Source organism: Pedobacter suwonensis (assembly GCF_900111825.1).
GTDB classification, from domain to species: domain Bacteria; phylum Bacteroidota; class Bacteroidia; order Sphingobacteriales; family Sphingobacteriaceae; genus Pedobacter; species Pedobacter suwonensis.
Genome location: NZ_FOJM01000002.1, coordinates 173,014 through 230,684 on the forward strand (window position 1 = coordinate 173,014; position 57,671 = coordinate 230,684).

The window sequence follows — 57,671 nt, forward strand, 5'->3', positions numbered from 1 at the left end:
TTAAGATCTGCTTCAGAAAGTGTAACCATCGCCATCATATAAGCATTCCAATCTGCAGTTGGTGTGATGGTATTGTTAGAATTGGCAATTAAACCTTTGCTGTACGCTACCGCCTGTGTTGAGTTGGTTGAAGCGTAATCAGCGGAGTTCATAAATTCCACAGAAGGCAATATCATCCCTCTCTCATTAATGCTCTGGAAAAACACCTGATTTAATCTGGCTAAAAAAGCCAATTTCTCAGCCGCAGTTAATTGTGCAACTGTACTATTTCCGTAATTGATATAGATGTTATCGTAACTATAAAATGCAGGAATCTTTTTGATGTTTTTATTGGTAACATACGTTGGTGTAAAAACGAATGTGGTGTAGATAGAATCTACCTTATTGCACAGCAACAATTTCGCAGGCAAATACTTTTTTAAGAAAGCTGCCGGATAAAGCGTAAACAGGCTTTTATTAATGAGATCAACCTGAGCTTCAACAGCACTGGTTTCAGCAGGTGAAACATCAATTCCAGACCAACTTCCTGCAGCATCATTCAAAACTGGTCGTTTCCAACCTGTTGGAGTCCAGTACGCATCACGTTCTGTAAATTGATACAACATATAGCTACCGTAAGTTTTGTAATAATTTACAATAGTTTGGTCAAAGGCATTATTTCCCTGTGGCAGCTTGTAAGTTAAATTGATATTGGAAGGGGTAAGTGTTTCTTCCTTTTTAGCGCATGAACTAATGATAGCCATAGCTGCTAATAGTATGAAGAGTTTAGAATAAATTTTCATGATTTTAAAGGTTTAATAAGAATAATTTATCTAGGATTTTGAATAAGTCCGGTGTTGGCCAACATCACATCATAAGGGATAGGCAAAGCAAATAGCGGACTATTTGGTGGCAACGTAAACGTGCTGGTTACATTATCTGGTCCGGTATAAATGTGGGTAACGCCCATACCCCATCTTTTTAAATCAATAAAACGGTGGCAGTCTTCCAAAGCCAGCTCTCTCCTGCGTTCCTCTTTACAAAACGTATAAAGTGCTTGTGCATCGGTAATATTTACAGGCGTATAAACTGTATTTCTAGTATCGTACCTACTTTGTCTTAAGGTGTTCAAATCAGCCAGAGCAGCTGTTCTATCAGTGGTGTTTCCGCTAACAAGAAATCTACGGGCATAGGCTTCGGCACGGTTAAGATATAATTCAGCCACCCTAAATCCTTTAGTGCCATAAGTTGCGTTTACCGTATTTTTTGCAGTACGATATGGAAACTTAGTGCCACTAGCTGTGGTGAACGACTGGAAATAATACTGATAACGCAAATCGCCGTAATTAGAAGTTCCGGTACCTTTATCGTACTGGTTACTTAAATCAGCCGATACGGTAAACGGAGGCAATGACCTATTATCGAAGTTAACGGTATTGATATCAGAATAAGAGCCCGAATAAATCCAAAGCACTTCGGGACTAGCTGCATTATAAATGCCATTTGGAGAAATTGCGTTATTGCTTCCTACAAAGCCAGCTAAAGAAGTAAGGATAAATTTGTTTTGCAAAGTTGCGGTAGCATACTGGATGGTTTTGTCCATATCTTCGTTCCTACCTTTATATAGATAAAAACGAGATAGCAAGGCATTACATAAATCGGCACTTACTCTAAAAACGTTAGTCGGTGTAAAGTTAGCTCTCAGTAGCGGCTCGGCCCGTAGTAAATCTTTTTCAACCTGATCGTAAACTTCTTTGAGTGAATTACGAGGCAAACCACCATCTTTAACCTGACTACTAAGTACCAATGGTACACCTAATGCGGTTTCAGGATTTACACCTGCACCATTGTACATTTGACCATAAAGTGTAACCAATCTTAAATAGTAGTAAGCCCTTAAAAATAGGCACTGGCCTAAAATGGCATTTTTATCCTTTGCCGTACCCGATACATTATCCAGATAATCAATAATTACATTACATCCTTTAATTTTAGTGTAAAGTCTGGTGTATACATTAGCAGATGTACTGATGGTGTTATTTTGATCAAACATAGTTGGATTAAAAGTGAACATAGGCGTACCTGCCTGTAAGCTCGCCAGATAAGTAGGTATAGGTGCGCCGTTTACCTGTATTAAGGGATTATTTTGGATGTCATCCGTTAGTACATCAAAAGTCTCTATAGATACGCCATTGGGATAAGCATCGCCGTTCATCAGTGAAGTTAAATCACCCGTTGATCCTGGGCGCATCTCCTCCTGACTATATTCCTCTAAAAACTTTTTGCAGGAAATGGAGAGTGTCATGATCAGCACCAGGCTGCATAAAAATATTTTTTTCATCACTTAAAAGCTTAGGTTTAGGTTTAGAGTATAGGTTCTGGTACGCGGCTGCCCGCCGTAGGCCACTTCGGGATCAACTCCGTTAAAATCATGACTATTGATTACAAAAGGATTAGATACGCCCCCACCTAATGACACATTTTTACACTTTATTTTTTTAACTACCGATTCTGGTAAAGTATAACTTACGTTGATGTTATTACAGCGAAAACTGGTCGCACTAACTACCCTATCAGTACTATAGTTGTAGAACATGTAGAGGTTTTTATAAGTCTGATCGTTATTTGGTAAGGCAACACTGGGCAGGCTACCATTAGGCAAAGCTGGAATTGACGCACCAGTATTAGATGGCGTCCACCTATCTAATATTAGTCTCGATAGATTTTCATATTCAGTAGGCAATCCGCTATTGTTAGACGCGTAATTGTACAAAGGCGCTAAAAATCTCTTTCCGCCCACTTGTAGATAAAAGGAACTGCTGAAGCTTAACATTTTATACCTAAAATTCATTCCTAAACCAGAGGTAAAATCAGGATCAAGCTTACCCATGTATTGCATAAATGAAGTAGGACTTTTAGGATCAGCACCTGGTGCAACACTTAAATCAAAAGTTGGCTCGCCATTAGCCGGATTAATACCCGTGTATTTAAAGGCATAAAATGCTGAAACCGGCTGTCCTTCTACGTTGAGCTGACCAGAAGCAGCTGTACGCCAGCTTACCACTTGTGCACCGGTTTTGGTAACGAGGTTGCGATTTTTAGATGTATTTAAACTTACCGACCAGGTAAAGTTTCTAGTGCGTACCGGTACAAAATTAGCGCTCACTTCATAGCCCTCATTTTTCATTGAACCGCCATTTACGTACATGTTAGGTACGCCGTATTCCAAAGGCACCGGTAACGTAGTGATCAAATCTCTACCTCTCTTCGTATAATATTCTATTGATCCGTTTACTTTATTTTGAAATAGATTCCAATCTAATCCTAAGTTTAAACTGGTTGTTTGTTCCCATCTTAAATCGCCGTAAGGTAAGTTGCCTATGGTAAGTAGTGACTCTCCAGTTAACGCATCAGTTGAATTAGCTGCTTGGCCTGTAGGAAGTTTGATAATTAAATCAGGACTTATATTGGCTGCGATGTTACGTTGGTAACCGAAAGAACTGCGTAAAGCTAAACCACTTAACCAGTTACTACTTTCAAACCATTTTTCGTTAGCAATATTCCAACGGAAACCACCAGCCCAAACGGGATTAAATTTCTCATTGGTGAATTGACCGAAGCGGTTAGATCTATCGTTTCTTACACTAAAGTTAAATACATATCTGCTGGCATAAGAATATGAAGAAGTTAGGTAAAGGCCCATGGTATTTACCCTCCTATCAGTGATACGAGGAATAGAAACTAACAAAGAATTTACTGTTTTTGCAGAAGTTACTGTTAACGGCAGCGTCGCGAATGATTTTCCTCTATCACGTAGATAACCATAAGCGGTAGCTTGATAGCCTTCGTAATTCGTACTGTTGGTTTCTATACCAAACATTGCTCCCACCGTATGTTTTCGACCGAAAGTTTTGTTAAATGACAAGTTGTTACGCCAGCCAAAAGTTCTATTGGTACTGGTTACCTCGTTAAACTCTCCACCTACAGGCAATTTGGAATTAATGTAGGCCGGATCTGAAGGTGAAATACCATATTCTGCAAACCTTAATGTCCTGGATACGTATTCTGTTTTTTCAGTGGCATATGTTGAACCATTGGTGGCAGATGAATTGTAGCTAAAAAGCGTTTGGAAACGAAAATTATTGGAAATTTGATAGTTCACATCCATACTTCCGTTGGTAGTTAAAACATTGTTAACGTTTCCGGTTTCATTTATCTCATTGATGATATTGAACATATAACCGGATGAGTTACGGTAAAAACTCAATTCGCCATCAGGGTTATAAGCTGCGATTGCTCTGTTCACTTTAGTAGCATAATCGTAAGGACTTACCTGGTAAAAGCCATTGGTGGTATTTTTTGACGCTGCCAAACGAATATTTAGCGACAGATTTTTGAAGACCTGAGAACTCATGGCCAAGCTACCAGTAATGCCCTTAGTGTCGTTACCTATAGCTGTACCATTATTTGTGTTATAGCCAAATGAAGAATAATATCTGGTATTAGAATTACCGCCAGAAATACCTAAGTTATGATTGGTACTAACCGGGGCCCGGAACAAAATGTCAAACCAGTTGGTATTCGCCGTTTCCATGGCTGCCACCCTTGTATTAAACTCATCTTCAGTAATGGTTTTTAGGTAAAGATATTCATTTAAAGCACCTGCGTAACCAATGTTATTATTCACAAACGGTGAGGTTAAACCTCTTTCGAAAATTTCCCTTGAAACGGCAACACGCTCTTTAGAGTTCATCAGGTTAAGCTTCTGATAGGTTACTTTATCAGTAATACTGAAATTGGTAGAGTAGTTAATAGATGGAGGACCAACCTGTCCTTTTTTTGTAGTGATTACAATAACACCATTCGCGGCCCTAACACCATAAATTGCTGTGGCTGAGGCATCCTTTAATACGGTAATGTCTTGAATATCGTTTGGATTCAACCATCGGATAGAGTTACCAACAAAGGTTCTCAAATAGTCGAAATTATCAGAATTGATATTTCCTGCGGTATTTAACTCTTGTGCTTTAAAGGGAAGCGGATCTTCCTGAATGATACCATCTACTACCCAAATAGGTTCCTGCGAACCTACCAAAGTAGACGTACCCCTTACTCTCACGTTTTGTTTAGTACCCACCATACCACTGGTATTGGTTACTACTACCCCTGCCAGTTTACCTTGCAAAGCTTGTTCTAACGTATTGATCCCATTTAGGTTTAAATCCTTAGCTTGAATCGTAGCTACAGAACCAACTACATCAGCTTTTTTAAGTATTTGGTAACCGGTAACCACCATTTCTTCCATTTCTTTAGCAGCCATGGAAAGCGTTACATCTATTACAGATTGATTGCTAACAGAAACCTGTTTGCTTTCCATACCTACAAATGAGAAGATTAAAGTAGCGGGTTCCTGCGCAGATACATCAATTTTATACCTTCCCTCTTTATCTGTAGCTGTTTTTACATTTAATTCTTTTGAAAATACAGTTACACCCGGAAGAGAGCGATTTTCGGTATCTGCTACCCTACCCGTAACCATACGGTATTTACCCGCTGGCCTGGATGCGGGAGGTCCCATTTCTTGAGTAACGGTTTTCGATTTGATAATAATCGTTTTATTCTTAATGGAATAACTTAGCGGCTTGTCTTTAAAACACGCTGCCAATGCACTTTCCAGAGAAGCATTTTTTACATTTATGGTTACCGGTGTCGTTTCGCTGATATGACTGGAGGTATATACGAAGTCGTATCCCGTCTGTTTTCTGATCTCTTTAAAAACATCGACAATTTTGGCATTACTTTTTGACAGGGTAACAGTTTGTGCTTTACTGCTACCTAACTGAAAGGCAAAAATGGCAAACAAAAGTATGGCTACCTTTGCTGTAAAGCCCATATTTAGCCCAGTTCGACAGGCGCATGGCCCATCGTACAATGAAATGGATTTTTTCATACATTTGAATGGAATACCACATGCGGGCGCAATGGTATCCTGGTTTGTTTGGTTGTTTGGTTTAGTTGAATATATTCTTCATTTATACCGCTCCAAATTTACTGCCGGGGGTGCTTCATCTCACCTCCGGTTCTTTCTGGAAACGTAGCTATGTAAATTTATGGCATCACGATTATCCTCCTTCCTTCAATTTTGAAATGTACACCGCCGGTTTCTTCAAGCGACGAAAGTACATCCTGTAAGGGTTTATTTCTGGAGATGGCTCCTCCAAAGCTTTCTTTTGTTACCGGCCCGTTATAAACAACTTCTACATCATACCACCTGGCAATATCCTGCATAATCCGTTCTATCCCCACATTTGTAAACTGAAAATTGCCGTTTTTCCAGGCGATAACATCATCCACATCAACTTTATTTATATTAATAAGTCCATTAACAGCTGTTGCCTGCTCGCCGGGAACTATTTTTTTAGCGGAGTTACCATCCACCACTTTTACACTGCCCTCTAGCAGGGTGGCTTTAAGTGATTGTTCATTATTGTAAGCCCTTATATTAAAGTGAGTACCCAATACCTCAACAGATTTGTTATTAACCGTAATAATAAAAGGCCTTCTTTTTTGAATGCCATTAACAGCTGTATTTACTTTTGCCACTTCAAAATAGGCCTCGCCCTGTAATTTTAAACGCCGTTCGAAGTTTGATGAAAAATTTGCAGGCAGCGAAATGCTGCTGGAAGCGTTAAGCCAAACTTTTGTACCATCAGGTAGTTCCACCTGGTAGGTGCCTCCGTTTGGTGTTTTAATCTCCATCTCTTTGGTTACAGCACTCGTTTTATCTAAAGCTATTCCACTTCCATCTATATATTCGAGATCAGCGGAATTGATTTTTAAGCCGGGTTTACTATTGCTTAACTGCAAAATCTTTCCGTTCGATAGTTTCAGAATAGCCGTATTGGTTCCGGGTAAAATTTCACTTTTAGTTTTTTCAGGAGAAATCAGCATGTTAAACCAACCGGATTGATAGGCAATAAAACCAATAGCGAACACCAGTATAGCTGCCGCACTTGTAAACCAGATCGGAAAAAGTTTAGATTTTAAGGGTTTTACTTTTTCTTCTTTGATCCCGATATCTATTTTAGCATAAAGACTTTTTTCCAACTCATCAAATCCGGTATAGCTGGTTTCCCGAAGATCGAGTTCTTCATCATTAAAAGAAGCATACCATTGCTCGTAGAAGGCTTTTTCTTCTGGCGTAGCAGTTCCTTGTTGCCACTTAAAGGCAATTTCTGGTATGGAGTAGGTTTTGTCGCGTTGATCCAATTGTTTGCTGATTTAACATATAGTCACATCAACAAGGCCTAACCCTATATTAATTTTAAAATAAATTTTATTTGGAAAGAAGATATAAAATCAATGGCAGTCCTGCCCCTAATTTACCCTTCAAAATTTTGAGTGCCCTGGTAATATGGGCCTCGACTGTTTTTTCAGATATATTTAATTCCTCAGCGATTGCTGCATTTGATTTGTAGTCTTCCCTGCTCATTTTAAAAATCAGGCGGCATTTGAGCGGAAGCTCATTAATATGCTTGCCTAATTCCTGTCTGAGTTCCCGTTCAGAAAACCATAATTCAGTAGTATCTATCCCCTGTTCTGCAATTTCCTCAAGTGATTTTTTCTTGGCCTCATGAAAATATCCTCTACTTTGTTTATTAATCACCTGGTATTTGGTTGCTGCACTTAAATAAGTACGCAGGCTATATTTGATCTGCAGGTTTGAACGCCTTTTCCAGAGACTTAAAAACACTTCCTGTACCACCTCTTCAGCCTCGGCCTGGTTAGCCAGACGGTGGTAGGCTACGGCAAATACCTTATCCCAGAACCTGCGGTATATTTCCGTAAATGCACCTTGATCGCCATTTTTGATATGGGAAATTAGCTGGGCATCCGAAAAAGACTCGTAGCTATTCATAGCTTTAGGGAAAGTTTAAGCAAATTAACTTATAAAACATCAAAAACCAACAAACAAAGCTATTATTTCAATGAAAGCTCATTGATTACTAAGAAAAAATGGTGTTCACTTTTAAGATATGTTCATACATGCCAAACAAAACTCACTTTATCTTTACTCTAACGGATAGATTGCACCTCTCTGCTTAAATCAATACCCTACTTAGTAGCAAAATAACCGGATTTCATATTTCTTAATTTCCGAAGATGATATTTGCCTGCAAAAAAACATAAAATCTATACTGCATTTATATAAGAATAATATCAGTTAAATTCCCGTTCCCATCATAAATATCCGGATATTAGGACTAATTTCTATTAAATTTGAATCACACCGCCTGATACAATTACAACGGCTGGGATGATCGCCAAAAAAGTTAAGCATTCAAATCAATAATTCCGTAAAGTTGCATATACTCCATAAGCTTGATTGCTAATATCATAAAGTGGGCGCAAGGTAAAGGTATTATTGGCATTGCGGAGTTTGAAACAATCTTTTCCCTCTTGGTTCATGTTTTTAAGGATTTCCTGCTTAGATCCCTTTAAAACAAATTCTGCGTCAGTTTCTGCAGCCAACAGGGTTGGTCCATAGAAAATGGCAAATACATTTTCGTCATCAGGCATGGCTTCAAGGTGAAAACGATAGTGAAAAACCAGTTTGATCTGGTCGCCAGCTTTCCAAGTGCGGTTCAAAGACAAATAAGTACCGGCAGCCGGAGCAGGAGACTCACGCTTTCCATTGATGTAAACCGCTGTCCCTTCTGACCAGCTCGGGATCAGGAGATTTAATTTCAATGCTTCTGTCTTAGCAGATTTTATAGTGAATGTAACCGTAGAATCGGTTGGAAAGTTACCTTCCTGTTGAAGTGCAAATTTCTGTTCTTTCCAGTTCAATGTAGAAGGTACATACAAATTGATCCATACAGAAGTTGCATCATGGTAATAAATCCCTTTATTTAGCGAGGCAAAAGCTTCGATAGATGTTCCGTTACAGCACCTGAAATCGTCTTCTTTTAAGAATTTCTTTTCTCTTGGCGAACCGAGCGGCAAGTGATAAACTACTGCACCAGTATTTCCATTTTGCAAGGCCATTACCGAATTATAAAAAGTATTCATATAAGTTTCAGCATAAACAGGCTGTTGATCCTGGCAAAACAGATAGCTGGTTAGTTTTTGGCTGTTATGAGAAACACATGATTCGGCAATTTCTTTGGTCATCGTATTGCTTAAATGATCCGGAACGCCCCAGTGTTCTGCTGTAAGCGATGTTGGACTGGTTACATTTGGCCGCGGACCGCTGCTAGAACCATTGGCATAAGCATGATGATGCATCAACATATTCCAGAAATTCTTTGATGCATTCAGATAAGCGCTTTCACCGGTAATAATGGCACGTTGTACAAAACCGTTCACCAGCACAAGGTGGGTATTGGAATGCAGCCCGGAAAGGATATCCTGATTTTCTGCCAGTGGGCGAAAGAACCAATCCCTATCAAATAGTTTCGCCAGTGCGAGGTGTTCAGGCTTATGGGAAACCTGATACAGGTTGTACATCACCTCATTCATCGGACCAACCTCATTGCCTGGATTAGCACCAACTGTATATAATATTTTTTCAATGCTTTGCGAATCAAGCCGTGCCATTCTGTTTTGCACATAACTGGCCATTAAATTAACCATAGTATAGGCCTTTTGGTTACCGGTATGCGTATAAACATCCAAAAGCCCCTGCATGATTTTATGGTAGGTATAATAAGGCGCCCATACATTTCCGAATGTTTTTTCGAGGGTATCAAAATCACGCTCCGGAAAAGCACTCAGGTAACCTTTACCTAAAGCCTGCTGGCATTTATATAACTCATCAATCATATAAATAAGCCTTTGGCGCAATAATGGACTTTTATGCTGTTCTACCAAAAGTGAAACTGCCGAAAGATAATGACCGGTAAAATGACCACGAAGACCGATATCCGGGGCCTCCCATCCGCCCAAAGGTTTGGCCAGAGAAGGCAGGCCCGCATTGATCTTAAAATTATGCAATAGGCGATCGGGATCGAGTGTTAAAAGGTAATTGGTGTTCAGTTCTTCACGGTCTTTTACCCACGAAGGATCTAGTAAAACATCATTAGCCTGAAAGGCAGATACGCCTCGGGAATATTGAACCGTCTGGGCATGGATATTTTGAGGTATGAATAAATAGATCACTGCAAAGATGATTATTCCAGAACTCATTTTTTTTATAACATTTCTTTTCAAAGGCATCATTATTTATCAAGATTATGTTTTTGATTAAAATCAGACTCGCTGTTAATATTTCTTTAGGCTTGGTACAGACATTTCGATCATAACTCTTGAGGTTGGTATCATAAATATAAAATTGCCATCCTTAAGGATAATCTAACGTGAATTATGGTTATTTATAGTTGACTATAAGGTTATTACAAGATAATCCATCATTGCGAGGCGGGATATGAGCGAGCCGTGTAATTTATTATCAAAAAAGATTGCTTCACTCCTGCGCGAAGTCCCTTCTTCAGTTCGCAATGACGAAGTTAAGAGCCAAAACTCACAATTTATGTACAAAAATCAATATCCGTGACAGATAAATTTTATTATGTAATATTCCTCAAGGAATCGTCATTCCCAACTTAATTGGGAATCTTGGGCGCTTGCATTAAGATTAGCTTCGCTGAGCACTTCGTGGTTCCCGCATTCGTGAGAATGACGACCGCACCATGGGATTCTGTCAATGGTAGTTAAACATTTTATTCTACCACCGCAACGAAACCACCACGTGGCAAACAGTTAATTTTTACCGGCTGCCCCTTACGCCATACTTGCATTTGTGATTTAAAAGATTTGTCATTTTCGCCATCCCGGATAATGTTGATGTTTGCTTGCTTTTTGTTCAAAAAGTCCAAATTGAACTGTAATACTTTAGCGTCTTCCTGCCCATTCAGTCCTCCAATGTACCATTTGGCACCACGTCTTCTCGCCATCACCACATATTTTCCCGGAAAGCCACTCAGCAAACGTGTTTCATCCCAGGCGGTTGGCACAGCCTTTAAAAAGTTTTTTGGGGCATCAGGCAGTGCATAATAAGCTTCAGGCCGGTCTGCAAAATGTTGTAAAGCCGATTCAAAGACAACGGAAAGTGCTAACTCATGTCCATAAGAAGTAATATGCGGGTGCTGACTGTTAGAAAAGGTAACCGGGGTATAATCCATAGGGCCAATTACGTTCCTGGTAAAAGGCAAGGTCGTGTTGTGTACAGCTGCCTTATTGGTCATTACATCTCCATTATTATACCATTCAGCACCAAAAACAGCTTCCACGCTCATTAAATTCGGATAGGTTCTAGACCAGCCACGTGGGATGGTTGCACCATGAAAATTAACCATCAAATGGTGATCTGCGGCATCTTTCAAAATATCAAGATACAACTTCATCATATCCTGCTGGTCTCCGGCAAAAAAGTCTACCTTAATTCCGTACACCCCTATTTTATTTAACCATTCAAACTCTTTGATGCGTCTTTCCCGGGTTCTCATGCGGTCTACAGGTGTATCCTTTGACCAGTCAGTTGTACCCGAATTGTACCAGATTAAGGGTTTGATGCCTTTTGATTTGGCATAATTAACCGCATCCTCCAGTTTCCCGCCATTGCCCATTACATCCCATTCCCAGTCGATCAGCACATAAGGCCAGCTCATGGTTTTGGCGAGGTTGGTATATCCCACCGCTTTTTGATAGTCTTTAGATCCATGGTTATAAGCCCAGTAAATCCAGGCTACCGCACCTGGTTTGATCCAGTCTTTTTGTGCAATACGACTTGGCTCACTCACATCGGTAATCAAGGTAGATTCTACCACAGTTGCCAGGCTTCCGATCATTACAGTATGCCACTGTGACTTCCAGGGTAAAGTGCTAATATCACCTTGTTGCGGAAAGCTTTTCCTTCCTGCCGAGTAGCTGATTTTGTACCGGTTAACATCTTTGTTGTTCACCAATCTGGAAGCTGCATTAAATTCGCTGTTTCCGGCTTCAGAAATGAGATACCACACTGGTGCTTCCTGATGTTTAAACAAGGCAGGGTAAGACCACTCCTGGCTTTTTTCTCCTTTACCGTTATTGCTATAAGGATAAAAATCTTCATAACCCGGATCGTAGGCTTGTACCCAGCGATCTGTCTGTGCCGGAATATTAAAGGTGGTATACTCATCTTCGATATGAACCGGCTGGTCTGACCATTTTGGAAATTCATAACGGAAGGCAATACCATCGTTGTATACCCGGAAAATCACATTCAATGCCTTACCGTTCGCATTGACAAAGTTACAGGTACTTTCATTCGCCTGGTTACTACAAAGCTTTCTTTTACCGCTTATCATTTCATACCGGGCATTCAGCCGTTTAACAGATCCGGCACTTTTTAAGGTGAGGTTTTTAAACTGCTCCTTTTGGGTTGCGATACCGATTTCAGTATCGGAAAGAATCGGCGCCCATTTTCCATTGGTTAGATAATATACATCAAACTCCGCAGATGCGCTACTGTCAATTTTTGCCTGTTGATGATATTCGAACACCAGTTTGATTTTGCCATTGGGCGAAATGATCGGGTAAGACTGGATTTTTTGTGCATAGGCCATACTGCAGCAAAGTGAAGTCACCAAAACATAAAGGATAAAGGATTTTCTTAGTGTCATTTGATTTGTGTTTAATATTTAGGTATTTAGCTAAATGTTTATTCATTTACTACCTGCCAGCTAAAAACGGTTCCGTCTTTGCGGTTCGGTAAAGTGCCTGGCCAATCTGCACTATATAATTCTCCCGTATGCGGATCTAAGCCTACAAAACGGTTTGTTTTTAACGACAATAACATACACTGCCCCCTCAACATATCCTGCCATACGAACAGACTACCTGCTGTTTCTTCCTTGATGAGCCGCACATCGGCAGACAAGCCCATGCTGGTAATCGTCAGGAAACCTGATCCGTTCAGGGCCTGCAAGGCTACTTTCCCCTGTCCGCGATCCAGTACCCTAAACAGGTAGTTGATATCTTTTTCCGGAGAAAAACTTCTGCCCGGACAAAGCATCCCATGTGGATTGGCCCATGCCTGACGGCGATCTGCAAGATTTGTTAACGTAATTACCTGATCCAAAGGCAGATTTTTTGCACGATCGGCCAAAGGTTCTTTCAAAGTAAAATTTTTAAATTGTGCATAACCACCTTCGGTACCTTTGGTATTATAGGCAAAAAGCGCAAATCGGGTACCCTGAAAGGTCTTCAGCTGGAAGGGCAAGCGGATACTGTCGCCAACCTTCTCAAAGGTTTTCCCATCCAGGCTATAGCTCAACTGTGCGATATCATCATCGAAATTGCCAAAAGCACGCAGGTAGATCCTTGGCGATGTTATGGGTTTATCGATGTTTTTTTGCTGATACTGGTCGAACATTCTGAACAAATAACGATTACCGTCGCGCAAGATACCGATCCAGGCATAAGGGATGTTCATTAAACCTAAACCTGCAATATCACCATCTTTCAGTTGTTGACCGTTCAATTCCACGGTAGCTTCAGATTCAGGACCAACACCCCGCTGGGTCAGGGTATTTCTTGCCCAAAGGAAATCTTTTGCCGGTAAGGTATGCAGGCGCAGGCTTCCCCCTTTCAACTGCCATTTGCTGTCGACAGGATTATGGTTCCATTGCCATGCAGAGGCTAATTGTGGTGCATCAAAATTGTCATTACGTTTGTAAGGCGCCTGCGGACGATCGGGTTGAGCCACATTGGGTTTAAACCAAGTACGTGGCGACCTGCCCAAGTTACCTTCAATGCCAAAGAAAGGCCAGCCATCTTTCCAGGTAACAGGCGACAGAAAGGTTGTTCTGCCCACTGCCCGGAAATCCATCATCGAAAAGCCCCACCATTCGCCATTGGGCAGATCAACAATACCACCCTGATGCATGGGAACTGATCCAAACAATTGATCGCTTTGCCTAGTCATCGATAATCTGGCATTTGCGGCAGGCAAGGCAGAATCCAGCCACATGTTGTTGGTCAACCAACCAAGCGTTGTTCCCATGGTTTCTTTTGCACTGACCACTGTTGTTTCGTAAGGTCCCTCAATATTGGCGGCACGCGCACATTGCAGGCGACCGTTATCAGCATTGGTAATATAATATTTCCCATTGATTTTGTAAATGTGATTACCTTCGCCCATGGCATTTCCCCGGGGAATGATCACACGGTCGCTACCTTCTACAAAACCGCTTAGGTCAGGTTTTAATTCAATGAGTTTGATTTCCCCGACACCATAAACAACATAGATTTTTCCGTTCTCAAACAGCACCGACAAATCATAAATATGACCTTTCAGCTGGTGCTGTTTCCAAGGCCCGGCCGGATTGGAGGCCGTAAAAATCTGCAGACCATGTTTGTTTACATTGGAAAAAATATAGAAAATTCCTTCGTGGTACCGGATGCAAGGTGCCCATATGCCTTGACCATAGGCTTCTTTCCCATCCTGAAGATTAAATTCCCCTCCCTGCCGAAAACGGTCCATTGCATAACTGATCACTTTCCAGTTAACCAGGTCTTTAGAGTGCAGCACCGGTAATCCCGGTACACTGTGCATGGTGGTACCGGTGAGGTAAAAATCATTCCCTACACGAATGAGGTCCGGATCGGAGAATTCATCATAAAACAGGGGATTGGTATAGGTACCATTTCCATTATCTGCCGTCCAGGAACTTTGGGCATAGCTCCTTGAAGCAATTAAAATGAATAGCAAAGTATAGACGATCAGGTTTAATGACCGGTTAAAATACTGCTGAATAAAAAGTGTAAGGGATTTTTGATGTATTAATATTTTATTTATCATAATCATAATGAAGGTAATCTACATCAATAGATCCCCCTTTACCAAGAGGATTGTAATTGTAAATGGCAATCCGGTCACCCCGATAAGATCCCCAGCGAAGTTGGTAAGGCTCACCAAATGATTTAAATGTTTTGCCATCCATACTGTAACTAAAGGTACTTTGCCCATCAAGTCCCCATACTGATCGGATCCAAACCTCATTACCTTGAATTTCAGGGCCTGTTAAAACCTGATTTTTCGTTGTAAAAGATAACTTCTTGGTTCCGTCGGTACATTCAAACCCAAGCGTAGCATAATCCGGCGCACCAAAATGCGATAAACCAGCTTTTTGCCCACTGGCCATTCCGCTAAGATCAAACTTTACGGTAACCGTATTTTTAGATGTGCGGTAAACCCTTTGTGTTAAGGTATTGCCGGCAGAAAGAATATGATCTTTTAGCGGTTTAAAGGCATATAAACGCAACCATCCTTTTCTCTCGGATAATGACCATTGATCTTTTTTGGGCTGGTAGTTCCACTCCCATTGGGGCTGGAGGCTTTTGGCATTAAAATCATCACTGCTTTGCGGATATGTTTTGCGGGTTGATTTGACCGGCATAGGCGCAGACCATACCATTTCGCCAATACCATTGGCGTTAGGTTTTCCGATTACTGGCCAACCTTCCATCCAGGTTACAGGCAGCAGACTTAGAATCCGTCCGGACCAATCGCCAGAACCATGGTGGGTCAAGAAGTACCATCCACCGGTTTGGGTCTGTACCAATCCGCCCTGATTGGGTTCATTAAACTCAGGTTGCCCTTCGCTCAGCTGCCGTGGTCCTTCATAAGGCCCCCAGATATTTTTGGCCCTTTCCATCATTAAAACGCGAACGTTATTGCGCACCTCACTGAAAAGGTGATAATAATAGCCATTGATTTTGTACAGCTTATTGGCTTCGCTCCCATGTGATTGATAAATTACCTGATCTGAATCTTTGATCAGTGACTTGCCATCGGCCGTCATCTTAAAAAGATGAATTTTATAGCCATCAGCAAAGTGGGTTCCGATGAGATAGCCCTGACCATCTTCATCCCAAAAAGGGCAGCAATCATCCCAGCCCTTTTCGCCCCACACCTTATGTAAAGGCGTCCACGGTCCTTCTGGCTTAGCTGCAGAACTCATAAAATAACCTTCATCCGGATCACCAAAATAAATCCAGAAACGTTTGTTATGATACCGGATGGCACCTGCCCAGATTCCCTTTCCGTAACGGTCCATCTGCGTATAGTTCATGGCAGGCGAAATTGTACTAATATCTTTAACGGCATGCCCCAGTATCTGCCAGTTGACCAGATCTTTCGATTTCAGGATCACGAATCCAGGGGAATATTGAAAAGTAGAAGAAACCGCATAATAGGAATCACCTACGCGGATGCAATCAACATCGCTGTAATCGCCAGGTAAAACCGGGTTGCGGTAAGTGCCATTGCCCTGATCTCCCCAATGTGTCCAATTGCCCCAGACGGGTGCATTAACCGGAGATTGTGCGAAGGTAAAAGCAGGTAAACATAGCATGATGAAAAGCAGCGTAATCGCACGTTTTCGTATCACTTTATTAGCAATCATGTAACGACTTCAGTAAATCATTCATGCGCCATATTGGTGCATGAATGATGTGTTTTAACAATTAAGTGAGTAAAATATGATCTGGCTGATTCATTCCAGGACGGAGAGATAACCAACTCATTTAAGGAGTAAATCCTATTTAGACAATAGCGCCGTAAATTTTAAACACATAGGCAATGGAGCCTGGTGCCTGTTCAGGAAGTTTTATTTTTAATCCCTCTCCTGTCTGTTCAAATTCAATTGATCCGGGATAACCCAATAAACTTACTTTTTGTATTTTATTGACTTTATTTGATGCGAGACTCTCTATCAGTGCTGTTCTATCAGAAGGCCAGTCAAGCATGGCTGCAAACAAATCTTTCCCTTTGGTGGTGAAGCGGAAATCCTTTGCCCCAAATTTTACACTACCTTCGTTAAAGCCCTGTACACTTAGTGGCTTTGCGTTTGCAATTGCCGGTCCTTCTCCGAAGATTTTCCATGGTCGCGTACTATAAATACATTCGCTGTTTCGTTGCATCCAATCGGTTATTCCTTCCACTATGGCGCGTTCTTTTTCATCAATGGTTCCATTTCCCCTTACTGGAATATTCAGCATCAGGTTACCATTTTTACTGACCACATCCAACAACATATGAATAACGGTTTTGGGATCTTTATACCAGTTGTTATCATAAACCGGACGGTCATAATGCCAGGAACCAATACAAGTATCTGTCTGGAAAGGCTCTTTAGCAATTTCATTGGTTTGCCCACGCTCGATATCCCACACCATACACTTACGCTGTTGTTCATCAAGCACTTTCCCGAATAATACCGCCTCCAGTTTACCATATTTTTTGATACTGGCGTTATACATGTGTGCGGCAATCCTTAGTCCCGCATCGCTAACCGGATATAGAGGTAAAATCGTATCATCAAAGTAGATGACGTCCGGCCCATACTTGTCTAACAGTTCAATAGTGCGTTTGTAGAATTTTTCACAATAGGCTTTAGAAGGCAGGGAAACACCATTTACCCATGCCCATTGACTGTGGATCATCCCGTTATCTTCACTATTTTTACTGAGTGGATGATTTTGTGCATATAGCTCCTGAGGGTCTTCTCCTTCCCACCAGGTTCCTTTACCATCAGCTTTTGTTAATTTTCCATCGTAAGGAATACCGGCCATTGGGCCATGTTTATCAGCACGCTGGGCGGTCTCCATCCAGCTCCAGGCGTGCGCCGCATGCACACTTACCCCGAAGCGCAGGTCATGATTTTTTGCGGCCTTCGCCCAGCCACCAATAATATCCTTTTTTGGGCCCATGCGAACAGAATTCCATTTCTGGTGTGTACTATCATACAGATCCAGGTTATCGTGGTGATTGGCCATGGCCATAAAATATTTGGCGCCAGCCTTTTTGTAAAGCCCCACCAATTCTTCCGGATCCCATTGATCAGCCTTCCAGTCATTAATTACGTCTTTAAAACCGAATTTAGAAGGATGACCATATTTTTCTAAGTGATATTTATATTTATGTCCGCCTTCCATGTACATTTCGCGGGCATACCAATCACCGAATTCCGGCTGACACTGGGGCCCCCAATGTGCCCACATGCCAAATTTGGCATCGCGAAACCACTCAGGCGTTTTGTATTGAGACAGGGAATCCCAGATAGGTTTAAACGGACCAGCTGCATAAGGCGCATTAAGCAGCTGGCCTGCATAACTTTTAGATAGATATAGCGATGATAAACTCAAAGCCATACCTTTAATTAAGGTTCTTCTTTTCATGTTGTGTTGTTTTTGGCATAGCTCTATCCGATAAGAATAAGATTCTGCTAATCTGTCTGATCTATTTGGTTAAAATTAAGGAATCATTAGATACCTATCTATCAACCAAAATTAGTTGACTTTAAACCAAAAAAAAGAAATAAATAAGACTTTTTTTTGTACAAATCCGACATTCTTACCTCTTTAGCAACAGAGCAAGTATAATACGATTTAAGAAATATTGTTAAATTTCATAAATAAAAGCACCCGAAATACCACTTTTAACCTTTAACGCTTACCAGAATCGGTTTAATAATAAAAAATTGATAATCTTTAACTTACAACTGTCAACCATCTTCATATAAATCCATTCCAACCCCTTGCCCTACTTTTATAAAACCTCAAACTATAAGTTTTAAAATAGAACCAAATCCATAAAAGTAAAGTATATTTGAAGATTAAATCCGTATAACCGATTATTGTTGTAGCACTTTTTCTATGTTCGACACATTTGCAAACCATATGGATAAACATTAGATTGTGCTTTTTGTTACCAACCAGAAACCAACATGCCAACACCTTTATTCGTTAGCGACAATGACCTTCTAACCGCTTTAAAAGCCGGAAGAAGCAGCGCGTATAAAGAAATTTACGATCGTTACTGGCAGGTGCTGTACCGCTTCTCACGTAAAATGTTGCAGGATGAAAATGTGGCAAAAGATGTGGTACAGGAAGTTTTCACCATTTTGTGGGCCAAAAGAGAAATTCAGAATACGGCTGTACCACTTGCAGCCTATCTATATACGCTTACCAGAAACCGCATTCTTGATCTGGTAAAACGCACAAAGGTAGAGAACAGATATTTGGAATCTTTAACCAGTTTTATACAGCTTAACCACGCTACGCCAGATCGTTTGTATATAGAAAAAGAACTGTATGACCAGATTGAGCGTGAAATCCAGCATTTGCCCGAAAAGATGCGACGGATATTTGAAATGAGCCGCAAAGAGTATAAATCCAACCAGGAAATTGCAGATGAACTTCAGATTTCCAACAAGACTGTTAAAAATCAACTTAGCACCGCTTTAAAAACCCTCAGAAACAAGCTGGGCGACACCATGAACACCTATCTTATCTTTTTTTAATTTTTTTTTCATTCCGCATGGGACTTTCGTCCTACTTAGTCGTTAAGCCAGTATCTACTGACCAAAAATGACTGAAGACCAAACTAAATATGCGAAGGAACTGCTTAACCGTTACAACGCAGGTAACTGTACACCAGAAGAAAAAATCCGGATCGACGCCTGGTTTAATGCCTATGTCAATACCATTGCCGATGTTGAACATTCGGAAAATATGGAACTGATCGGACAGGAAATCTGGGCGAAACTTCCTGCAACCGAAGTTTCAGTAAAACGGAAGCTATGGCCAAGATTTGCGGCAGCTGCAGCGGTTATACTGGTATTGTTCAGCCTTTTTAAACTTTATGAACCCAATTTGCCTCAAAAGCAACCGTTGGTGCAAAACAAAAAAGAACAAATAACGCCAGGCACCTATGGTGCAACGCTTACGCTGGCCAATGGGAAGCAAATCAGGTTAAGCCAATTGAAAAATGGCGTTTTTGCAGAAGAGGCCGGTGTAAAAATTACCAAGACGGCCAAAGGCGAATTGGTGTACGAGGTTAAAGATGAAGCTGATAACACCTTAAAAACAAATACCCTGTCTACCGCAAAAGGAGAAACCTTTAAGGTTGAACTTCCGGATGGATCTTCGGTATGGCTTAATGCCGCTTCAAGCCTTACCTACACCACCAATCTTGCTACTGCAGAAATCAGGAAGGTAAAATTAAATGGCGAAGCTTATTTTAAAGTAGCTCATGACAGCGGACATCCCTTTGTAGTAACTACACGCGGGCACGATATAAAGGTATTGGGAACAGAATTTAATGTAAGTTCTTATGAAAATGACGATGAGGAAATAACCACACTGGTACAGGGAAAAATCAGCATGAATACCAACAGGGAAAAGGTTATACTGGCACCAGGTGAAAAGGGAACAGTACGTAATGGAAACATTGAGAAAGCAGCTGCAAATATCGAAGCTGCAACCGGTTGGAAAAATAACGAATTCGTATTTGCGAGTCAGGATATCAGGTACATTATGAAACTAATCGCGAGATGGTATGACGTAAATATTACTTATGAAGGTGAAATACCGTCAGAGAAAATAAGTGGTAGCATTTCGAGATTTGCAGACATTCACAGTGTACTCACCATCCTTCAGGCTACCGGAACGGTTAAGATTAAAACAGCAGGTAACCGTGTAGTCGTATCGGCGATACAATAAGATTAATTTAACTCATGATTATACAAACATTAATATAACAACCTATGGTAAAAAACTAACTTAAAGACCAAGAATTCTAGTTTTTGTAAACTGCAAAAATTACAGAATCAAACCAAGAATCAACTAATCCAACTATCAAACCAAACCAACTTAATGAAGACCAATAAAATGGCTGTGCATTGTGCTACACGTCCCAGAATTTTGCGGATAGCTACCTTGTTCCACTTCCTGCTCATCTTATCTTTTTTGCAGATGAGTGCTTATACCTTCGCGCAACGGATAACACTAAACGTTTCTTACCAACGGCTTTCGGAAGTTTTCCGGATGATTAAAAGCCAGACTGGCTATAATTTTGTCTATTCCGATAAAATCATTTCAGATGCTAAACAGATTAGTGTGAACCTGAAAGACCAATCTATTGATGCTACACTAAAATTAATTTTAGGCCCGCAAGGCATTAACTACACCATTCAGGATAAAACGGTTGTACTGACCAGTAAAGTACAGCAGAATGATGAAATTGATGGCGTAGTTAGAGATCGTAAAACTGGCAATCCATTACCATCCGTAGTGGTTTCTATTAAAGGCGCTAAGTTCCAGACCCAAACAGATAACAACGGCCGTTTTAAACTCACTATACCAGCAAATGCCAAAGTGCTGGAGTTTAGGTATGTGGGTTATAAAACAGCTGAGGTTGAAATCAGGGCAGAACGTCATTTTAGTATTTTTTTAGAAGAACAGGCCGTAAGCCTGGATGAAACAGTAGTTAATGGTATCTTTACGCAACGCAAAGAAAATTTTACCGGGGCAGCGAACACCCTTACGGGTGCCGAACTGAAAAAGGTAAGTGCCAACAGCGTATTTGCTGCTATTGGTGCCCTTGATCCATCGTTCAGGATAGTACCAAACAATGTAACAGGCGGTAACATTAACCAATTGCCTAATATTCAACTCCGTGGGGAAAATTCCTTTCCTAACCTCTCGGGCCAACTGTCATCTATCCCAACCCTTCCACTCCTCATTTTGGATGGTTTTGAGGTAAACCTGCAACGTATTGTAGACCTTGATATGAATTTAATCAGAAGCGTAACCCTGCTAAAGGATGCTTCTGCTACCGCACTTTATGGTTCAAGAGGGGCTAATGGTGTGATTGTAATTACAACCATTACCCCTGCAGCCGGCAAACTTCAGGTGAATGTAACCCACGATTTTCGCCTCACCACGCCAGATCTTTCAGTGTATCATCTGCTTAATTCTGAGCAAAAACTCGATTTTGAAAAACGGGTTGGATTATATAGCACTACATCAAATCTTTTGCAAAGCAGTTTTGACATGCTTTACAACGAACGTTATAAAGCTTATGCCAAAGGCGTTAATACCGATTGGTTATCTATACCCACACAAAATGGCTACAGTAACCGGACTTCTGTTTATGCACAAGGTGGTGATACGGTTATCCGCTATGCGCTTCAGGTATCAGGTGACTTCCAATCGGGTGTAATGAAAGGTCAGGATCGTACCAATTACTCAGGTCAATTTGACTTAAATTATTTTAAAAAGAAATTTGAGTTCCGGAATTCCCTGCGTATTTTCCAGAACAAGTCTAATGAATCACCTTATGGTAATTTCGCAGATTATGTAAGTATGAACCCTTATTGGGCCCCTTATGATAATAAGGGTAACGCCAATCGAATGGTAGAAGACCTGAACTTTCTTGGATTCAGCTACCAGACGGCAAATCCCCTTTACAATGCCACGCTGCATTCGATAAACAGTACCAATTATTTTGGGTTTTCCAATAACTTTAGTGCCCGCTACAAGCCTACACAATCTATCTATGTAGAGAGCAGTTTAAGCATTAATAAACAAAGCGGAGGTGACGATTTATTTTATTCTGCACAAAACACCAGGTTTAATAATGTGACTGATCTGAACCTGAAAGGAAGTTATGATTTAAGCACCAATAACAGTATGGGATATGAAAGTTTGACGACTGCAAACTGGAATGCCATATTTGGCAAACACCAGTTGTTTTCTAACTTAGGTTTAAATTTATCTCGCAGCACGTCATCTTATAATACCTTTTCTGCAACAGGCCTGCTAACAGATCAATTAGATGACATTCTTTATGCTACACAGTATAGTGGTCGTCCGGTTGGTGATGAAAACACAATTAGCCGTGTAGGTTTGCTGTACAGTGGAAATTACATTTACGATGACCGCTTTCTGGCCAGTGTTTCTTACAGAAGGGATGGTTCTTCTCAATACGGCAACGAGAAACGTTTTGGTACATTTTGGTCTGTAGGTGCAGGCTGGAATATCCATAACGAATCTTTCTTTCAGAAAAGCGACTTCGTTAACCGACTGAAAGTAAGAGGAAGTTATGGGTCTACCGGTTCGCTCAATGTACCTTCTTATGCTTCTCAATTCAGGTACAATGTTAATGCAGAAAGCGCTTATTTTGGTAATATCGGTGCTACACTTGCAGGCATGGGAAATGATTTTTTAAGCTGGCAGGATGTATTGAAAGCGAATATTGGTCTTGATGCCGACCTATTGAAAAACCGTTTAAACCTGAGGTTTGAATTGTATCTGGAGAATACCAAAAATGCAGTAACACAAATTACCCTTGCCCCTTCAACCGGATTTAATTCTTATACAGAAAACTATGGAGAATTATTAAACAAAGGTTTTGAATTTTACGCTAGGTATACTATTCTGCAAAATCCATTTACAAGGACGTTATGGACAGTTAACGTAAACGGATTTACCAATAGAAACTCGCTTAGAAAAATTTCAAACGCGCTGCAGTCATCGAACAATTTATTGAATAACGGAAATCCAAATCAGGTGAAACCCAATCTCCAATTGGTAGAAGGACAATCTATTAATACCATTTTTGCAGTACGTTCACTGGGGATAGATGCAACTACTGGTTCTGAGGTATTTCTAACGAAATCAGGAGAAACTACCTTGGATTGGAATGTAGCAGACAAAGTACCGGTAGGCATCAGTCAGCCACTTTGGAACGGAAACTTTGGCACTGGCTTTTCGCATAAGGGTTTTGAGGTTAATCTGATCTTTAACTACCAATTCGGCGGACAAATGTATAACCAAACCTTGGTAGAGCGTGTGGAATCTGTTAATCCAAAATTCAACGTAGACCAAAGAGCTTATGACTTAGGTTGGGCAAAACCAGGTGATGTAAGCCAATTCAGAAGGATTACCGCCAACCCAACTCAAACCAAACTGACGTCAAGATTTGTACAGGATGATGATAACCTGATTTTGAGTTCTGCATCATTAGGTTATACTTTTTACAAAAAACAGTTTTTGGAAAAAATAGGGTTGCGCAGTTTACAGCTCACGGCCATTACCAATGACCTTTTCAGGGTAAGTTCTATACAGGTAGAACGCGGTACCAGCAACCCTTTTGCCAGAACATATTCCTTAACCTTAAGAGCAGGTTTTTAACTAAAAGATATGAACTATAAAAAATTCTTAGCCATATTGGTTTGTTTAACCGCTATGCTAACGTCATGCAAAAAATATCTTGACGTAAATCCAAAATCATCCGTTTCTGAAAACCAGCTATTCAACTCGGAATTAGGCTTTCAACAGGCTTTAGATGGCGTATACTCGCTATTTGCTTCGCAAAACCTATTTGGCGATAATCTGACTATGGGCTTTATGTCCGCCTTGGCACAGAATTATAACATTCCCGTTAACTCCAGATTTTACGATACTGCTAAATTCAACTTCAACTCACAGGAAGTGACTGAATTGGGAAATTCGATCTGGAGCAACGGTTATAACGCTATCGCCGGTGCGAATAAGGTGATTCAAAATACAGAAAAGCGACGTGATGTATTAAGTATCTCGGCTTACAGCCGGATTCGTGGTGAAGCGGTAGCGCTGCGGGCTTATATGCATTTCGAACTCCTGCGGTTATTTGGACCTGAATATGTAAGCGGACTCACAAAAAAAGCCATCCCGTACAAAAAAGATGTAAACCAATATACTGCAGTACCTTTAACTACACAAAATGCGGTAATAGCTATACTTGCAGATCTGAATGAAGCCGAACAACTGCTGGCCACATCAGATCCAATCGTCAATGGCCAGACAAACCGCAGCATCAAGATGAATTATTATGCGGTTAAAGCCTTGCAGGCCAGAGTATACCTTTTTGCTGGCGATAAAAGCAAAGCCTTTGCAGCAGCGAAAATGGTTGTTGATGCCAATAAATTCACATTTGTAACCTTCGGGAATGCAACGGCTGCAGCCGAAAGCAGAGACCGGATCTACATTACAGAACAAATTTTTGGGCTGAGAGTAGCTAACCTTAGAAATTGGGCAGATCCTGGCTATTTTCGCGGTGCTTCCAATATGCGCCGCTCTTCTAATGATTACCAAACACTTTATGAAACAAGTTCTGGTGGTAGTACGGATATCCGCTATTTAGCAAGAATTGAAGTAGATAACAGCAATAGTGTAGGTTTTGTATTTCCATCGAAATTCTGGCAAACCTATCCCGGTACAGCTCCTTCCGACAATCGTTTAGATCAGTTAGTACCCATGATCAGGTTGGCAGAAATGTATTACATTCTGGCCGAATGCGCATCAACTACCGCGGATGGCATTAATTACCTGAACGTGGTACGCGAAAACAGGAACATTACGCCATTGGCCACCACTCTTAGTCAGAGCAATTTAAATAATGAGATTACTAAAGAGTACCAAAAGGAATTTCATGTGGAAGGGCAACTGTTCTATTACTATAAACGAAAAAACATTACAAGGATGCAGTTTATGACCACAGATATTCCACTATCTAATTATGTATTGCCTATTCCCGATCAAGAATTAGAGTTTAACCCAAATTACAACTAAACAAATGAAATACTTAACGATATTATTCTTGCTCGTTTTTGCAATAGGCTGCAAGAAAGATGATATACCAACTTTTGAAGGCCGGGATGGAATCAGTTTCTTTATTGATTATTACGAAAATCCTGATAGCACCAATTATTCATTTGCCTTACAGCCAACGGTTAAAACAAAAGATACCATATTTATTAAAATGCGTTTGGTAGGCAAACCTGCCAGTGTAGCACGCAGTATTAAATTAAAAGCATTGGCGGGTTCAACAGCTCGTCCAAATGTCGATTACATTTTGCCCGAAGTTAAGTTACCAGCAAATGCAATTTTTGTTAACTATCCGCTGGTCGTGTTTAATACGCCCGAAATGCTCAACAAAAGTTTTCAGTTGTTGCTAGGTGTCGATCCAGGGAGTGAACTGGTTCCTGGTGCGCCGGGAGTAGCAGTAGATCTTTCCAGAAACTTTGCAAAAATGAAAGTCAACATCACTAATCAACTTATAGAGCCTGATTATTGGCAAAATCTAACCTTCTTCTTTGGAGACTTTAGTATAGTAAAATTTAAATTTATGATCAAGGTAACAGAACTTACAAATTTTGACCCTAACGTGGTTGATATAGGTGAATTATTTCTGATCCAGGTAAACTTGAAAAAAGCACTTTCAGATTATGTTCAGCTGAACGGCCCTCTTATTGATGAATTCGGAAACCCAATTACATTTTAAGTTATGTTAAAAATAAAATATTGCATTTACTTATTACTGATATGCTGTGCCACCTTGTGGTCCTGCAAAAAAAGTCAGGACTTTAATTATAAAGAATTAAATGAACTGGAGATTAAAGATGACAATGCAAATTTGTCTATTGTCCAGTTTGATACACTCAAAATCAATCCGCAGATTAGCCAAAGCAAGCCTGCGGGAGAAGGATTTACCTATCAATGGAAAATTTACTCCGTCTCTCCGGTGGATGGAATTGATGAAAAAGTTCTGTCTACCGCTCAGGCATTAAAAGCGGTAATTAGTTATCCACCTTTAAAGGATGGTTATAACCTGGAATATAAAATTACAAATTCGGCCACTGGTGTATCCACATTTAAGGTTTATACCGTACAAGTTAACAGTGCATTTGGTAAGGGGTGGCTGGTGAGCAACACTACATCGGGTAATGCTCAATTAGGCTTTATCCGTTCGGATTATAAGGTGTTTTATAACCCGGCCGGCGCTGTAAATCAAACCATCTTTCCGGGGAATGCTGTTGCCGCTAATCTTTTCTACAATGGTGACGGAAGTCGTTTCGGACTAAGTTTTTTTACCGATAAAGGAAGTTACCGCTTTAGTGCAAACGATTTTTTAGTTTCAGGAAAATCAACCATTAGTTTTACACCGGTGAAAGATAAATTTGCTTTTAGTGTATCAAAGTTTACAACTGAAGAGTACGTGATTAATGATGGAGGTCTTTACGCTGCATCCATGCTTAACGACCCTGCGAATGTTACCTATTCTGCCAGATTAGATGGAGACTACAACCTGTACCCTAAAGTAATCACCAGCGCTTTATTCTCTACCTATTTTTATGACAACAAGTACAAACGCTTTATGTATGTACCATTTGGCAGCTTTAGTTTAATCCCAACTTTTGGCTCTTCTTCTGCTGCTTTTAATATTGGAAATACAGGTATGTTGATGGTAGGCGCTATGGATGGTGTGAAAACAAACTCATCAGAAGATTTTTTCTTTGTGATGCAGGATACCAATGGCGATCGCTTCCTTTATTCATTATCAGGTGCATCGCCACGCCTTAATCAAAAAATGCTGAATAGCCCCGAGATTGCTTCTGCTAAATCATTTGCGGCTTCGCTTACTTTGAGGCAGTTATATTACGCTACAGATAACAGCATTTATTTATATGATATTCTGGCGAACTCGGCCAAACTGCTTTATACATTCCCGTCAGGGACACAAATCAAACAAATCCAGATGGATCAGACGGATAGCAAAACGCTGGTTGTTGCTGCTAACCAGGCCACCGGAGGATCAGTATACTTCTTCAAAGTAAATAACCTTGGGACGATTACTAACGGAACTTATGATCAGAAAATAGATGGTTTTGGAGAAATTTCATCCATAAGTTATCGTAGGGCCAATTAAATCAATTAATCTATTAAAAAAACATATATGTTTCGTAAAATAATCATTTGTTTCATTCTAACAGTAAGTTGTTTCGTTCAGCTATCTGCGCAAAGCACGCGTGATCTTAAAAAAGAGCTGAAAGGACTTAAGAATATTCAGGATACCATTGTACTCAATCAAAAAATTAATGCACTGGCGAGCGGATCTGAAGAAGACCTTATGCTACTTACTCAATATGGACTGAACAAAGGCTGGTCCCGTAGTCAATGGGATGAACTCGCAGCGAAACGCATGCCTAAAGAACAATTTGCTTTTAATAAAGCACAGGAAAAGTTTTTTGCAGAGAAGGACCTGAATAAAAAACTGGCCATACTGGCTTCCTTGAAAAAGGAATTTCCAAACCAAAAATATGGCTATATCTATGCATTAATTGTCGGCGATTATGCCAGAGCAGGTAACTTTAATCAGGCCATGGCCTATTTGCAAAAAACAAAAGACCAGGATCGCGTAATGGCCTGGTCTCAACTGGCTTTGGTAAATGACCCGAAGATATCAAAACAGGTTACGTTACGTGTTAACCAAACCCTTTCACAAAAAAACTTACCTGCAGAAGAACGAGTGATGCTCCTGAATATGAAGCGTTATCTTCTGGAACAAAAGCAGGATTATAAAAATGCGGCCATCATTGCGAAAAAGATATTAGATCTGACTCCAAATCCTACTCAGAATGAAATGGATCACTACAACATTTTACTAAGCAAAAGTGGCAACTATAGGGCAGCTTTTCCAGCCCTCAAAAAAATGATCAACAAAGAGACAGAGGATGAAGAAGTCAAAAGTGAATATAAACGTGCCTATCAATTCATGTACCCGAACAGAGATGTAAAAGCACATCTTGATTCTATCGAGATTTCAAGGGTAAAACAGTATGAAGCGAAGTACAAGGACTACAAAGGTGAAAACTTAATCAAAGAAAAAGCACCAGAGTTTGAACTGCTGGATGCCAACGGCAACACGGTATCTTTGAAAGATTTTAGAGACAAAATCATGGTAATCGATTTTTGGGCCACCTGGTGTATGCCTTGTAAGGCTGCACTGCCCGGCATGCAAATGTTGGTAGATAAATACAAAAATGATCCTGAAGTGAAATTTCTTTTTATTCACACCAAAGAAATCACTGGTGAAACTTTTGAGAAGGTTAAAAACCAATCAATGGCTTATTTTAAAGCACACGATTTTACACTACCACTTTATGTAGATTTAAGAACTAAAGATACCAAACAAAATAAGGTAGCAGAAAGCTTCAAAGTAGGCGGCATACCACATAAATTCATTATCGATCGTAATGGTTTTATCCGTTTAAGCAGTGTAGGGTTCAGCGGTTCAACTCCTGATCTGGTAGCAGAAATGACCGCAGTTATTGAGAAGGTTAAAAAATTAAATTAATAAAAATAAAAAAGTGAAGAACAAAATTTATCTTCTTTTAATGTTGCTGGTATTTTCAGTAAAGAGCCAGTTACAGGCACAAATGCGGTTGAGCGGCCAGTTGGGTGGATGTAATGCTGATAGCATATCCTTAAGTTATATGCTTAATGGGAAAACACACAATGATCGTATAGCTGTCAAAAATGGCGCATTCAACGTAATTGCACCAATAGATACTCCGGTTATGGCTACATTAAAACTTCCATTTCAGGGGCAAAGTTTTGATTATCCTTTTTTTGCGGAACGTGGAGAACTGAAGCTACGCGGAAGTGTAGACAACCTGGATTCTATCATGAATCTCAGCATTACCGGTGCCCCTACCCAAAATGTATTTAATGCTTACATTAAAGCAAGGATGTCGTTAATTAAACAGGCTGATAGCCTGGATGCGCTAATGGCCAATGGCAGTGCCGATTCTACTGTGGTGAAACCACAGCTGTTTAAAATCGGACAGATGATTTCAAGCGGCCTGGCAGAGCAGTACATCAGGAATAATCCAAAAAGCTACGTAAGTCTGCATTTGCTGAATTTACTAATTTCTTCCAGGATAGATTATGACAGGGCAAATGCACTATTCCAGGGCATGGATCAGTCCTTAAAAAAATCCTCAGCAGGGATTTCAGTAAAAAAAGGTCTCTCTGTTTTACAACTCTCGGCAACCGGAAAACCATTAAAGTCATTTAGCATTGCAGATATAGATGGTAAAATGGTTACACTGGCGGATTATAAAGGTAAAATTGTACTGGTCGATTTTTGGGCAAGTTGGTGCGTACCCTGCCGACAAGAAAATCCTAATTTGTTAGAAAACTACAATAAACACCATGCAAAAGGATTTGATATCTTGGGAATATCATGTGATACAGATGTGGCTAAATGGAAAAAAGCAGTAAATGAAGATCGTCTTCCGTGGAAACAGGTGAGAGATTGGGAAATCCTGAAATACTATGGTTTACAATCCATCCCTTCTAATTTCCTCTTGGATGGCAATGGCAATATATTGGCCATAAACCTCCGGGGTGAGGAGCTCACACAAAAATTAGATCAAATCTTCTCTAAAAAATGAGAAATCTTTTTAAAATAGCTTATCTGTTATTACTTTTTTCAAATCTAGTAGCAAAAACGCAGGCGCAGCAGGAGGTCAAATCTGCAAAAAAAATAGAAAGTTTGTTACGCAAAACGCATTTGGGGGCGGTAAATGCCTGCATTAAATTGGTGATCAGGGATACGCTGGCAGATCGGGATTTTGGTGGATTTAGTGCGGTAATCGTTTCTTCAGATGGCACTATATTAACCGCCGCGCATTCTGTTCAGCCTACCTATCGATACCGGGTAGAATTCCCTGACGGCAAAAAAGGTGTGGCCATTGCTTTGGGGAAGATTGCAATAGATGCCGAAAATAAACAATTCGACCTAGCCATGCTCAAGATGGAAGGCAACGACTCCTGGCCATTTGTAACAATGGGTGATAACAGAAACCTGATTTTAGGAGAAGGCTGCCTGGCCATCTCCTACCCCGGCAGTTTTTTTCAAACCAAACCCAATCTCCGTTTCGGACGTTTGACCAGTTTAGATGCAGGTGATGGCTTTATGGAATCTACCTGTAAAATGGAACCTGGAGATTCAGGCGGTGCCCTATTCGATTTACAAGGTAAATTGATTGGCATCCGCGATAAAGTACAGATCAACGAGGATGAAAATTTTGATATTCCTGTTAATTTGTTCCGCCAATATTGGAGCGCGTTACAAAAACCAGTTAATTACCACCAATTACCAATATCCGAACCGCTTCTACCCGTAATGGCAAGCAAGCGTTTTACGGTGGCTCCGCCCGCTCATTTCTCACCGCTGGGGCATGAGTTTTTAAACCAGGTTACTACTTTGCATAGTACAAAGGACAATATTCAACAGCAAATTATGTCCACCGCAATCAACGTAGAGCAAAATGGCCAGCAACGGGCATTTTGGGTCAGTAAAAGTTCTATGCTTGGTGAACAGCCCTGGATAATGCATAATGGTGTAAAAATCCAGCTTAGTGTATTAGGTCGTGATTTTGAAAATGACCTGGTACTTTTAAGTGCCGCTGATAACATGAGTAATTTCCAAGGTATAAAAATCGCGAAAGCGACATATAAACCACTAAGCCAAGATGATCTTGGGAAATTTTTATACTCACCTATAGATCCTAAAGATTGTAAAACAGGGATTATCAGTACAATAGAAATCCAGCTACCGCTACTATTTAGCCGTGCACAATTGGGGTCATTGGTGCTTGAAGAAGCTGGCAAGATGATGGTGAAAGATCTTGCGCGTGGCTATCCTGCCGATCAGGTATTGAAAATCGGCGATCAGATCATAGCTGTAAACGGCAAAAAAGTACAAAACGAAGATGGATATGATCAGGAAATGAACCGTCTGATGATCGGTGATCACCTTACTTTAGGCATCATCAGGAACAATCAAACCTCTAACATAGATATTGATTTTACAGACAGGCCAACGCGCGACATTACCCGTAACTATAAAGGGAAAAGAAGTTTGCGCTCTGACGGGTTTGAAAAAGTATTTGTTCAGGATGCTGCCATCCGGTCGGATGAGTGCGGAGGACCGGTTTTCGACAGCAATGGAAACTTCATGGGCATTAACATTGCCAGACACAGCCGAACGGCCACAATCATTTTACCTGTGGATGTAATTAAAAAATCAATTACAAAAATGATGGGTTCAGCTAAAAGTTGACCGTTTGAGCTCATATTATAAAAAATATGTGTCTGAATTTAAAATATAATCAACATCTACGAAAGCTCCTTTAATGGGGCTTTCTTTTTTAACAGCATTTTTAACGCTTTCTTCGCAAGAAAAAATGGGTTAAATACCACCACAATCAAGAGGAAAAACGATTAATATCGGAATAGTGATAAAAAATGTCGGTTTCAGATAAATTTATCACATCATCAGGAGATTATATTTGAATGTCTGCAAAACAGGTATAACCAAATAATAAATAGTCAATCTTCTCAAAATGAAACTAAAACTTTTACGCATCGCATTAACCATATTTTGCTTTACACGGATAGCATTAGCCCAAACCCCTGTTGTTCAAACTAAATTTACGGCTGATCCTGCTCCTATGGTATATAAAGACACCGTTTTTTTGTATACCGGACATGATGACGACCAGGCATTCGGCTTCAGAATGAAAGACTGGTTACTGTATACCTCCACAGATATGGTTAACTGGACTGATCATGGTGCTGTAGCATCTGTAAAGGATTTTAAATGGGCAAATTCAGAAGATGGTGCATGGGCCGCCCAATGCATAGCCAGAAATGGAAAATTTTACCTCTATTGCTCTATGCCAAATGCCATTGGTATTGGTGTAATGGTAGCCGACAGCCCATACGGACCATTCAGAGATCCTATTGGAAGGCCACTGATCAAAAATTCGATGGAAGATATCGACCCAAGTGTTTTGATTGACGATGATGGACAGGCATACTTGTATTGGGGCAATCCTAATCTCTGGTATGTTAAGCTTAATGAAGATATGATTTCGATTTCTGGTGATCTCATCAAAGATCCTTCATTCGCAAAAGGTAAAGCAGATCATGATTTTTTTCATTATCAGGAGGGTCCCTGGGCCTGGAAACGGAAAGGGAAATATTATATGGCCTATGCCTCTACCTGCTGCCCCGAAGGTATAGGTTATGCTATGGGCGAAACCGCCACAGGACCATGGAAATACGCAGGTATGATTATGGATGGAGACCCGCGATCCGGCGGCAATCACCCGGGAATTATTGATTACAAAGGAAAATCTTACGTATTCGGATTTGACCAAAGCTTGAGAATGAAAACGATGAGCCAGCCTTACGAGCGCCGTTCAGTTCGGGTTAAGGAACTCAGGTACAGGGCAGACGGCACCATTGAAAAGCTTCCGTTCTGGACACCTGAAGGGCTGAAAAGTGCCGGAACGATCAATCCATATCAAAACGTAAGAGCAGTTACCATGGCTTACAGTGAAGGTGTTAAAACAGTGGTGGCATCAACGCTGGGAAATCTTAAATCTGCTACAAATGGCGGAAAAATTCCTTCAGGAATGGTACTTACCGCCATCCACAACGGAGACTATATCAAAATAAGAAGCGTAGACTTTTCAAAGGGAGCAAATACTTTGGAGGTATTAGTAGCAGCAGTCTACGGAGGTCAGATCGAAGTACGAATAGACGCCATAGACGGTCCGCTGTTAGGAGTAGTGAATGTTAACTATAAAGGCGAGGGTGATGTTTGGAGAAGCATAAAAACACCGGTTAAATCGTTAACCGGTTCGCATGATCTTTACTTTGTATTTAAGGGAAAACATGATTTATTTTATTTTGATTCCTGGCAATTTACGGGCAACCGATAATCAACAACCTGATTAATACATTAAACAATAAACTTAAAGACATTTATTTTCAGTATCCTATCATCTTTTCGAATGAAACTAAACTTTACGACCGGTCTCCTCAGCATTTCGATGCTATTTAAGGTAGGCTTAGGTTATGCTCAAACCAAAAGCACTGCACCACTCCTACCGCTTAACAATAAAACCCTGTGGTATACCTCACCTGCCAAAGTGTGGGAAGAAGCTTTACCTATTGGAAACGGTCAGTTCGGTGCCATGATTTTTGGGCACCCGTCAAATGAAAAGCTTCAACTCAATGAAATTACACTATGGTCTGGTGATCCACAGCCTGATGCAGACCGCAAGGATGCTTACCAGTATCTGGATACCATCAGGCGAACGATACGGAATCAAAACTATAAACTGGCTGAACAGTTAACACGTGATCATTTTACTTCCCCTGCACCATACAATGCTTCCTATCAGACCTTAGGCAATTTGACCATGAAGTTTAAGTTACCTGAAGGGAAGCCTGTGGAGGGTTACCGCCGCTGGCTAAACATCGACCAGGCTATCGCAGGTATTTCTTTTAGTGTAAATGGCATTGCTTATCAAAGGGAAATCTTTTCCAGTGCGGCAGATCAGGCTATGGTTCAGCGCCTGAGCGCTTCTAAAAAAGGTAGTTTGAGCCTGAAACTAGGGCTGAGCAGGATCGAAAATGCCAAAACGCGTTTTGTTGCACCTAATACGCTTATCATGACAGGCCATGCCGATGGAAAATTAACCTATGAAGTACAGCTTACTGTACTAAACACCGGTGGTTCGGTTAAGGTTTCGGGGCAGGACCTTGAAGTTGTTAATGCTGATGAGCTAACGATTATCATGGCGGCAGGGACCTCTTATACATTGGATTATGAAAAATTTTTCCTTGGAAAAGATCCGCATGAAGCCGTAACGCAACGCATGGAACGGGCAATCCATAAGCCTTACCTGGCATTAAAGAAAGACCACATCAATGAATATCAGCCGTATTTCCGCAGGGTAAACTTCGAACTTGGCAACAATAAAGATCCAGGATTACCTACCAATGAACGTTTAAAAGCTTATGGCAATGGACTGGCAGATCCTTCCTTTGCGACACTTTTTTATCAATATGGCAGGTACCTGTTGATTTCTTCCAGCCGTCCCGGTAACCTGCTCCCTTCTAATTCGCAGGGTTTGTGGGGAGATGGACTTGATTTACCCTGGAAATGCGATTACAAATCAAATATTAATTATGAGATGAATTACTGGCCTGCTGAGCAAAGCAACTTATCAGAAATGCATCTGCCGATGATCCGCCTGACACAGGCCCTGGTGAAACCCGGAACCAAAACCGCCAAAACCTATTATGGCCCGCAGACACCGGGATGGTTTTATGGTTACACCACCAATGGCTGGGCCTGGACAAGTCCGGGTGCAGACCTACCCTGGGGTGTTTTTATCGGTGGAAGTGGCTGGGCCTGCCAGCATCTTTGGGAACACTATGCTTTTACCCGCGATAAAAATTATCTGAAAACCATCTACCCAACGCTAAAAGGTGCAGCAGAATTTTATATGGCAACCCTAATAAAAGATAAAAATGGTTTCTTGGTGACCTCACCCTCTACCTCTCCTGAAAATTACTTTGTTACCAATGATCGTAAAAGCGGAACGGTAACCGAAGGAGCAACAATGGAAAAATCCATCATCTGGGATTTATTGAACAATGTGGCACAGGCTGCATTAACTTTAAATGACGATCAGGCTTTTCAACTTCAGGTGAAAAAAGTACGCGACGGAATCAGTCCTTTAAAAACCGGCAAAGCCGGACAGTTGCAGGAGTGGAATGAAGACTGGGACCTGAATTCGGGCGATCCGCATCACCGGCATGTTTCGCATTTATTTGCCCTGCACCCGGGAAGACAGATCACTGCCCTGGGTACGCCTGAACTGGCTAAAGCCGCCAGGAAAACCCTGGAGTTACGTGGCGATGATGGCACCGGCTGGTCTATCGCCTGGAAAGAAAATTTCTGGGCTAGGTTAAGAGAGGGTGATCATGCGCATAAGCTTTTATCAAATCAACTGCGCGCCACTTACCAGACTGAAACCATCATGGCGGATGCTGGTGGTACCTATCCCAATCTTTTTGATGCCCATCCCCCATTTCAGATTGATGGAAATTTTGGAGCGGTATCAGGCATGACTGAAATGCTGTTACAAAGTATGGAAACATATACCAGCGCAAATGGCCAGGATGCTTACATCCTTGATTTATTACCGGCACTACCAACTGCCTGGCCGAGCGGACACATTACCGGACTGAAAGCCAGAGGCGGTTTTGAAGTATCACTTAAATGGAAGGACGGAAAACTGCACAGCGGAACCATCAAGTCATTAAATGGAGAACCCTTTAAAATCAGGACCTCAAACCAGATAAAAATTAAAGAGGTAAATGCAATAGCCAGGAAGGCAGATGGTAACTTTATGTATAGTATGCAATCTAAAAAAGGCATAACCTACTCATTTTCATCAATATAAAAGACATTTTTTTACATATGCCTCTTACAATCTTTAAACGAAAATAACGGTTATTCCTTATCGCTTTATTGAATGATCATTTATCGGATCATTTTAACAGGAATAATCAACTACTTTTCGCTTTGCCTTTCGGCGTGGGCTCGCCTCTGCTAACGACTAAGAACCAGTGCAGGTGTGCCATCGCCGAAAGTTTATTTTTTTTGCATAAAAAAAAGAAAAACCATAGCCGTCTTCCGTAAATTTTAGGTTTTTAGAACTATCGTCACTCCCACCTCAATTCGATAGCGATCAAATGCAAACCATTTAATGTTCGTGAATACCTAAGATAAAAATCTGAGCTCGATTAATAATCTGCGCTGAAGATGTTTTATGAACATTATTATTTCTGATCACCACGGCTATCGCATTAACCCATATTCTTATTCATACTGATAAAATTGTTTTATTAGCAGATTATAATTATTTAAAGGCCTGAAATCAAATACGGGGCAAGCATCTTATTACCAATAACAAGCTTTAATTGCTAAAAAATTAGGCCTTGAAGTAATCATTTTTTCGCTTAATACCGTGATGGCATGTAATTTTCTGCAAATGCTAAATTAATCCGGTTTTCCCGCCCTGACCTCCGACAGAATCTTCTAAAGGAAAATCCTTCGTATCATTTCACCCCGAATAAATATAAAATATATTTATGTATTATATATAAAATATAAATAAAAATTTATAATTGATTTTCGACAGTTTTGCGCCGTAATACATAAAAACATCCATTACAACATGAACTTAAAACAAGCATTTGAAACTCCTTTTATAAGGCCTCAGAGAAAAATTTCCAACTACTACTGTTATGTAGTTACAGCTATATGCGCTATAGTGTTTCTTGCCACGGTCCTTATTATGCTCATCGCAACAACCGTACATTTGGACTTTAACTTTTGGGGACTCTTCAGAATAAATGCCTTTACACTTCTGATTTGGGGTGTAGTAAGCTTTTTCAGTACGCTGGTGAGCATTTATAGCTCAACCTATCTTACAGGATTCAGATACCGAACACGTTTTGCAGCACTCTGTTTGGGCTTTACCTTATCAGTAATGGTTTTGGTAGCTGCCGATCACGTTGTTGCATTATTAATTTCCTGGTTCTTAATGGGATTTTTCATGGCAAGACTGATTGGGATAGAATCTGACTGGCCGGAAGCCTGTGCTGCGTCAGAATATGCGCAAAAGTTCTTCATTTTGTCAGGGGTGATGCTTAGCGCAGGTGTATTGTTACTTGCATTTAGCACAGAGAAATTCACCCAAGCTAAGATTATACCTGCGCTGAGCAGTTTACCTAAGCCAACCCTTTTGGTATCTTCGCTATTTATTATTTTTTCCTGTTTAATACAGTCAGCCATTTACCCCTTTCATAGATGGCTGCTCTCTGCCATGACAGCGCCTACTCCTGCCTCGGCCCTTATGCATGCGGGGTTTGTCAATGGTTCGGGGATTATACTTACACTGTTTGCATCGTTAATGGTTCATGCAGATGTACTGACCCTGCTATTTGCAGTTGGGGGCCTTACCGCCATCATTGCCCAGTTTACAAAATTACTTCAGGTTAGCGTTAAGCAAAAGCTGGCCTGTTCGACAATTGCTCAAATGGGCTTTATGATTATGCAATGCGGGCTGGGTTTTTTCAATGCTGCGGTGACGCATTTAATTCTTCATGGATTTTATAAAGCCTACCTTTTCCTTTCCTCCGGAGAAAACATTAAGGCATCTGTGCCTGAAAAACCAATGCCAATACTGATCAGGCCATTACAGGCCCTTGTTGTAATAATGAGCGGAATTATTGGAGCAGGATTTTTTGCATGGCTAACAGGAAAAGGAAAAGTGTTAGACAGTGGCATTTTTCTAATATTAGTTGTCGCGATTACAGTAGGACAGGCAACCTATAACATCGTAAAACAAAGTATACTAACCTTCGGACAAAAACTTGTACTTCAGCTGTTGGTATTTCCGGCAGGTATAGGCAGCTATGCACTAATATATAATGGCGTAAGCTACCTTATGAAAGATTTTGCCTTTGTTGAAGTGCCATCTCCTCTTTCGTTGGTACAAATCCTATTCGGTGTAGTTTTTCTGCTGGGCTTTTTCATCATGAAGCTGGGATTGTATAAAAATTTCCCCTGGCTATACGTAAAGTTATTGAATATCAGCCAACCTTACCGTCACACTATTCTAAACTATAAAAATAAATAAATATGATCAATTCAGATTTTACAGCCAGTATCGAAGAAGCATCATCGGTTATTGGAAAAACCTGGCCGCTTTATGGCTTTGTAACCTCCAATCCCCTATCTGGCTATGAGGACAAAACTTTCGGGCACGCGATCAGGAAAGCAAGCAAATACCTTGATGCCTCCGTTCTTCCTTCATCCTCAATGTTCGCTCAGGCGTGGACCTCTGGAGAAATCAATAATCATATCCTAAAAAAGATGCTGGAAGAAGCTGGGTTACATCAGCAGAGCGAATTTTACCTCAAAGAAATGGAACGGTTAAAAGATAGCAAACCAGTTAACGAAAACCGTAAGCTAGACAGGATTATTGCCAAGTGGCTTTGCGCCTTTATGGATGAAGGCATGGGTGAATGGGAAATGCCCGGACGGGAAAATGGCTTTTTTTCTTGTTGGCGCAAACTGGGCATCTATGATCAGGAGATTGGAATTAGCTCAGAGAATGAAATACCGGAAACAGCAGACCAGGCGCTTTCGGCTTACCTGATGGGCTATTCGTACCAGGAGTGTGTGAGCATCTTTACCGAGCACCTCGCAGCCATGCCAGGCTGGGCCGGTTATATTAAATACAGAATGAGCGAATGCTCACCATGGCAGCGGAAGTACCCAATCACCCTGAAGGATTACCTGGCAGTGCGTTTATGTATAGCCAATAAGATTGCGTGCGGCATCTATACCGAACGTACTACAGATCAGAAACAGAATGATATGTTCAGCTTAAAAATGTTATGGCTAAAAGCCTGGGAAAAAAGCTGGCAAATGAGTCTGAGGAAAGCTATCGGCAACAATTTGAAGCAAATGAAAATTGAAAGTCAAACGAAAACAAAGCCTTTGGCCCAATTTGTTTTTTGTATTGATACCAGGTCTGAGCTTATTAGGAGGCATATTGAAGCGAAACGAGAATATGAAACTTTTGGTTATGCAGGTTTTTTTGGAATAGCGGCTGATTACGAGGATCCGGGTACGGGCCTCTTGCGTAAATCATGTCCACCTATTCTTTCCTCAGCATACACCATTTCAGAGAAGCCATTACCGGGAAGGGCTTCGGAAATGTCAGCTTATCATCAGAAAATAGGCGTTAAGGCATTTATGGATTTCCTCGGTCAGCGCATGAAAAATATGCTTCCTTCGGCTTTTGGCTACGTAGAGGGAACCGGTCTTTTCTATGGAATGGCACTGTTATGGCGAGGACTAAGAAATTCAACGAGATTAGTAAATAAACCAGGCCATGAAAATAGCTGCATAACACATTTAAATGCAAACAACAATAAAAGCACAGAGAAGCAGCTACAAATCAGGGAAAAAGCAGCCATTGTAAAGTCGGCCTTTGCGCTGTTAGGCTGGAAAGATTTTGCGCCGTTGGTTGTCGTTGCGGGCCATGGGAGCCATTCTGTTAACAATCCATTTGCATCAAGTTTAGATTGCGGAGCCTGTGCGGCAAGTCCGGGTCGCCACAACGCCAGGATGCTGGCCACACTGGCCAATCATCCGGAAGTCAGGACACTGCTTAGAACAGAATTTAACATAGATATTCCAGAGCAGACCTTCTTTTTGGGTGCTGAGCACAATACTGTTACTGATGAATTGGAACTTTTCGACATAGAAGCGCCTGCATCACATCATTTAATGATCAGGTTGCTCAAATCAGATCTGAAAGAGGTTCAGCAACAAGCTATCGCAGAAAGGCTCAAAGAGAAAAACGGGATGAATCTAGCACATAAAAAATCAACAAACTGGGCAGAAACCAGACCTGAATGGGGGCTTGCCGGAAATGCCGGCTTCATCATTGCACCTCGCAACGTTACCAGAGAGCTGAATCTAAAAGGCAGGTGCTTTTTGCACTCTTATGACTGGGAAACGGACCATGACGGACTTTCCCTGGAAATGATTATGCAGGGTCCAATGGTTGTTACCCAATGGATCAACAGCCACTATTATTTTTCTACAGTAGATAATGAAAAATTTGGCGGAGGGTCAAAAATAACCCACAATGTTACCGGAAGGTTTGGTGTGATGAGGGGCAATGGAGGAGACCTTAAGTATGGGCTTCCGCTGCAGTCGGTAAATAGTTCCGACCGTACGATTCACCATCAGCCCCTCAGGCTATCTGTTATTATCCAGGCGCCGATTGAAAGAATTGAACAGATACTCTTAAAAAATGCTCAGCTAAAGCAACTCATTATCAACGAATGGATATACCTTTTGGTCATAAATCCACAAGATGACAATCAAATCCATCTTTATCAAAGTGATGAAAGCTGGTTGTTGATAGATTGTGAAGAGCCGGCTACTTTGCATAGATTATCTATGGTTTGAAATAAATAAAAAATAAATCTTGAATTTTAAAGGAAGAAAGCTGGTTATAGCGACCATGCATGGTAAGGAAAGCGTATTAAGTCCAATACTTGAAAAAGCACTTGGTGTAGAAACCATCGTTCCGGAAAGTTTCAATACAGATCTCTACGGAACTTTTTCCGGAGAAATACTGCGTAAAATGGATCCACTCGAGGCAGCAAAAGCAAAATGCGTGGATGCTTGCCGAATCGTTGGCTGTGGTTTGGCCGTAGGAAGTGAAGGATCTTTCGGCCCTCACCCATTCATTTATTTTATACCTGCCGACGAGGAAATACTCGTATTTATGGACCTTGAAAATGATATCTGTGTAAGGGCGAGAATTGTTAGCCTAAAAACAAACTTTGGTGCAAAAACCTTTACTGACTGGGAAACTGCCGCTCATTTTGCCAATTCAGCCAGGTTTCCCGGTCACGGGCTTATCATTTCAAACCAGCAACGTACGCAGGTAAAAAAGGGTATTCAGGATTGGGAAATACTAAGAGAATATTTTAATAGATACTTAGGGGACTATGGATCGGTTGTTTTGGAGACCGATATGCGGGCCATGTACAATCCTATGCGTATGGCCGTTATTGCTGAGGCAGGAGAAAAGCTTGTCCAAAGCATATTGCGTATATGTCCTCACTGTAGTTTTCCCGGGTATGATGTTTCAAAAGTAAATCCAGGACTCCCATGTGCTGAATGTAGACTTCCGACAAAAAATACGCTTTCGCATACCTATACATGTCAAAAATGCAATCATACCGAAGAGCAACTTTATCCGCATGAAAAAAGGAATGAAGATCCGCGATATTGCGACTATTGTAATCCATGAGCAGTTTCAAAGCACTCCTTTAGCTATTTAGGAACTTATAAACTTATTGCTTTCACAACACTATTTTTAACAAATAATTATCAAATTCAGGTTAATAGCTTTCAACTATTCTGACTGGCAACAAACTGCTCGAACCAGGAAAACTTATCAGCAATGATCCTGGTTTTTTCCTTTTGAAGATGCAACAAGAAAGCGGCTGCTACTGGCGAAAAGGACTTGTTTTTTAACCAAATCATGTTCCAGACTGAACTGAGCGGCAAACCTTTTACAGGAATAATACATAACTCGCCATTTAGGAGTTCGTTTTTGATGCCAATCAGTGGCATAATAGAATAACCAAGACCGGCCACAACTGCTTGTTTTACGGCTTCATTTGAAGTAAGTTCCATTTTTTTCTTCACATTGAGGTTATGCTTGGAAATGTATCGTTCCATCGTATACCTTGTGCCTGAGCCTTGTTCCCTGTAGATGATAGGAAGCGTTTCAAGCACTTCGTAGGTATTGGCCTTAACTGGCTGGGGTTCCCGTCCGGATCCGACAAGATAAAGTTTGTTCTGCATAAGCTCTATGGACTCTACCACAAGTTTCTCCGGCAATACAGAGACTAAGGAAAAATCGACCTCGTTTTTTTCGAGACTTTCTATTACCCTGGCCTTATTGGTCACATCAAGCACAAGTTCTATACCCTGGTGCTGTTTCAGAAAATCTGACAGAAAATAAGGGATTACATATTTACCTGTAGACACTACCGAGAGCTTGAGCCTGCCGCTTAGCTGACCTTTATAAGCCATAGTCTTGTAATTAATCGCATAAACTTCCCCAAGTATTTTTTCTGCAGCAATGGCAATCTCAGCTCCGAAGTCGGTTACATATAATTGCCTTCCCATTACTTCTGTGAGTGGGATATTAAACTGGTCTTGCAGATTTTTTAATTGTATGGATACGGCCGGCTGTGTAAGATGGAGTTCCTGAGCGGCTTTGGTAATGCTTTTGGTTTGAGTAATTTTCAGAAATATCTGAAGCTGATGCAACGTATAATTCATAAAATAATTTTATGTTTTCTATCGCAAATATAAATGAAAATATATGAAAATTAGACTTCAACTTTGCATCAGAAAATAATTTAATCTTATGACAAGAATCGCAATTGCAAAGGGTGACGGTATCGGCCCCGAGATAGTGGAGGCAACACTTTCCATTTTACGAGCATCAGGAGCCGAAATCCAAATGGATTATGTTGATATTGGTGAAAAGGTGTACTTAAATGGTAACTCCTCTGGTATTGATGCTGCAGCCTGGGAAATCATCAGAAAGAATAAAATATTTTTAAAAGGCCCCGTCACCACTCCACAAGGCGGTGGATATAAAAGTATAAATGTAAGTACCAGAAAGTTCCTCGGCCTTTATGCCAATGTAAGACCATGCGTAAGTCATTACCCCTTTATCGAAACCAAGCATCCCGAAATGAATGTGGTGATTGTAAGAGAAAATGAAGAGGATCTATATGCAGGTATTGAGCATCAACAGACCGATGAAGTTATCCAGTGCCTTAAACTCATCAGTCGCCCTGGTTGCGAAAAGATAGTGAGATACGCTTTTGAATATGCTTTGCAAAACAACAAAAAGAAAGTGACATGCTTTACCAAAGATAACATCATGAAACAAACCGACGGAATGTTCCGCCAGGTGTTTAATGAGATCGGAAACGAATATCCTGATATAGAAAAAGAACACTGGATTGTGGATATCGGTGCAGCTAAGCTGGCAGATACACCAGAATGTTTTGAAGCGATTGTGATGCAAAATCTATATGGAGATATCTTAAGTGATGTTGCGGCACAGATTACCGGATCCGTTGGCCTCGGCGGTTCTGCTAATATCGGTGAATCTTGCGCAATGTTCGAAGCCATTCATGGTTCTGCACCTACAATTGCGGGACAGGATGTAGCAAATCCCTCGGGCCTGATTCACGGTGCAATAATGATGCTAAACCATATTGGGCAGGCTCCAGCGGCAGAAAAAATCCATAATGCCTGGCTTAAAACGATTGAAGATGGTGTGCATACACAAGATATTTATAAACCGGGAAAGAGTAGTATCCTTGTAGGTACCAAAGCATTTGCCAGTGCGGTGATAAACAATCTCGGCCTAAAGCCTTCAATACTTCAACCAGTTTCCTACACAGGCAGTTCGGCACTTAAACTTCCAAAATACGTGAGAAAGCCTCAGAAGACTAAAGAACTTAAGGGAATAGATCTCTTTTTTCATTGGACAGGCAACAGCCCGGATGCGCTTGCAGCGAAACTTAAAACGATCGAGACAGCAGGAATTGAACTTTCGATGATTACCAATAGGGGAATTAAGGTTTGGCCTGGTGGATTTCCGGAAACTTTCTGCACTGATCACTGGAGATGCCGGTTCATGCCAGCCAGAGATACCTTTATTGACCAGAGAAAAATTATTGGCCTGTTTCTTACTGCTACTTTGGCTGGACTTGAGGTGATCAAAAGCGAAAACCTGTATGCCTTTGACGGTGTAGATGCATTTTCTCTTGGCCAGGGACAGTAGCTAACCTAATCACATTACCGTTTTTAAAAAATTAAAGCTACGATCACTTGAGCATCGGATCAGCGAACAAGAAACAGTTACCGGTTGCTATCTTCAAACTTTAGCAATCTATTAAAACAAACCCTTGTGCAAGGCATAGTTCTGGTGAACACCTAGTAAATAAAAACTAACCAATATCAAATTTTAAAATAATATGCAACACAACAATCAGTTTACACTTATCCAGGGAAAGTTTACCGTGGAAGACGCAAAATCAATTTTATTCAACTTTTATAATACCAAAATTAATTTCCATAATTTGCAGCTTATCGCAATTCATGAAGGTAAACCAGGAGACGCCAGGGAGATTGAGCAAAAAGTTTCTGCACTAAAACAGATGAAACAGGAAATCTCTTCACTATCGTCGGCACCAGACTTTGCCAACCAGTTGCTGGAAATCGAAGGTCATATTACTATAAAACGATAGTAAGTTGGTGTTGGCCATTATTCAAAAAGAAATCTGCATTATTTAGCTCATCTTACATAAAATCGAAGTGCCAGATTTTCACCAACAATTCAAACAGCAAATTTTTATCGGGTCAACCTCTGCTTAAGATGGTGTTTTGACCAGGATTAACCAGTTCAGTATAGATCATGATTACCTTGCTGAACTGGTAAATCGCCACCCTGTCATCATCTAAAATCTTTTCTTTAACCAATTAATCATAAGCTTCATGGCTACATCTGAAAAGCCGGCTTTAATCTTAGGAATTTCAGCCTGGTTACAGGTAACACAGGGTAAAAACAAATGATTTAAATTGGGAATCAGCATCGTTTCTACATCGCTATTTCCACCCTGCCGCGTATATTCCTTCCAGTGCTGCAGGTTTTCCTTTCCGGCCACCATGAGGTCACGGTCACCATTTAAAGCCAATACAGGCACCTTGATCTGTGCAAGTGTTTTTACCGCATTATATTGAATAAAAAAACGGTACCAGGAACTTGTAGCCATTTTCAGGTAGCTGTAAATCGGAAAGCGGAAGTGATCAAAAGGTTGGTTTAACGTTTTGAAATAAGCATCATCTTTTACCTTCCACAGGTTATAGGTTTCATTTAATTTTGCCTCCATATTGGCGGAATCTGCATATTTATAGGCCGTTTGAAACATCAGTTCATTGATCTGGTTAGAACGGGCTTTATCGTAATCGGGCAGCTGGGCGTTTGCAACCAGATCTCGGTTTTGCCTGATCAAAGCATCCAGTCCGTTGGAAGCCAGCCCGGCAATACTAATCAAAAAAGCGACTTGTTTGCTATTTGACGCTGCAATGCTGATGGCAATGCCCCCTTCACTATGTCCCAGCAAACCGATCTTTTTGGCGTTAATTTCTTTACGGCCGCATAGATAGGCTACCGCAGCAAGGGCGTCATTGGCAAAATCGAGTGTCGTGGCCTTTTCGTACACACCGGTGGTTTTACCAACCCCCCGATCATCAAGCCGGAGTACGGCATAACCGTTTTTGGATAACCCATCTGCAATATCCTGGAATATCTTGTGCCCACCCATGGTACCATCACGATCTTGTTTTCCCGTACCGGAAACTACTACTATAGCCGTAAATGAACCCTTGCCCGATGGAATGGTTAAGGTTCCACCGTAAGTGATGCTGTCTTTTGCCGAACTAAAGAGTACGTCTTCTGAACGATAACTTTGCGCATATGTAAAATGACCAAATAACAACAGCACGAATAAGGAGATGATTTTTTCTTCCATTAGTTTGCGCTTTTGGTCAGTTCAATCAGGCTTGAAATTTCATCGGCCAGGGCAGTCGCGCTCCCCCCGTAGCCAATGGAAATAAACCTTAAATAGCCGTTTCGATCAATGATCAGCTTTTGCGGAATCCCCGAAATACTGAAGGTTTTGGCTATACGGCTAAATACTTCATCATTGGTTTTAGCACCTTCGGTCTGGTTATCAAACAAAACCTTAAAGGGATATTGATTATCTTTGATGTATTTAGCTACTTCTGCCTGGAAGCCGGCTTTATATTCTTCAGTATCCACAAAAAGGAAAACCACATCCGGATCGTTTTTATACTTCTCTACGGCCAGTTTCATACCTGGGAAAGAAGCTTTACAGGGTACACACCAGGTGGCCCAAAAGTCCATTACAACCGTTTTTCCCTTAAGCCCGGCCAGGGTAACCGTATTTCCTTTCAGATCTTTCATGCTCCATGCAGGCATTTCCTTTTTAATCATCCTGGCTTTTAGTTCTTCCTGATTTTTCTGCAGATCTGCAGGATTTTTAAGTGATTCTACATAAGCCTCAAAGCCGGCAGCTGATTTTTTGCGTTTGATGTATAAAGCTTTAAGCATGGCCGTCATTTCAGTAGAACTTTGATTTTCGAACATGCTTTTGATCAGCAGTTTTTCGAGTTCAGCACTTTTACCCAGTTTTTGAAGGGCAATGGCCTGCTCATTATTGATCGCAGCCTGCTTATAATGTTGAATTTGTTGTGCCTCTTGTGTAATGCGAAGCGCCTGAGCATAAAGACCAGCCTTATTAAGTAAACCAGCGTATACCCTTGACACATTAAGTACAAAAAGCCGCTGATATTCTTTCTGCCATTCTATTGGCGAGAGGTAGGCCATACTTTCAGGCCGATGCGATTTAAAGTATTCAAATCTTTTCACCAGCAGATCAGAATATTCCTTTAAGCGATTGAGATTCCCTTTGTCATAAGGAATCTGGATCAGCTTATAATATACATTTGGCAGCGCTTCGAACGATAAAGAATCTACATAATGCGCTACTTCATTGCCATTCGGATGTTGCATGGCACCAAACACCATGATATTTTGATAAACCATGCCATAACTGATGCGATTCTGGGCATCTATTTCCGGGCTGCTTAGATATTCGGGGAAATCTTCCAGAAACTTTTCTGAAGCAGCTAAAATTGTAGCTATATCACGGCTTTGTCCAATATTTTTATAGGCAGTTATTCGGGCGAGGCTTCCTTTTGGAAAACGTTGTGCCCAGACTTTTTCAATAGAATCAGCCAGATTTTTATCATTTAAAAGATATTGTGCTATCCGGCGTCCATTGAACAAGTCCAGTTCACTAGCCTCAGGCCTTTTCAAGTAAGCCATTACCCGCTGTAAACGCGGCGTTGCACTATCTTTATAAGTGTTTTTTAGTGCTGAAGCGTAGGGGTAAGCCAGCATAGACTTTGATGGCTGATTGTAACTGATTTCCTGGTTAAGCCAATGATAGGTAGCCGAATCGCTGATGCCTTCAAATTTGATATAATTTGGGATATCCATGCCATATTTTGGTGAACGGGCCATGCCCCAACCGGCATAGCCACCCGGAGCAATCAGCCCTTTACGCTTAGCGTCAGATAACATCACAAAATAGCCCTGGTCCTGATTGTTATCAATCTGGTCTCCGGAAGTGAATTTAAAACCCAAAAAACCGCAATCTGCGGGCACATTAAAGGTGGCCTTCCAAAGGTTTTGCACGCTTTCCAATTTTAGGTCAGCAGCTTTCCATTTGTAATTAATATACTGGTAAACAACTGCACTTACCTGCTTTTTACCCGATAATACGGTCTGCGAAGCATCGTAAGTAATGGTTAAAGCCTTACCACTTTCAGGCCTTTCAGGAGATACCTTAAAAGCTGCCGGAGATTGCGCAAAAACAGCAAGGGAGAACGCCAGTAAAATGTGCAGAAACAGGATTTTTTTTAACATGTTTTTTAATTAAGTGAGATTTTACTATGGGTATAAATGTCATCCTGAGGGATAATTTATTTTATAAAAATCAATATAAATGACAGTAGGTTTTAATGGAAATAAATCTTTTTGAGGAATCGTCATTGCGAGAAGGCTTTTCCAGCCGACGAAGCAATCTTTATAGCAAGAATTTCTAGCATGATAGATTGCTTCGTCGTTTTTCCCCGCAATGACGCCTTTTTTTGGATGCTGTCAATGGTAGTTTGTCGAAAGACGCAATTTTAATTTTTATAAGGCGTTTCGACAGGCTCAACATGACAAATCAGATTCAAAATTACATCCTCATATCAATTATAATAATTATGGGTTGGGTTCCAGTTCAGGATTTAAGGAACGGAAATATTCAGCAATTGGAAATACATATCGGTTACTGTTTGGTGCCAGCGAATACGTGGTGCCGTTAAATACACGTGTGTAAGTTCGCTGAAAATTCGTTTGATTATTTAACCTGCGCATATCCCACCAGCGAAGCGAAATACCAAAAAATTCACGGCGGCGCTCGTCAATCACCTTGTTTAGGGCATCATTGGCATCAGTGGCCGTCAAAGGTGTATAATCTGCGGTTTTAAATCTTTTAATCCGAAGGTTGTTTACCCAGATCATTGCATTCGTCGCATCATTGGCACGTGCATAAGCTTCAGCACGGATCAGCATCATCTCCGGCACAGAAGGACCTTCATTGCGGGTCTCTCCTATGGCACGTTCTTTGGTATAAACCCTGCCGGTCAAGCTGGAGGATATCGTTGCTGCAGGCGTGGTAAATAAAGCGTAACGCTGATCTTTAGTGCCTAGTAAATTGAACCACTCGTCACTAGGTTTTAATACCGTAGGAAAAAAGTTTAAAGAACTGTTAACCGGTACTTTGGATAACAGAATTTCAGGATCTGTGATTCTTCTAGGATAATTTGTACTGGTCACGGTTGTGATCGTTGACAAATCGTTCAGGGTACTTCTCAATTTAAGGGCTTCATCTGCATATTTGCCAGCATTTGCATAATCGTTCATCATCAGGTAACAACGGGCCAGCTCGCCATAGGCGGAAGCTTTTGAAGGAAGGGTATTATAGGCTTGCGTTTCTGGAAGCGCCGGAAGTGCTTTAGCAAGGTCACTAATGATCTGGTTATACACCTCTTGTACGGAGGCACGGTTTAGCTTCTGACTCAGGGTTTGTACCAGGATTAAGGGTACACCCAGATCGGTTCCGGCCGTTGCGGCATTGTAGGGTTTAGCATAGGTATTTACCAGGTTCAGGTAGGTATCTGCACGGTGTACCAGTGCCTCAGCAGTTAAAGCATCTTTATCTGCCTGGGCGCCGTCACTGCCGGGCAATTCGTTAATGATGGTATTACAGTTCAAAACATTATTGTACAGACGGATCCAGTTTGGATCTTGTTCAATATTTGATCCTAAAGGATAGATCACCGGCTGCCAGGTATAGCTGGCTACAAGATAATTGTAATTCAGCGATCCTGAAAGTGCTGTTTGTTGCGCCGCATCATTAAGATTGATATCCGAAGAAGCGAAATCAGACAGGTTAGCTACCGTTTCAAAATTGGAAGTATTGTTTAACAGATAACGGTAATTGATGGTTTGGTTGGGTACCAGCTGTCCCTGGGTTTTAATATCAACAAACTTCTTACATCCGGCCAATGTGGCAGTAGCTAAAAGAAAAGTAAGGATTTTATATTTTGGATTCATTATCGTTTTTTGGTTAAAAGTTCACATTAAGGGATAAGTTATAAGATACCGGTGAAGGAAGTCCCAATGTAGAGGCATTTAAACTGCCTGCAAAATCAGGATCAAGGCCTTCTTTGTTGGCCTTCCAAATTAACCCTAGATTTCTAACCGAGAAGCCTACATTGGCAGCCCTCATAAATTTTAATTTTTCTACCGGAATCTGGTAACTTAGTGATAACTCACGCAAACGGATATAATCACCCTTTAATACGTTGATGTCTGATTGCTGATAGCGCAATAAACTGGTTGGTGCTAAAGCACCTGCTGCACCCGGTACATTGGTAAAGGCTTCATCTCCTGCTTTGGTCCAGCGTTTTGTAATATCTTCATGAAGATCATACTTTGTACCGGTTCTTGAGGAAGGATAGGCAGAAATGGTTGGACGCATGAAAACGTTGCCAAATTGGTAAGTAGCTACCGCCATCAAAGTAAATGCTTTGTACCGGAATGAGGTATTAAAACTACCAAAATATGGTGGGGTTTTACGGCCCGCATAAGCTAAGGCATCAATAGAGGTTACATTCTGATTGGCAGCAACCTTGTTTCCATTCTGGTCGTATACCTGTGTTAATCCGTTGGCATCTAATCCAGCATTGCGGAATACAAATATTTTATCCGTTGCATAACCATCTAACGGCACCCCGCCGAAAGCCGGGTTGGAAAGAAAAGAAGAATTGACAATAAAACGGGTATCTGTAATCTCGTTTGTATTATAGGCAAAATTTAGCCCGGCATTCCACTCATAATCCTTTTCGCGGATCATCGTTCCGTTCAGGTTGAACTCCATACCATGCCCCGATAAAGAAGCGGTGTTCCTAAAAATACTGGTAAAACCATAAGTTCCGTTAATCGGGAACTCGTAAAACAGATCTTTACCCCTTTTGCTGTACACGTCTACCGAACCCGACAAACGGTTATCCAATATAGCAAAATCAATTCCCAAGTTGGCCACATTTGTTTTCTCCCATCTTAACTCCGGATTGGCAGGTGCTATAATACTGGCATTCGGTAAACCGGTAGCCAAATCGCCAGAACCCAAACTGATCCAGGTAAAAGGATAAGTGTTTGTGGAGATATTTCCATTTACACCATAAGTTGCCCGCAAACTCAAGCTGCTTAGCCAATTTTCATTTTTAAGAAAGGATTCTTTTTTGGCATCCCATTTTAAACCGGAAGACCAAAGCGGCGTAGCACGGAATTTACGATCTACCCCAAAGTTATTGTAATCATCATAACGCACACTTCCTGAAAGGGTATATTTCCCTTTATAGGTATAGGCGGCGTTACTGTAGTAAGAAAGGTATCTTCTTACCTTATCCTGTTGTGTTGGATTACCCGTCAAGCCCTGATTGAAACCTTGAACGGTGGCATAAGGTGTAAAGAAATTTACCGCTCTGGAAATCCCGTTTCCGGTATTGTAACCATAAAGCACACTTGTTCCCTGCCCTGCTTTCGTTTGGCGGATCTCGGAACCGGCAATCATGGTTAATTGGTGATCACTACCAAAAGTACGGTCGTAATTTAACTGCCCCCTTAAGGTATAGTTGTTATTACTACCATTCATATTGTTTAAAATACCGCTACCAGGGGCCAGTCCGATGCTGTTTACCGCTCTGCCTGAAGTAGGTATCGGGGTGTAGGTGTTTACTAAGTTGCGGTAATAAAAAGTTGATTCGTTATAATAGTTTTTAGTGTAACCAAAGCTTCTTTCATTGGAAAAAAGGGCATTTGCAGATAAACCTTTAAAGATGGGAACATTCAGGTTCAGGTTGAAATTATAATTGTTTTCGTTTTGTGAATTGTCTACGTTATCCATCTCATCAAGCACGTTGTATTTCCAGTTCAGGAAACCCTGGTTTTGCAGGTTATCTACCCAGCCAGAATAATAAGCGGTAGAATAAGCGACACGGTTGCCGTTTTCATCTACAAATTGACTATAGGGCATAAAGGTGCTGGCTGATGGCGATAACAGGTTAGTGAGGCTTACCGCACCGGTTTTATATTTAAAGAAAGAGGCCCTGAAATTTGCAGATAATGTGGCTACTTTAAACAATTTGAAATTATTGTTCATTGCTAAAGTTAAACGCTGGCCTTCAGTCCCTTTAGTATAAGGGTTTTCTTTACTGTAAGAAGCAGAATAGAAATAATCGCTGCTCTTACCTCCGCCACTCACCGAAAGGTTGTATTGCTGGTTATTTGAAGGACGCAACAGGTAATCATCTATTTGCGAACGGTTATCTCTGGTACTCAGGCGACTGATGGCCGAATCATAGGCGGCTTGAGTAATGGTTCCGGCTTTTAATTTAAAAGTCAGGTCGGTTGCTTCAGCAACAGGGCCACTTAAAGCCGAGGTTGCACTTGGTGCAAAAATTAAATTTTTGGCCACTAAGTCTTGCTCATAAGCAATTGTCTGTGCAGCATTCATCATTTTAAGGTAACCCAAATTCGGACGATTGGCTATGGCAGCCGTCATAGAGAAACTTATGGTTGGTGCCTGCGCGGTTTTACCTTTTTTAGTGGTAATTACAATTACCCCATTTGCTGCGCGTGTTCCCCATATAGAAGCTGCCGCAGCATCTTTCAAAAAAGAAATATTGGCAATATCATTTGGGTTGATAGTAGCTAAATCTAATTCCATAATGGCACCATCTACTACCACTAACGGGAAGCTTTCTCCCCTCAGGGTATTATTGCCCCTGATTTCCATGTTGTAATCAGACCTACCTAATGCGCGGGTTGACGAATTGATACCTTGCTGTGTATTTCCATAAGTAAACATGTTGTCAGAGTTTAAGGTAACCTTTAATCCAGGCACCAGTGATTCTAAACGCTGTACCACGTTAGGGGTTGGGATTTTTTTCAGGTCTTCTGCCGTTACCTCGGATGCTGCTCCGGTTGAACGCTCTTTAGGCAATACCTGGTAACCATTGGAAACGATGTTAACGTCCTGCAATTGATTGCTGGCCGCCGGGGTTAAAGAGGCATTCAAGTTGTTGGTATTGGTCGTTACCGGTAAGTTACTGGTTTGGTATCCCAGATACGAAAAACTAACAGACGTAGTCGTATTTGGTACAAAAATCGAATACTTTCCGTTTCCGTCGGTAGTAACTGCCCGGTTAGATCCGTTAGATTTGATGGTAACGCCAGGCAACGGATTACTATTTTCATCGGTAACCTGCCCAGAGATGTAAAATTCGTTACTGCTGTTGTTGCTTGCGCTTCCCTCAGGCAGGTTAGTCTGGGCGTTTATGCCAAGGCCTTTTGCGTCTCGGCTCACAATGGTATAATTTCCCTCGCTTACATAAAGGAATAATAAATTGTTAGGATATAATACATTTTTCAGCGCTTCATCTACCGATTTGGCCTTCAAACTTGCAATAGAGGCTGTTTTTCCCTGTACAATACTGTGTTCGTAAGCAAACTTGGTTTTGTATTTTTTCGAAATGGCATCAAGTGCCTGTTGCAGGCTGATTTGCTGATTTTGCGCAGCCGCATGGAATGCAGCACCAAAAGCCAGCAATACCACCAGTAGAAAATAAAGGGGTCTGGTAAAGTTTTTGTTCATGTTTGATTAGTTTGGTTGTTTGTTGATAATATGGGCCGGCATTTATCTGCGTTTGAGATAAATAACCTTGCCTTGTTTTTGGATATTTACATTTAAAATATGGCTCAGGGTAAAGAGCAAGCCCTCTTCGCTTTTGATCGAAATGCTGCCATCAATCTTTTTCTGGCCAAGTGCCGGATCATCCAGAATTACCTGATAGCCATACACATCTTCGAAATTTCGCAGGATTTCGTTAACCGTGGTTTGGTTAACGATTAAACGACCATCTGTCCAGGCTGATTGCTGTAGCGAACCTCGCTTTTCTACCGTTAACAAACCGTTGCGACTATTTACCTGTACCACATTGCCAGGATACATCTGGTAATGCTGTCCGGTTTTTACAGCCCGTACCCGCACACTACCTTCAACCAGGGCAACATGAGCCATACCGCGTCTTTCCTTTATATTAAATGTGGTACCTAAAACCTGCACTTCTATAGTCCTGGTTTCTGCTTTAAATAATTCGCCGGCTTTGATATGAGCGGCGTTATGATTGAGGTGTTTGACTTTGAAATAGGCTTCACCCTCCAGTTTAACTACCCTGTTTTCTTTCCAGGCATAAGCCCGTGGATAACTCAAGGTAGAGTTGGCATTTAAAATCACCTCAGAACCATCTGGCAGCGCAATCTTTTTTTGTTCGCCAAAAGCCGTATGAATACTCACGGTAGAATTCAGGAACCAGCCGATAAATAATGCCAATATTAAGCTGGCGGCCAGCCCTCCTGCCCAAAAGTATTTTTGCCTGCTGATTTTTATTTTTCTGTGTCCCTTTGCGATAGACTGATGAATGGCTGCTAACAGGTTTTCTTCTAAATGGAGAGAAGTTTTAAAAGGCTTTGGACTGAGCATTATTCGCAGCTGCAATTCCGCATCCGAAAATGCAGCAAGGTTTTGCGGTTGTGCCTTCTGCCAGTTTTCCCAGAAAAGCCTATCTTCTGGCAGCTGATATTTTACATAACGCAGAAAATCGGGATCTTCTAAAAAATCGCTTGTTGTAAAGGTAGTATAGTTGTGTTTGGTCATAAAACAGTGTGACCAATGATGGCCATACGATTATACAAACAAGAAAGAAAAGGAAATTACCCCATGGAAATTAAATTATTTTAAAAATATTTTCCATTGTTAAAAAATGGCTTGGCAGCACTATAAATAAAGACCAGTTGCTTACTTCACTTAGATATGCCATTTATGGAGCTTGTTTAATTCCAGTAATAACAATACCAATGAGGTCTTATCTACTTTCATAATCTCGCGCAAGGCATCTAATGCCCTTGCACTAAGTTTGTAGGTACCCTTGGTAGTCAGATCCATAATTTCTGCAATCTGGCTATAATCCAGTTCTTCAAAATATTTGAGGTAAATAATTTCTTTTTGCCTGGGTGTTAGCTGATTCATGGCTGCTGCCAGTTGTACAGCCTTTTGGTTTATTTCTTCTTTGCGGATATAGGCAGATTCAAGGGTAAAGTTCAAATCAAAAAGATATTCGTCGCTTGCTTCCACTTTCTCGTATTTCGATTCCTTTGTCCGGTGGTTAACGATGGTATTACGAAGGGCAGCGAGCAGATAATAGCGGATCTGCGTTGTTGGATTGAGTGTTTTTCGGTTTTCCCAAAGTTTAATGAAAAGGTTGTGCAGGCAATCTTTCACCTCATCTTCCTGATGGAGCATGCGCATTCCATATTGGTATAATGACTGAAAATGCACCTTATAGATTTGATCCAGGGCATCTTCCTCGCCATTAAGTAAGCGGGACCAAAGGGCAGTATCCGAAAGTTCAGGATTCAAGTTTGACTGTTGATAATCAAAGATACAACTCCTTTGTAAAAAAGGAATTTAAGAGCAGGATTTCTTTTTTGGCGAGTTTAACTCCCAGAAACAACGTGCTCATTATTTATTCAGCACTTCACGTGTTAAAAGCCAGTTGATGATTTAGTGATTATCCACACAATAAGCATTTATAATTTATGCTCAACTTTACCTTATGCATAATCGTAAATATCATCTAAGTTTATTTACTTAAATCCAGACTCAATGAACTTTTACGGATGAGTTTTAAGGCGTATTTTTTATCTTTAACAAAATAGCAGTCACAGTATAGCCACTTGAAACCACGTTGGGTGGTGTTTATCAAAGGCTGATACTTTAACGTTGCTATTCCACATTGCCTTTATAGACTACCTGATCTTTAAGGTAGAGAATTGATTTCTTCGCATCATAACGGTAAGTACCGTTTCCATAAATCAAATCTCCGGTTTTATTTAAAAGTACGGAGTGCTGATCATCATCTGGCAGAAACAACTCTACTTTAGCCTGGTCATCACTCATCAGCACAAAAGCGCTGATTACCTCCCTGTCCTTTTCAACGGCTACAGGATTTAATCGAAATCCAACATTGAAAATTTGTATACAGTCATTTTTCAATTTGCTCCAGGTATACCCGGCTGAGCCTATACATCCATGCCCGTCCTGATCAGCTCCAACATTTGCTGTATCTTGCTTACCTTTCTGTTCCGATTTGCTGGCTCGTTCTCCACAGGCTGAGAACAACATCATTCCAATGGCTACTATCGCTAATCTGTTCATATCAATTAGTTTAGATTCCTGACATAAACAATAAATATGCCATCTAAAATCTTATTTCCTTAAGAAACGGCGATTACAGGCAAGATCGCAACCGCAGCAGCACCAATAACAACTCATAAATGGAGTTAATTTTTAGTGTAAGCAGATGCCAAACAAAATGAGAAATTGTTTTAATTACGTTTGGCATCTGATAGAGCGCCAGATTTTATTTTAAAGCTGAGAACTTGTACAATAATACCCCATGTGCCGGCACTTTTAGCTTTATTTTTGAGGTGTTAGCATCTCCTGTAGCTATTTGCTGCTGTCTCCATAGATCTCTTACGCTAAAACGACCTTTTAACCCCAATTTTTTAAAATCTGCATAATCCATATCTACAGGCTCTGTTCCGAAATTGCAGAAACCAACAGCCTTTCCTCCGTCTTCCAGCTCTTTAACGTAAATCCTTAAATCGCCAATAGTTTGCAAACAAACGCCCTGTTTCCCAAGCGGATCCTGATTAATCTCAATTACCTCGTCATTGGTAAGCAGGTTTAGGGTGAAATCATCCAGTTTTTCCATATCACATCCTATCAATAAAGGTGCTGAAAACATGCTCCATAAGCTGATGTGTAAATATTGTTCATCTGGCTTTAACTTGCTTGGGTGAGGATTTCCCCAACCAACCTGGCCCACTACCAGCATATCAGGATCGTTCCAGTTGCCTGGTTTGGCGTAAGGGGCCGCCTGATCTTGTGCCAGCGCGATACTTTTTACGCTAGACCAGGTGTCGGTAATATCGTTAGTCGTTCTCCAGGCACTTCCATGTACCGAATCGCCCCATTTCCAAACATCAGACATGCCGTACTGGCATAAACTAAAAACAATATCCCTCGGCTGCGCACGTAAATAATCTCCCATCATTTGAAATGGTTTTACAGCGGTATTTAATTTTTCGCCACCTTTATAAGATAGTGATGAAACTTTATAAGGGTCATTATCCGGCAAACCATCAATTACGTTACCATAGCTGCACCAGTCATACTTTAGGTAATCAAAACCCCATTTAGCATAGCTTTTGGCATCGTTTTTTTCATAACCGTAACTACCGGCACAGCCTCCGCAAGTCCATGGTCCGGGACTAGAATACAAACCGATTTTCAACCCCAGATGATGTACATAATCAGCAAGACCTTTCATGTCCGGAAATCTTTTGTTGGTTACGATATTTCCTGCCTCATCGCGGAATCTACCCTGTAAATCAGGGTCTTTTGAATCGCGGCTGTTTTGCCAAAAGTCGTCAATGTTGATGTAAGTCCAGCCGTGATTAATCAACCCACTCTTTACCATAGCATCAGCAGCACGTTTTATTTTATCTGCAGATACCTCATGGGCAAAACAGTTCCAGCTGTTCCAGCCCATTGGAGGCGTTAAGGCAATGCGATCGCCACATACTATTTTGAATCTTCGTTCGGCCGTACCCCTGGCATTTTTCGCCTTTAAGGTAACCAGATAGGTTCCCGCTTGAGGAATTTTACCGGTAATCAGACCAGTTTTGTTGTCAATTTTCAATCCTTTAGGCAAATTCAAAGCGGTAAAAGTCAAAGGTCTTTCGCCGGTTGCCGTAACCCGATGCTGGAACGGGGATCCGGGCCGCACACCAAATACTTTTGCTCCGGTAAATTTGGGAAAAGCTGCTGGTTTTGGGGTTAGTATATAAGGGGTAGAAGAAATTGGATTATACGTTTTGAAGGTGTTTACCCCTATCGCCTCAAACTTAGCATCTGCCCAGTTTACATGATCGTAATAATCGCCATTACCTCCATCTGTAACCATAAGTTCTAATTTGTTTATCCCTTCCAGGTTAACCTGACATGATTTAGCTTCCTCTCCTACTTTCATTATACCACTGTTCCAAAGTTGCTTACCGTCGCCCATAACCACAAATTCGGCTGCTGGTTGTTGTCCTTTCACTTCATCATCAATGCCCACCATGGCAGAAAAGGATTTTGCT

At 41.0% G+C, this 57,671-nt stretch carries 35 protein-coding genes (2 of these 35 only partly in view); 16 read left to right on the plus strand and 19 right to left on the minus strand.

Annotated features, from left to right (window positions below; genetic code table 11):
- From BM107_RS03360 to BM107_RS03405, 10 genes are all read right to left on the minus strand, one after another.
- A protein-coding gene (locus BM107_RS03360; protein WP_134203422.1) for a putative zinc-binding metallopeptidase crosses the window boundary here: on the minus strand, positions 1-782 show its 5' portion. It extends 163 nt beyond the left edge of the window; the window shows 782 of its 945 coding nt (coding positions 1-782); its start codon is at positions 780-782; its stop codon lies off the left edge, out of view.
- A 26-nt stretch (positions 783-808) separates the two neighbouring features.
- The gene (locus BM107_RS03365) at positions 809-2,320 is read right to left on the minus strand and encodes a RagB/SusD family nutrient uptake outer membrane protein (protein WP_090980283.1); all 1,512 of its coding nucleotides are present in this window, start codon (positions 2,318-2,320) and stop codon (positions 809-811) included.
- A gap of 3 nt (positions 2,321-2,323) precedes the next feature.
- Positions 2,324-5,929 (minus strand): SusC/RagA family TonB-linked outer membrane protein, encoded by a 3,606-nt coding sequence (locus BM107_RS03370; RefSeq protein WP_090980285.1) that lies wholly within the window; start codon positions 5,927-5,929, stop codon positions 2,324-2,326.
- A gap of 158 nt (positions 5,930-6,087) precedes the next feature.
- Complete coding sequence (locus BM107_RS03375; RefSeq protein ID WP_090980287.1) at positions 6,088-7,248, minus strand: FecR family protein; 1,161 nt, start codon at positions 7,246-7,248, stop codon at positions 6,088-6,090.
- A 67-nt stretch (positions 7,249-7,315) separates the two neighbouring features.
- Positions 7,316-7,897, minus strand: coding sequence for an RNA polymerase sigma factor (locus BM107_RS03380; RefSeq protein WP_090980289.1), 582 nt, complete (start codon positions 7,895-7,897; stop codon positions 7,316-7,318).
- Between the two features lie 428 nt (positions 7,898-8,325).
- A complete protein-coding gene (locus BM107_RS03385) occupies positions 8,326-10,167 on the minus strand; it encodes a beta-L-arabinofuranosidase domain-containing protein (RefSeq protein ID WP_090980700.1) in 1,842 nt (613 codons plus the stop codon).
- 533 nt (positions 10,168-10,700) lie between these two features.
- Positions 10,701-12,641 carry a glycoside hydrolase family 97 protein gene (locus BM107_RS03390; protein ID WP_090980291.1) on the minus strand — a complete coding sequence of 647 codons (1,941 nt, stop codon included), beginning with the start codon at positions 12,639-12,641 and terminating at the stop codon, positions 10,701-10,703.
- Positions 12,642-12,679: 38 nt separating this feature from the next.
- Complete coding sequence (locus BM107_RS03395; RefSeq protein WP_090980702.1) at positions 12,680-14,821, minus strand: glycoside hydrolase family 43 protein; 2,142 nt, start codon at positions 14,819-14,821, stop codon at positions 12,680-12,682.
- Entirely contained in the window at positions 14,811-16,427 is a 1,617-nt protein-coding gene (locus tag BM107_RS03400) for a glycoside hydrolase family 43 protein (protein ID WP_208864321.1), read from the minus strand. Before BM107_RS03400 ends, BM107_RS03395 begins: the two co-directional genes overlap by 11 nt.
- 139 nt (positions 16,428-16,566) lie before the next feature.
- Positions 16,567-18,201, minus strand: coding sequence for an alpha-L-fucosidase (locus tag BM107_RS03405; RefSeq protein ID WP_090980293.1), 1,635 nt, complete (start codon positions 18,199-18,201; stop codon positions 16,567-16,569).
- Positions 18,202-18,749: 548 nt separating this feature from the next.
- Here BM107_RS03405 and BM107_RS03410 point away from each other — a divergent pair.
- The 14 genes from BM107_RS03410 to BM107_RS03475 all read left to right on the plus strand — a co-directional run bounded on the left by BM107_RS03410 (position 18,750) and on the right by BM107_RS03475 (position 41,414).
- Positions 18,750-19,325: an RNA polymerase sigma factor gene (locus BM107_RS03410; protein WP_090980295.1), complete on the plus strand. Its 576-nt coding sequence runs from the start codon at positions 18,750-18,752 to the stop codon at positions 19,323-19,325.
- Between the two features lie 67 nt (positions 19,326-19,392).
- Positions 19,393-20,526 (plus strand): FecR family protein, encoded by a 1,134-nt coding sequence (locus BM107_RS03415; protein WP_090980297.1) that lies wholly within the window; start codon positions 19,393-19,395, stop codon positions 20,524-20,526.
- Between the two features lie 153 nt (positions 20,527-20,679).
- Positions 20,680-24,000 carry a SusC/RagA family TonB-linked outer membrane protein gene (locus BM107_RS03420; protein ID WP_090980300.1) on the plus strand — a complete coding sequence of 1,107 codons (3,321 nt, stop codon included), beginning with the start codon at positions 20,680-20,682 and terminating at the stop codon, positions 23,998-24,000.
- Positions 24,001-24,009: 9 nt separating this feature from the next.
- Positions 24,010-25,419, plus strand: coding sequence for a RagB/SusD family nutrient uptake outer membrane protein (locus BM107_RS03425; protein WP_090980302.1), 1,410 nt, complete (start codon positions 24,010-24,012; stop codon positions 25,417-25,419).
- 4 nt (positions 25,420-25,423) lie between these two features.
- Positions 25,424-26,131: a DUF4843 domain-containing protein gene (locus BM107_RS03430; RefSeq protein WP_090980304.1), complete on the plus strand. Its 708-nt coding sequence runs from the start codon at positions 25,424-25,426 to the stop codon at positions 26,129-26,131.
- Between the two features lie 3 nt (positions 26,132-26,134).
- Complete coding sequence (locus BM107_RS03435) at positions 26,135-27,556, plus strand: PKD-like family lipoprotein (protein ID WP_090980306.1); 1,422 nt, start codon at positions 26,135-26,137, stop codon at positions 27,554-27,556.
- A 27-nt stretch (positions 27,557-27,583) separates the two neighbouring features.
- A complete protein-coding gene (locus BM107_RS03440) occupies positions 27,584-28,984 on the plus strand; it encodes a TlpA family protein disulfide reductase (RefSeq protein ID WP_090980308.1) in 1,401 nt (466 codons plus the stop codon).
- 13 nt (positions 28,985-28,997) lie between these two features.
- Positions 28,998-30,086 (plus strand): TlpA disulfide reductase family protein, encoded by a 1,089-nt coding sequence (locus tag BM107_RS03445; protein WP_139222262.1) that lies wholly within the window; start codon positions 28,998-29,000, stop codon positions 30,084-30,086.
- Positions 30,083-31,759, plus strand: coding sequence for a trypsin-like peptidase domain-containing protein (locus tag BM107_RS03450; protein WP_090980312.1), 1,677 nt, complete (start codon positions 30,083-30,085; stop codon positions 31,757-31,759). Before BM107_RS03445 ends, BM107_RS03450 begins: the two co-directional genes overlap by 4 nt.
- A 283-nt stretch (positions 31,760-32,042) precedes the next feature.
- Positions 32,043-33,428: a family 43 glycosylhydrolase gene (locus BM107_RS03455; RefSeq protein WP_090980314.1), complete on the plus strand. Its 1,386-nt coding sequence runs from the start codon at positions 32,043-32,045 to the stop codon at positions 33,426-33,428.
- A gap of 72 nt (positions 33,429-33,500) precedes the next feature.
- Positions 33,501-35,966, plus strand: a complete 2,466-nt coding sequence (locus BM107_RS03460) for a glycoside hydrolase family 95 protein (RefSeq protein ID WP_090980316.1) — start codon at positions 33,501-33,503, stop codon at positions 35,964-35,966.
- Between the two features lie 897 nt (positions 35,967-36,863).
- On the plus strand, positions 36,864-38,210 hold the full coding sequence (locus BM107_RS03465; RefSeq protein ID WP_208864322.1) for a proton-conducting transporter transmembrane domain-containing protein: 1,347 nt from the start codon (positions 36,864-36,866) through the stop codon (positions 38,208-38,210).
- 2 nt (positions 38,211-38,212) lie between these two features.
- Entirely contained in the window at positions 38,213-40,561 is a 2,349-nt protein-coding gene (locus BM107_RS03470; RefSeq protein ID WP_090980319.1) for a DUF2309 domain-containing protein, read from the plus strand.
- A gap of 19 nt (positions 40,562-40,580) precedes the next feature.
- On the plus strand, positions 40,581-41,414 hold the full coding sequence (locus BM107_RS03475; protein WP_090980321.1) for a DUF6671 family protein: 834 nt from the start codon (positions 40,581-40,583) through the stop codon (positions 41,412-41,414).
- 101 nt (positions 41,415-41,515) lie between these two features.
- On the opposite strand, the gene BM107_RS03480 is transcribed toward BM107_RS03475, so the two are convergent.
- Positions 41,516-42,457, minus strand: a complete 942-nt coding sequence (locus BM107_RS03480; RefSeq protein ID WP_090980322.1) for a LysR family transcriptional regulator — start codon at positions 42,455-42,457, stop codon at positions 41,516-41,518.
- An 88-nt stretch (positions 42,458-42,545) separates the two neighbouring features.
- On the opposite strand from BM107_RS03480, the gene BM107_RS03485 reads away from it, so the two are divergent.
- Entirely contained in the window at positions 42,546-43,982 is a 1,437-nt protein-coding gene (locus BM107_RS03485; RefSeq protein WP_090980324.1) for an NADP-dependent isocitrate dehydrogenase, read from the plus strand.
- Between the two features lie 193 nt (positions 43,983-44,175).
- Positions 44,176-44,448 (plus strand): hypothetical protein, encoded by a 273-nt coding sequence (locus BM107_RS03490; protein ID WP_090980325.1) that lies wholly within the window; start codon positions 44,176-44,178, stop codon positions 44,446-44,448.
- 210 nt (positions 44,449-44,658) lie between these two features.
- On the opposite strand, the gene BM107_RS03495 is transcribed toward BM107_RS03490, so the two are convergent.
- From BM107_RS03495 to BM107_RS03530, 8 genes are all read right to left on the minus strand, one after another.
- Positions 44,659-45,732, minus strand: coding sequence for an alpha/beta hydrolase family protein (locus BM107_RS03495; RefSeq protein WP_090980327.1), 1,074 nt, complete (start codon positions 45,730-45,732; stop codon positions 44,659-44,661).
- A complete protein-coding gene (locus tag BM107_RS03500; RefSeq protein ID WP_090980329.1) occupies positions 45,732-47,714 on the minus strand; it encodes a TlpA family protein disulfide reductase in 1,983 nt (660 codons plus the stop codon). Before BM107_RS03500 ends, BM107_RS03495 begins: the two co-directional genes overlap by 1 nt.
- Before the next feature lie 342 nt (positions 47,715-48,056).
- Complete coding sequence (locus BM107_RS03505; protein WP_090980331.1) at positions 48,057-49,454, minus strand: RagB/SusD family nutrient uptake outer membrane protein; 1,398 nt, start codon at positions 49,452-49,454, stop codon at positions 48,057-48,059.
- A 13-nt stretch (positions 49,455-49,467) separates the two neighbouring features.
- Positions 49,468-53,058, minus strand: a complete 3,591-nt coding sequence (locus BM107_RS03510; RefSeq protein WP_090980333.1) for a SusC/RagA family TonB-linked outer membrane protein — start codon at positions 53,056-53,058, stop codon at positions 49,468-49,470.
- A 42-nt stretch (positions 53,059-53,100) separates the two neighbouring features.
- Positions 53,101-54,120, minus strand: a complete 1,020-nt coding sequence (locus BM107_RS03515) for a FecR family protein (RefSeq protein WP_090980336.1) — start codon at positions 54,118-54,120, stop codon at positions 53,101-53,103.
- Between the two features lie 150 nt (positions 54,121-54,270).
- Positions 54,271-54,882, minus strand: coding sequence for an RNA polymerase sigma factor (locus BM107_RS03520; protein WP_159435188.1), 612 nt, complete (start codon positions 54,880-54,882; stop codon positions 54,271-54,273).
- A 366-nt stretch (positions 54,883-55,248) separates the two neighbouring features.
- Positions 55,249-55,680: a hypothetical protein gene (locus tag BM107_RS03525; RefSeq protein WP_090980340.1), complete on the minus strand. Its 432-nt coding sequence runs from the start codon at positions 55,678-55,680 to the stop codon at positions 55,249-55,251.
- 205 nt (positions 55,681-55,885) lie between these two features.
- On the minus strand, positions 55,886-57,671 hold the 3' portion of the coding sequence (locus tag BM107_RS03530; RefSeq protein ID WP_244278716.1) for an NPCBM/NEW2 domain-containing protein. Its footprint extends 284 nt past the window's final position; 1,786 of the gene's 2,070 nt are visible here — the last part of the coding sequence; the start codon falls outside the window, past its right edge — the gene reads right to left on this strand; the stop codon is at positions 55,886-55,888.

Coding starts and splice junctions, on each gene's coding strand:
- BM107_RS03365 (WP_090980283.1), bottom strand. CDS start 2,320: ATGAAAAAAATATTTTTATGCAGCCTGGTGCTGATCATGACACTCTCC.
- BM107_RS03370 (WP_090980285.1), bottom strand. CDS start 5,929: ATGAAAAAATCCATTTCATTGTACGATGGGCCATGCGCCTGTCGAACT.
- BM107_RS03380 (WP_090980289.1), bottom strand. CDS start 7,897: ATGAATAGCTACGAGTCTTTTTCGGATGCCCAGCTAATTTCCCATATC.
- BM107_RS03385 (WP_090980700.1), bottom strand. CDS start 10,167: ATGAGTTCTGGAATAATCATCTTTGCAGTGATCTATTTATTCATACCT.
- BM107_RS03390 (WP_090980291.1), bottom strand. CDS start 12,641: ATGACACTAAGAAAATCCTTTATCCTTTATGTTTTGGTGACTTCACTT.
- BM107_RS03395 (WP_090980702.1), bottom strand. CDS start 14,821: ATGATAAATAAAATATTAATACATCAAAAATCCCTTACACTTTTTATT.
- BM107_RS03400 (WP_208864321.1), bottom strand. CDS start 16,427: ATGATTGCTAATAAAGTGATACGAAAACGTGCGATTACGCTGCTTTTC.
- BM107_RS03405 (WP_090980293.1), bottom strand. CDS start 18,201: ATGAAAAGAAGAACCTTAATTAAAGGTATGGCTTTGAGTTTATCATCG.
- BM107_RS03410 (WP_090980295.1), top strand. CDS start 18,750: ATGCCAACACCTTTATTCGTTAGCGACAATGACCTTCTAACCGCTTTA.
- BM107_RS03415 (WP_090980297.1), top strand. CDS start 19,393: ATGACTGAAGACCAAACTAAATATGCGAAGGAACTGCTTAACCGTTAC.
- BM107_RS03420 (WP_090980300.1), top strand. CDS start 20,680: ATGAAGACCAATAAAATGGCTGTGCATTGTGCTACACGTCCCAGAATT.
- BM107_RS03425 (WP_090980302.1), top strand. CDS start 24,010: ATGAACTATAAAAAATTCTTAGCCATATTGGTTTGTTTAACCGCTATG.
- BM107_RS03430 (WP_090980304.1), top strand. CDS start 25,424: ATGAAATACTTAACGATATTATTCTTGCTCGTTTTTGCAATAGGCTGC.
- BM107_RS03435 (WP_090980306.1), top strand. CDS start 26,135: ATGTTAAAAATAAAATATTGCATTTACTTATTACTGATATGCTGTGCC.
- BM107_RS03440 (WP_090980308.1), top strand. CDS start 27,584: ATGTTTCGTAAAATAATCATTTGTTTCATTCTAACAGTAAGTTGTTTC.
- BM107_RS03450 (WP_090980312.1), top strand. CDS start 30,083: ATGAGAAATCTTTTTAAAATAGCTTATCTGTTATTACTTTTTTCAAAT.
- BM107_RS03455 (WP_090980314.1), top strand. CDS start 32,043: ATGAAACTAAAACTTTTACGCATCGCATTAACCATATTTTGCTTTACA.
- BM107_RS03460 (WP_090980316.1), top strand. CDS start 33,501: ATGAAACTAAACTTTACGACCGGTCTCCTCAGCATTTCGATGCTATTT.
- BM107_RS03465 (WP_208864322.1), top strand. CDS start 36,864: ATGCTCATCGCAACAACCGTACATTTGGACTTTAACTTTTGGGGACTC.
- BM107_RS03470 (WP_090980319.1), top strand. CDS start 38,213: ATGATCAATTCAGATTTTACAGCCAGTATCGAAGAAGCATCATCGGTT.
- BM107_RS03480 (WP_090980322.1), bottom strand. CDS start 42,457: ATGAATTATACGTTGCATCAGCTTCAGATATTTCTGAAAATTACTCAA.
- BM107_RS03485 (WP_090980324.1), top strand. CDS start 42,546: ATGACAAGAATCGCAATTGCAAAGGGTGACGGTATCGGCCCCGAGATA.
- BM107_RS03490 (WP_090980325.1), top strand. CDS start 44,176: ATGCAACACAACAATCAGTTTACACTTATCCAGGGAAAGTTTACCGTG.
- BM107_RS03495 (WP_090980327.1), bottom strand. CDS start 45,732: ATGGAAGAAAAAATCATCTCCTTATTCGTGCTGTTGTTATTTGGTCAT.
- BM107_RS03500 (WP_090980329.1), bottom strand. CDS start 47,714: ATGTTAAAAAAAATCCTGTTTCTGCACATTTTACTGGCGTTCTCCCTT.
- BM107_RS03505 (WP_090980331.1), bottom strand. CDS start 49,454: ATGAATCCAAAATATAAAATCCTTACTTTTCTTTTAGCTACTGCCACA.
- BM107_RS03510 (WP_090980333.1), bottom strand. CDS start 53,058: ATGAACAAAAACTTTACCAGACCCCTTTATTTTCTACTGGTGGTATTG.
- BM107_RS03515 (WP_090980336.1), bottom strand. CDS start 54,120: ATGACCAAACACAACTATACTACCTTTACAACAAGCGATTTTTTAGAA.
- BM107_RS03525 (WP_090980340.1), bottom strand. CDS start 55,680: ATGAACAGATTAGCGATAGTAGCCATTGGAATGATGTTGTTCTCAGCC.